46 protein-coding genes, 5 tRNA genes and 6 pseudogenes (2 of these 57 running past the window's edge) are annotated in these 57,304 nt (G+C 60.0%); 33 read left to right on the plus strand and 24 right to left on the minus strand.

Translation table 11 applies throughout. From position 1 onward, the window contains the following. The 4 genes from L0Z65_RS03635 to L0Z65_RS03650 form a co-directional block, all read left to right on the plus strand. A protein-coding gene (locus L0Z65_RS03635; protein WP_040179941.1) for a sigma-54 dependent transcriptional regulator crosses the window boundary here: on the plus strand, positions 1-1,137 show its 3' portion. 99 nt of this gene lie to the left of the window's left edge; only the last 1,137 of its 1,236 coding nucleotides appear in the window; the start codon falls outside the window, past its left edge; it ends in the stop codon at positions 1,135-1,137. A 690-nt stretch (positions 1,138-1,827) separates the two neighbouring features. Next, on the plus strand, positions 1,828-2,829 hold the full coding sequence (locus tag L0Z65_RS03640; RefSeq protein ID WP_096789366.1) for a DctP family TRAP transporter solute-binding subunit: 1,002 nt from the start codon (positions 1,828-1,830) through the stop codon (positions 2,827-2,829). 108 nt (positions 2,830-2,937) lie between these two features. Continuing rightward, positions 2,938-3,615 (plus strand): TRAP transporter small permease, encoded by a 678-nt coding sequence (locus tag L0Z65_RS03645; RefSeq protein ID WP_405110859.1) that lies wholly within the window; start codon positions 2,938-2,940, stop codon positions 3,613-3,615. Further along, the gene (locus tag L0Z65_RS03650) at positions 3,615-5,018 is read left to right on the plus strand and encodes a TRAP transporter large permease (protein WP_040170571.1); all 1,404 of its coding nucleotides are present in this window, start codon (positions 3,615-3,617) and stop codon (positions 5,016-5,018) included. The genes L0Z65_RS03645 and L0Z65_RS03650 overlap by 1 nt, the downstream gene beginning before the upstream one ends. A gap of 204 nt (positions 5,019-5,222) precedes the next feature. Here the strand turns inward: L0Z65_RS03650 and tpiA are convergent, their stop codons facing one another. From tpiA to L0Z65_RS03670, 4 genes are all read right to left on the minus strand, one after another. Beyond that, positions 5,223-5,975 (minus strand): triose-phosphate isomerase, encoded by a 753-nt coding sequence (tpiA, locus tag L0Z65_RS03655; RefSeq protein ID WP_096871645.1) that lies wholly within the window; start codon positions 5,973-5,975, stop codon positions 5,223-5,225. 263 nt (positions 5,976-6,238) lie between these two features. Continuing rightward, positions 6,239-6,598: an iron-sulfur cluster assembly accessory protein gene (locus L0Z65_RS03660; protein WP_014875056.1), complete on the minus strand. Its 360-nt coding sequence runs from the start codon at positions 6,596-6,598 to the stop codon at positions 6,239-6,241. 68 nt (positions 6,599-6,666) lie between these two features. Beyond that, on the minus strand, positions 6,667-7,926 hold the full coding sequence (locus L0Z65_RS03665) for a glycerophosphodiester phosphodiesterase family protein (RefSeq protein WP_405110864.1): 1,260 nt from the start codon (positions 7,924-7,926) through the stop codon (positions 6,667-6,669). 344 nt (positions 7,927-8,270) lie between these two features. Beyond that, positions 8,271-8,633 (minus strand): SUF system Fe-S cluster assembly protein, encoded by a 363-nt coding sequence (locus L0Z65_RS03670; protein ID WP_040170574.1) that lies wholly within the window; start codon positions 8,631-8,633, stop codon positions 8,271-8,273. A gap of 236 nt (positions 8,634-8,869) precedes the next feature. Between L0Z65_RS03670 and L0Z65_RS03675 the strand changes: the two genes are divergently transcribed. Then, positions 8,870-10,081 (plus strand): GTP-binding protein, encoded by a 1,212-nt coding sequence (locus L0Z65_RS03675; RefSeq protein ID WP_096871642.1) that lies wholly within the window; start codon positions 8,870-8,872, stop codon positions 10,079-10,081. After that, positions 10,078-10,758: a DUF1826 domain-containing protein gene (locus L0Z65_RS03680; RefSeq protein WP_405110868.1), complete on the plus strand. Its 681-nt coding sequence runs from the start codon at positions 10,078-10,080 to the stop codon at positions 10,756-10,758. The genes L0Z65_RS03675 and L0Z65_RS03680 overlap by 4 nt, the downstream gene beginning before the upstream one ends. 90 nt (positions 10,759-10,848) lie before the next feature. Here the strand turns inward: L0Z65_RS03680 and L0Z65_RS03685 are convergent, their stop codons facing one another. Both L0Z65_RS03685 and L0Z65_RS03690 read right to left on the minus strand, forming a co-directional pair. Further along, positions 10,849-11,127 carry an NfeD family protein gene (locus L0Z65_RS03685; RefSeq protein ID WP_040170575.1) on the minus strand — a complete coding sequence of 93 codons (279 nt, stop codon included), beginning with the start codon at positions 11,125-11,127 and terminating at the stop codon, positions 10,849-10,851. Next, positions 11,124-12,017, minus strand: coding sequence for an SPFH domain-containing protein (locus L0Z65_RS03690; protein ID WP_040179935.1), 894 nt, complete (start codon positions 12,015-12,017; stop codon positions 11,124-11,126). Before L0Z65_RS03690 ends, L0Z65_RS03685 begins: the two co-directional genes overlap by 4 nt. Before the next feature lie 363 nt (positions 12,018-12,380). On the opposite strand from L0Z65_RS03690, the gene tgt reads away from it, so the two are divergent. The 5 genes from tgt to lon all read left to right on the plus strand — a co-directional run bounded on the left by tgt (position 12,381) and on the right by lon (position 17,866). Beyond that, positions 12,381-13,511: a tRNA guanosine(34) transglycosylase Tgt gene (gene tgt / locus L0Z65_RS03695; protein WP_405110872.1), complete on the plus strand. Its 1,131-nt coding sequence runs from the start codon at positions 12,381-12,383 to the stop codon at positions 13,509-13,511. A 74-nt stretch (positions 13,512-13,585) separates the two neighbouring features. Beyond that, entirely contained in the window at positions 13,586-14,281 is a 696-nt protein-coding gene (locus L0Z65_RS03700) for a hypothetical protein (protein WP_405110875.1), read from the plus strand. Between the two features lie 98 nt (positions 14,282-14,379). Continuing rightward, a complete protein-coding gene (locus L0Z65_RS03705) occupies positions 14,380-14,730 on the plus strand; it encodes a hypothetical protein (RefSeq protein ID WP_405110878.1) in 351 nt (116 codons plus the stop codon). A gap of 275 nt (positions 14,731-15,005) precedes the next feature. Continuing rightward, positions 15,006-15,158, plus strand: a complete 153-nt coding sequence (locus L0Z65_RS03710; RefSeq protein WP_155805565.1) for a hypothetical protein — start codon at positions 15,006-15,008, stop codon at positions 15,156-15,158. Between the two features lie 293 nt (positions 15,159-15,451). Beyond that, a complete protein-coding gene (gene lon / locus L0Z65_RS03715; protein ID WP_096871631.1) occupies positions 15,452-17,866 on the plus strand; it encodes an endopeptidase La in 2,415 nt (804 codons plus the stop codon). Positions 17,867-18,071: 205 nt separating this feature from the next. Here lon and L0Z65_RS03720 read toward each other — a convergent pair whose 3' ends face one another. Both L0Z65_RS03720 and L0Z65_RS03725 read right to left on the minus strand, forming a co-directional pair. After that, entirely contained in the window at positions 18,072-18,296 is a 225-nt protein-coding gene (locus L0Z65_RS03720; protein ID WP_405110882.1) for a hypothetical protein, read from the minus strand. A gap of 247 nt (positions 18,297-18,543) precedes the next feature. After that, a complete protein-coding gene (locus L0Z65_RS03725; RefSeq protein WP_096871628.1) occupies positions 18,544-18,966 on the minus strand; it encodes a MarR family winged helix-turn-helix transcriptional regulator in 423 nt (140 codons plus the stop codon). Positions 18,967-19,052: 86 nt separating this feature from the next. Between L0Z65_RS03725 and L0Z65_RS03730 the strand changes: the two genes are divergently transcribed. Continuing rightward, positions 19,053-19,496, plus strand: a complete 444-nt coding sequence (locus L0Z65_RS03730) for a GNAT family N-acetyltransferase (protein WP_405110885.1) — start codon at positions 19,053-19,055, stop codon at positions 19,494-19,496. Positions 19,497-19,555: 59 nt separating this feature from the next. Beyond that, complete coding sequence (locus tag L0Z65_RS03735) at positions 19,556-20,086, plus strand: class I SAM-dependent methyltransferase (RefSeq protein WP_405110888.1); 531 nt, start codon at positions 19,556-19,558, stop codon at positions 20,084-20,086. 194 nt (positions 20,087-20,280) lie between these two features. Here L0Z65_RS03735 and L0Z65_RS03740 read toward each other — a convergent pair whose 3' ends face one another. Then, positions 20,281-20,553 carry a YrhK family protein gene (locus L0Z65_RS03740; RefSeq protein WP_096873154.1) on the minus strand — a complete coding sequence of 91 codons (273 nt, stop codon included), beginning with the start codon at positions 20,551-20,553 and terminating at the stop codon, positions 20,281-20,283. A 246-nt stretch (positions 20,554-20,799) separates the two neighbouring features. After that, complete coding sequence (locus L0Z65_RS03745; protein WP_405110891.1) at positions 20,800-21,855, minus strand: Leu/Phe/Val dehydrogenase; 1,056 nt, start codon at positions 21,853-21,855, stop codon at positions 20,800-20,802. A gap of 129 nt (positions 21,856-21,984) precedes the next feature. Between L0Z65_RS03745 and L0Z65_RS03750 the strand changes: the two genes are divergently transcribed. The 7 genes from L0Z65_RS03750 (at position 21,985) to L0Z65_RS03780 (ending at position 24,392) form a co-directional block, all read left to right on the plus strand. Next, entirely contained in the window at positions 21,985-22,440 is a 456-nt protein-coding gene (locus L0Z65_RS03750; protein WP_096871624.1) for an Lrp/AsnC family transcriptional regulator, read from the plus strand. 121 nt (positions 22,441-22,561) lie between these two features. After that, positions 22,562-22,636: transfer RNA gene (locus L0Z65_RS03755), tRNA-Val, on the plus strand. A 121-nt stretch (positions 22,637-22,757) separates the two neighbouring features. Then, positions 22,758-23,339 (plus strand): histidine phosphatase family protein, encoded by a 582-nt coding sequence (locus L0Z65_RS03760; RefSeq protein WP_405110895.1) that lies wholly within the window; start codon positions 22,758-22,760, stop codon positions 23,337-23,339. A gap of 77 nt (positions 23,340-23,416) precedes the next feature. Continuing rightward, a tRNA-Val gene (locus tag L0Z65_RS03765) sits at positions 23,417-23,492 on the plus strand. Positions 23,493-24,023: 531 nt separating this feature from the next. Then, positions 24,024-24,100: transfer RNA gene (locus L0Z65_RS03770), tRNA-Asp, on the plus strand. 50 nt (positions 24,101-24,150) lie between these two features. After that, a tRNA-Asp gene (locus tag L0Z65_RS03775) sits at positions 24,151-24,227 on the plus strand. An 88-nt stretch (positions 24,228-24,315) separates the two neighbouring features. Further along, positions 24,316-24,392: transfer RNA gene (locus tag L0Z65_RS03780), tRNA-Asp, on the plus strand. Positions 24,393-24,525: 133 nt separating this feature from the next. On the opposite strand, the gene L0Z65_RS03785 is transcribed toward L0Z65_RS03780, so the two are convergent. Continuing rightward, positions 24,526-25,917, minus strand: a complete 1,392-nt coding sequence (locus tag L0Z65_RS03785) for a M20/M25/M40 family metallo-hydrolase (protein WP_102896757.1) — start codon at positions 25,915-25,917, stop codon at positions 24,526-24,528. A gap of 313 nt (positions 25,918-26,230) precedes the next feature. Here L0Z65_RS03785 and hemA point away from each other — a divergent pair. The 3 pseudogenes from hemA to ispG all read left to right on the plus strand — a co-directional run bounded on the left by hemA (position 26,231) and on the right by ispG (position 30,118). Continuing rightward, positions 26,231-27,456, plus strand: a pseudogene (gene hemA, locus L0Z65_RS03790) (5-aminolevulinate synthase). Between the two features lie 132 nt (positions 27,457-27,588). Next, positions 27,589-28,815: pseudogene (locus L0Z65_RS03795) on the plus strand (helix-turn-helix domain-containing protein). Positions 28,816-28,995: 180 nt separating this feature from the next. Further along, positions 28,996-30,118, plus strand: a pseudogene (gene ispG, locus L0Z65_RS03800) (flavodoxin-dependent (E)-4-hydroxy-3-methylbut-2-enyl-diphosphate synthase). Between the two features lie 196 nt (positions 30,119-30,314). Here the strand turns inward: ispG and L0Z65_RS03805 are convergent. Continuing rightward, positions 30,315-31,088, minus strand: coding sequence for a DsbA family protein (locus tag L0Z65_RS03805; protein ID WP_405110898.1), 774 nt, complete (start codon positions 31,086-31,088; stop codon positions 30,315-30,317). Further along, complete coding sequence (locus L0Z65_RS03810; protein WP_405110901.1) at positions 31,085-32,473, minus strand: M48 family metalloprotease; 1,389 nt, start codon at positions 32,471-32,473, stop codon at positions 31,085-31,087. Before L0Z65_RS03810 ends, L0Z65_RS03805 begins: the two co-directional genes overlap by 4 nt. Here L0Z65_RS03810 and L0Z65_RS03815 point away from each other — a divergent pair. From L0Z65_RS03815 to L0Z65_RS03840, 6 genes and pseudogenes are all read left to right on the plus strand, one after another. After that, positions 32,472-33,620 carry a pyridoxal phosphate-dependent aminotransferase gene (locus L0Z65_RS03815; protein ID WP_102896761.1) on the plus strand — a complete coding sequence of 383 codons (1,149 nt, stop codon included), beginning with the start codon at positions 32,472-32,474 and terminating at the stop codon, positions 33,618-33,620. The two genes, L0Z65_RS03810 and L0Z65_RS03815, sit on opposite strands and share 2 nt — an antisense overlap. Positions 33,621-33,812: 192 nt before the next feature. Next, positions 33,813-35,124, plus strand: a pseudogene (locus L0Z65_RS03820) (N-acetylmuramoyl-L-alanine amidase). A gap of 224 nt (positions 35,125-35,348) precedes the next feature. Then, positions 35,349-37,852 (plus strand): annotated as a pseudogene (locus L0Z65_RS03825) (penicillin-binding protein 1A). 178 nt (positions 37,853-38,030) lie between these two features. After that, positions 38,031-39,155: a peptide chain release factor 2 gene (prfB, locus tag L0Z65_RS03830; RefSeq protein ID WP_405110904.1), complete on the plus strand. Its 1,125-nt coding sequence runs from the start codon at positions 38,031-38,033 to the stop codon at positions 39,153-39,155. A 143-nt stretch (positions 39,156-39,298) separates the two neighbouring features. Continuing rightward, positions 39,299-40,723 carry an amidase gene (locus L0Z65_RS03835; RefSeq protein WP_405110907.1) on the plus strand — a complete coding sequence of 475 codons (1,425 nt, stop codon included), beginning with the start codon at positions 39,299-39,301 and terminating at the stop codon, positions 40,721-40,723. Between the two features lie 23 nt (positions 40,724-40,746). Next, a complete protein-coding gene (locus L0Z65_RS03840; RefSeq protein ID WP_405110910.1) occupies positions 40,747-41,517 on the plus strand; it encodes a DUF2189 domain-containing protein in 771 nt (256 codons plus the stop codon). Between the two features lie 18 nt (positions 41,518-41,535). On the opposite strand, the pseudogene L0Z65_RS03845 reads toward L0Z65_RS03840, so the two are convergent. Continuing rightward, positions 41,536-42,295 (minus strand): annotated as a pseudogene (locus tag L0Z65_RS03845) (helix-turn-helix domain-containing protein). A 267-nt stretch (positions 42,296-42,562) separates the two neighbouring features. Here L0Z65_RS03845 and L0Z65_RS03850 point away from each other — a divergent pair. Beyond that, entirely contained in the window at positions 42,563-43,042 is a 480-nt protein-coding gene (locus tag L0Z65_RS03850; protein ID WP_102906780.1) for a hypothetical protein, read from the plus strand. 138 nt (positions 43,043-43,180) lie between these two features. Here the strand turns inward: L0Z65_RS03850 and ilvN are convergent, their stop codons facing one another. The 5 genes from ilvN to L0Z65_RS03875 form a co-directional block, all read right to left on the minus strand. After that, positions 43,181-43,741: an acetolactate synthase small subunit gene (gene ilvN, locus L0Z65_RS03855; protein ID WP_405110914.1), complete on the minus strand. Its 561-nt coding sequence runs from the start codon at positions 43,739-43,741 to the stop codon at positions 43,181-43,183. Between the two features lie 4 nt (positions 43,742-43,745). Then, on the minus strand, positions 43,746-44,192 hold the full coding sequence (locus L0Z65_RS03860) for a hypothetical protein (RefSeq protein ID WP_102896770.1): 447 nt from the start codon (positions 44,190-44,192) through the stop codon (positions 43,746-43,748). 108 nt (positions 44,193-44,300) lie between these two features. Continuing rightward, on the minus strand, positions 44,301-46,052 hold the full coding sequence (locus L0Z65_RS03865) for an acetolactate synthase 3 large subunit (RefSeq protein WP_096871612.1): 1,752 nt from the start codon (positions 46,050-46,052) through the stop codon (positions 44,301-44,303). Positions 46,053-46,516: 464 nt separating this feature from the next. Further along, positions 46,517-47,161, minus strand: a complete 645-nt coding sequence (locus L0Z65_RS03870; protein WP_102896771.1) for a response regulator transcription factor — start codon at positions 47,159-47,161, stop codon at positions 46,517-46,519. A 76-nt stretch (positions 47,162-47,237) separates the two neighbouring features. Then, complete coding sequence (locus L0Z65_RS03875) at positions 47,238-48,671, minus strand: cache domain-containing protein (RefSeq protein WP_405110919.1); 1,434 nt, start codon at positions 48,669-48,671, stop codon at positions 47,238-47,240. A 252-nt stretch (positions 48,672-48,923) separates the two neighbouring features. Between L0Z65_RS03875 and L0Z65_RS03880 the strand changes: the two genes are divergently transcribed. From L0Z65_RS03880 to L0Z65_RS03890, 3 genes are all read left to right on the plus strand, one after another. After that, positions 48,924-50,006, plus strand: a complete 1,083-nt coding sequence (locus L0Z65_RS03880) for a TRAP transporter substrate-binding protein (protein ID WP_102896772.1) — start codon at positions 48,924-48,926, stop codon at positions 50,004-50,006. Positions 50,007-50,188: 182 nt separating this feature from the next. Further along, complete coding sequence (locus tag L0Z65_RS03885) at positions 50,189-51,115, plus strand: TRAP transporter small permease subunit (RefSeq protein WP_096871608.1); 927 nt, start codon at positions 50,189-50,191, stop codon at positions 51,113-51,115. A gap of 16 nt (positions 51,116-51,131) precedes the next feature. Beyond that, the gene (locus L0Z65_RS03890; protein ID WP_405110924.1) at positions 51,132-53,489 is read left to right on the plus strand and encodes a TRAP transporter large permease subunit; all 2,358 of its coding nucleotides are present in this window, start codon (positions 51,132-51,134) and stop codon (positions 53,487-53,489) included. A gap of 147 nt (positions 53,490-53,636) precedes the next feature. Here L0Z65_RS03890 and L0Z65_RS03895 read toward each other — a convergent pair whose 3' ends face one another. From L0Z65_RS03895 to L0Z65_RS03915, 5 genes are all read right to left on the minus strand, one after another. Further along, positions 53,637-54,020, minus strand: coding sequence for a VOC family protein (locus L0Z65_RS03895; protein ID WP_405110927.1), 384 nt, complete (start codon positions 54,018-54,020; stop codon positions 53,637-53,639). Between the two features lie 4 nt (positions 54,021-54,024). Next, a complete protein-coding gene (locus L0Z65_RS03900) occupies positions 54,025-54,846 on the minus strand; it encodes an arginyltransferase (RefSeq protein WP_096873151.1) in 822 nt (273 codons plus the stop codon). A gap of 226 nt (positions 54,847-55,072) precedes the next feature. After that, complete coding sequence (locus L0Z65_RS03905; RefSeq protein WP_024096835.1) at positions 55,073-55,504, minus strand: RDD family protein; 432 nt, start codon at positions 55,502-55,504, stop codon at positions 55,073-55,075. 132 nt (positions 55,505-55,636) lie between these two features. Then, on the minus strand, positions 55,637-56,107 hold the full coding sequence (locus L0Z65_RS03910) for a DUF2852 domain-containing protein (protein ID WP_096789341.1): 471 nt from the start codon (positions 56,105-56,107) through the stop codon (positions 55,637-55,639). A gap of 727 nt (positions 56,108-56,834) precedes the next feature. Further along, positions 56,835-57,304 carry the 3' portion of an HNH endonuclease gene (locus tag L0Z65_RS03915; protein ID WP_405110931.1) on the minus strand. The gene runs 721 nt beyond the window's last position, so only the last 470 of its 1,191 coding nucleotides appear in the window; its start codon lies beyond the right edge, outside the window — the gene reads right to left on this strand; the stop codon is at positions 56,835-56,837.

Here is a 57,304-nt window from a genome sequence, read left to right on the forward strand (position 1 = left end):
TCCTTTGTGGCGGCCAAGGATTTGATCACGCCTGATTTTGACGGGGTGATCCTGTCCGATATGCGGATGCCGGGACGCGATGGGTTTCATCTTTTGCGCTATGTGCGGGAGGTGGACGCTGATCTGCCGGTGATCCTGCTGACTGGCGAGGGGGACATCCCGATGGCGGTGCAGGCAATGGCCGAAGGGGCGTTTGATTTCCTTGAGAAACCCTGCGCCAGCGTGGATCTGATGGCGGTGGTGCGCCGGGCGCTGAAAACGCGGGCGCTGGTGCGGGAAAACCGCGCGCTGAAGTCGCGACTGGAAAGCGGTGACCCGGCGGCGCGGATGATATTTGGCACCTCGCCGCAGATGGAGGAGCTGCGTGCGCGAGCGCGTGCGGTGGCCGCAACCGGGGCAGAGGTGCTGGTGACCGGCGCGCCGGGGGGCGGGATTTCCAAGGTGGCGGAGGTCATTCACCTGATGTCACCGCGCGGGCAGGGCCCGTTTGTGAAACGCCCGGCGGCGGGGCTCAGCCCGGATGGGTTTGCGGATCTGTGCCGCGCGGCGGCGGGTGGATCGCTGTATCTGGATGAAATCGCCGCCCTGCCAAGCGAGACGCAATATGCCATGTTGGAAGCGCTGGAACAGGAGCAGGCGCTGGAGGCGCGGGTTCTGGTCGGCTCAGTCGCGGATCTGGCAGAGGCGGCGGCAGAGGGGCGGTTTCTGGCCGATCTTTTCTACCGGCTTGACGTGATGCGGGTGCGCATTCCGGCGCTGTCCGAACGGCCCGAGGATATTCCCGTGCTGTTCAGCCACTATGTCGCTCAGGCCGCAGAGCAGGCAGGCATTGCGGCGCCGGACATTCCGCAGGACCATCTTGCGGCGCTGATGGCGCAGGATTGGCCCGGCAATGCGCGCTCGCTGATGTCGGCGGCGATGCGGTTTGTGCTGGGGATGCCGGAGGAGGCCGCGCAATCGGCGGAGCTGGGGCTGGCGGAGCAGTTGGCGCAGGTGGAACGGTCCCTGCTCATTGCCGCACTGGGGCGGCAGAACGGCAATGCCTCTGCCGCGGCCAAAGCCCTGAAGCTGCCGCGCAAGACGTTTTATGACAAGCTGGCGCGCTATGGCATCCGGCCCGAAGATTATCGCCGCTGAGGGCGGTCTGATGCCTGTTGTGGTCCGCGTCTTAGGGGAGGGCGCGGGGCAGTAAGGTGGCGGCGCCGCCGGGCGCCCCGCAAGGGGGCAGGGCGGAGGGGGATGGGCACCGGATGTCAGCTTAGCCCCATGTTCGTCGACCTTTTCGTCAACTTCGGTCATTTGAACGCCCGACCTGCGGAGGATATCCGGGGGCGGGCCGATCTCCTGCCGGGGCATGTGCCAGATGCCCCGGATGGGTGGGCTGCGTGTCAGGCGGCCCGAGTGTCGCGACATGCCCAATCTGGCAGATCCGGGTTAACTGAACGCGAGATCACCGTGCGCCGCCTGTGCAACGGCCCAGGTTGGTGTCGGTGTCGGTATCGGCGTCGGAGCCGGTGGCGGGCGGCGGGCTGTGAGTATTTGAGGAAAGGTGACGGGGGTTGATTCCGCCTGAGGAACTATCAGGCGCTAACAGGGTGTGCGGATTTCCGCACAGGCCAACGATCACCCTGTGCGGAAAATCGCACATAAAATCTAACACACCAGCACATAAGATGAATCTCACTGTGTAGTAATTTGTTTTTGAACGATAAATGACGATCATTTTTGATGGGTAACAAAGGCTTGAGCAAGGCCACTTTGCCCATGATGCTGCGTCTGGGGTCTTCGCCTGGGCGGAGGCTATGGAGAAATTCCGGGAGGAAAGACATGAAATTCGTAACTGCTGCTGCCACCGCTGTGGCGCTGACCATGAGTGCCGGGACCGCAATGGCGGCCTGTGATGACGGTGAGATTGTCGTCAAGTTCAGCCATGTGACCAACACCGACAAGCACCCCAAGGGGATTGCGGCCTCGTTGCTGGAAAAGCGCATCAATGAAGAGATGAACGGCACCATGTGTCTGGAGGTCTATCCGAACTCCACGCTGTATAATGACAACAAGGTGCTGGAAGCGATGCTGCAGGGCGACGTGCAGCTGGCCGCGCCCTCGCTGTCGAAATTTGAGAAGTTCACCAAGCAATTCCGCCTGTTCGATCTGCCATTCATGTTCAAGAACATTGATGCGGTCGATGCCTTCCAAGGGTCCGAGAACGGTCAGGCGATGCTGGATTCCATGCAGCGCCGTGGTCTGCAGGGGCTGGCCTACTGGCACAATGGCATGAAGCAGATGTCAGCCAACAAGCCGCTGATCAACCCGTCCGATGCCAATGGTCTGAAATTCCGCGTGCAGTCCTCGGACGTGCTGGTGGCGCAGATGGAAGCGATCGGCGGCAGCCCGCAGAAAATGGCCTTCTCCGAAGTTTACGGCGCGCTGCAGCAGGGCGTTGTGGACGGGCAGGAAAACACCTGGTCCAACATCTACGGCAAGAAGTTCTTTGAGGTGCAGGACGGCGTCACTGAGACCAACCACGGCGCGCTGGACTATCTGGTGGTGACCTCGGTGGATTGGCTCGACAGCCTTGATCCGGCGGTGCGTGAACAGTTCCTGACCATCCTGGGTGAGGTCACTGCGACGCGGAACTCGGAATCCACCAAGGTGAATGGCGAAGCCCGTCAGGCGATCATCGATGCCGGTGGCGTGGTGCGTGAACTGTCACCTGAGCAGCGTGCGGCCTGGGTTGAGGCGATGAAGCCGGTCTGGGAGCAGTTCGCAGGCGACGTGGGTCAGGACATGATCGACGCAGCCCAGGCGATCAACGCGGGCATGTAAGGGCTGCGGCCTGAAGATCAGGGGCAGGCGCGACGACGCGCCGCCCCAATTTGCACGGTGCGCCATCCGCGCCGGTATCCCATTATCCAAACATCGAGGGAGAGCGATATGGCGGGGGCAAAACCTGGCCCGACCGGGCTTATCAATACACTCGAAGAGACGCTGATTGCGCTGCTGCTGGGGCTGATGACCCTGATCACATTTGCCAATGTGGTGGCGCGATTTGTGTTTAATTCCAACATTCTCTGGGCGCTGGAGCTGACGGTGTTCCTGTTTGCCTGGCTGGTGCTGCTGGGCGCATCTTATGCGGTGAAGGTCCATGCCCATCTGGGGGTGGATGCGATCCTCAATATGGTGTCGCCGGGCGCGCGCCGGGTGATCGGGCTGATCTCGGTCGGCTGCTGTCTGGTGTTCTCGCTGCTGCTGCTGAAGGGCGCCTATGACTATTGGGCGGTCTTTGCCGATCTGCCGCCCACTTCCGGGCGCTGGTTTCCCACCGGTTTCGATATGAAGGCGCGGAGCCAGAGTTTCTACGAGGTGCAGGATGTGCCGATGGTGGCGCTCTTTGGGTTCCTAGAGGATTTGATCAACTACGGCGATTCCTACGAGAAACTGCCCAAGGTGGTGCCCTATGTGGTGCTGCCGCTGTCGATGCTGCTGATGGTGCTGCGGTTTGTGCAGGCGGCGATGCAGATCCTGCGCGGCGATGTGGACCGGCTGGTGGCCAGCCATGAGGTCGAAGATGAAATTGCCGAAGTGCAGGCACAGCGTGGGGAGCACGACTGATGGATGTCGTCCTATTGTTTTCCATGGTCATTGGGCTGTTGCTGATCGGGGTTCCGATTGCGGTGGCACTTGGCCTCAGCTCGACATTGTTCCTGCTGATCTATTCCGACAGCTCGCTGGCCTCGGTTGCGGGCACGCTGTTTGAAGCCTTTGAAGGGCATTTCACCCTGCTGGCGATCCCCTTCTTCATTCTGGCCTCAAGCTTTATGACGACGGGCGGTGTGGCACGGCGGATCATCCGCTTTTCCATCGCTTGTGTCGGCCATCTGCCGGGTGGTCTGGCGATTGCTGGCGTCTTCGCTTGTATGTTGTTTGCAGCCCTGTCCGGGTCCTCCCCGGCCACCGTGGTTGCCATTGGCTCCATCGTGATCGCGGGGATGCGGCAGGTGGGCTACTCCAAGGAGTTTGCCGCTGGCGTGATCTGTAACGCAGGCACGCTGGGCATCCTGATCCCGCCGTCCATCGTGATGGTGGTCTATGCCGCGGCGGTTGAGGTTTCCGTCGGGCGGATGTTCCTTGCAGGCGTTATTCCCGGCCTGATGGCGGGTCTGATGCTGATGGTCACCATCTATGTGATGGCCAAGGTCAAGAACTTGCCCAAGGGTGAATGGCTGGGCTGGGGCGAAGTTGCCGCCTCCGCTGGCAATGCCTCGGTTGGTCTGCTGCTGATCGGCATCATTCTAGGGGGCATCTATGGCGGGATTTTCACCCCGACAGAGGCTGCGGCGGTGGCGTCGGTCTATGCCTTCTTTGTGGCGACCTTTGTCTACCGTGATATGGGGCCGTTGAAATCTGCGCCCAAACCCAAGGATATGGGGCAATTCCTGTCCATGCTGCCCAAGATGCTGGGACAGACGGTGGTTTATTTCATCCCATCCTTCTTTCACGCCGATACGCGCCACGCGCTGTTTGAAGCGGGCAAGCTGACCGTGACGCTCTTGTTCGTGATCGCCAATGCGCTGATCCTGAAACATGTGCTGACCGATGAGCAGGTGCCACAGCAGATCGCCACGGCGATGCTGTCGGCGGGCTTTGGCCCTGTGATGTTCCTGATCGTGGTCAATGTGATCCTGCTGATCGGGGGGCAATTCATGGAGCCGTCGGGCTTGTTGGTGATCGTGGCGCCGCTGGTGTTCCCGATTGCCATCGAGCTGGGCATCGACCCGATCCATCTGGGCATCATCATGGTGGTGAACATGGAAATCGGCATGATCACCCCGCCGGTTGGTCTGAACCTCTTTGTGACCTCCGGGGTTGCGGGAATGCCGATGATGGCGGTGGTGCGGGCTGCGTTGCCGTTCCTCGCGGTGCTCTTCGTGTTCCTGATCATGATCACCTATATCCCGTGGATCTCAACCGTGCTGCCGAATGCGGTGATGGGGCCGGAGATCATAACCAAATAGCGGGCGGCAACGCCCCTCAGAATATGAAAAGGCCCGGGCGTAAGTCCCGGGCCTTTTTCTGTCTGGCGTTACGTCAGGGGCTTTGCCCCTCTGCGCTGGCGCGCATTCACCCCAGAGTATTTTGTGAAAGGTGAAGGCGGGGGCAAAGGGGGTCTGTCATCTTTCCCCAAATACTCCCGCCGGAGGCTACGCCGTGAGGCGCATTTATGCGCTGGCGTCGAGGGCCGTGACGATGGGGGCAAAATCTGCCGCCTTCAGGCTGGCGCCGCCAACCAGCGCACCGTCCACATGGGCCACAGCGAAAATTTCCTTGGCGTTGCTGGCCTTCACCGAGCCGCCATAGAGCAGCCGGATGGCGTTTGCGGTCTCGCCGCCGAAGCGTTTGACCAGGCTGGCGCGCAGGTCGTTGTGGACTTCGGCGATCTGTTCGACTGTGGGCACCTTGCCGGTGCCGATGGCCCAGACCGGTTCATAGGCGACCACCACGGTTGTGCCGCTGGTGTCATCGGGGAGGGAGCCTGCCAGTTGCGCCCGGACCACATCAAGTGTTTTGCCCGCCTCGCGATCCTCAAGGGTTTCACCCACACAGATGATCGCCGTCAGCCCCGCAGCGATGGCGGTCTTGGCCTTCGCGCGGACCGTTTCATCCGTCTCGCCATGGTCGGCCCGGCGTTCGGAATGGCCGAGGATTACGGCGGTCGCGCCCGCATCATGCAGCATTTCCGCGCTCAGATCGCCAGTATGGGCGCCATAGGTGGCGCTGTGGCAATCCTGGGCGCCAATGTCCACCTTGCTGTCGACGCAGACATTGGCCGCGCGGTAGAGCAGGGTTGCAGGCGGGCAGATCAGCACCTCGGCCTTGGCGGATTTACAGCTATAGGCAAGATTGCCCAGCTCGGTCAGCGCACTTGCGGTGCCGTTCATTTTCCAATTGCCTGCGGCCAGTTTCCGACGCATCTGCGTATCTCCCTCAATCGTCTGGTGCTGCCTGCGGTCACCTTTTGGCGCGCGGCAGCTTGCTGCTGGGACTGTCCTAACATTGTTCGGAATAGGGAACAATTCGCCTGTTCACCGAATGACAGCGGTCATCACATGTTGAACAATACCGAAGTGCGCCGATAACCGGGCGCAAAAAAAGAGGCAGATGGCTGCCTCTTTTCTGCTGTGGTCTGCGCCATTGGTTGCAATCTCGGCGAGATGACAGGGCGCTGTGTTGCGGATCAGCCTGCGGGCATATCCTTGAAGCTGATCGATTCCCCGCAGCCGCAGGCTTCGGAGACATTGGGGTTGTTGAACTTGAACCCGGCCTCCAGCAGCGAGACCTCATAGTCGATCTCGGTGCCGAAGAGGAACATCTGCGCCATCGGGGCGATCAGCACCCGGGCACCATCCTGTTCAACCACTTCGTCGTTGGGATCGGGCTGATCGACATATTCCATGGTATATTCCATGCCGGCGCAGCCGCCCTTCTTCACGCCGATGCGCAGGCCGGAATGGCCGCCCTTGTCCATCAGCTTGGCAATCTGGGCCGCTGCCTTGTCGGTGATGGTCACCGCTTGTTTGCCGGGAATGCCGAACATGTCTGTCTCCACTATCGCGCGTTACCCCTTAATCTAGGGGGGCGCGGCGCAGGCTCAAGGGGCTGCGGTCACAGCCCCATGCAATTGGCGTAATAGGTCACGGTTGCGGGCCAGTCGGAGAACACCCCGACAACCCCCACATCCTGCGCCAGCACGTCAAGCACCTGATAAGTGGCGGCATCCGATTGCACCGCAGCTGCGACCGATTGGAAATACCAGCCACCGCCGTTTTTCAGCGGGCCGGAGCGTTCCAGGGTCCAGGTGATGATATTGAGATCGGCGGCACGCGCGGCCTTGGCATAGGGAGAGGGGACCATGCGGCCATCTTCCAGTGTCAGCAGCATCCAGATCGGCGGCGCGATATGGTTGAGCCCCATCTCTTTCAACTCCTGCATGGAGGGGCGGAAGGTTGCGGGATCCATCGGATCGACCTGGCCTTCATCCTCGTCATGGCGGGCAAAGCGATCATCAAGGTAGACGGCCTGACGGCCAAATTCGGGCGTCTGGGTGAGCCAGTATTTGATATCGCTGAGGTCGAAGCTTTGTACCCAGACATCGCTGGCGGGGATCCCGGCGGTGACATAGGCGTCGATCAGTTTCTGCGCATAAGCCTCCTGCGTCATCCCGTTGAAGGGCATGGCGACGGTTGGGGCCTTCAGCTCGGGGGTGAATTTTGCGCCGAGGTTGCGGAACAACGCGATGCTGTCGGCATGGCTGAGCAGCGTTGTGCCGTCCTGATGCAGGCTGCTGCGCCAGGGGGCAAGGCCGCCCTGAAAGGCGGCGGCACTGGTGGCGGTGGGGTCACGGCTGTCCATTTTGGGGTGCAACGTCATCAGCTCTGCCAGCGTCAGATCGCTGGTGCGGCATTCGGCGTTTGCGGGGGTATCGGCGGTGGCCGAGGTAAAGGGCTGGGTGCAGCGGTCGGCTAGGTCGCTGGTGAGGATATCGGTGGTGGTGTGCAGATCGTTCTGCGAGTGGCGGCAGACCAGCTCCAGATCGCTGGTGAAGGTCACATCGCATTCCATGATCCCGGCGCCCATGGTGGCGGCGGCGCGATTGCCCTCAACCGTATGTTCGGGAAACATCAGCGGCGCGCCCCGGTGGGCGATGGAAAAATCGCTGCGTTTCGGGGTTTGCCCGGCACAGGATTGCAGTTTTGTCTTCAGCGCGCCGTCGGGCAGGGCATCCACCAGATAGGCCGGGCGCGGACCGTAGCTGAGTGCGATGGTGTCCGCAGGCGAGGTGTCCGCGGCGGCGGCGCTGGTACATAGGGGCGCGGCAAGAGCGAGAGAGATCAGACGCGCGCAGAAGGGGGATATGCGGGACAATAGGGAAACTCCAAATCATTTGGGGGCGCCCTTGGGGTGTGTTGCGACAGTGTTTCGTGGGGCGCACCAAGAGCGGCTGCGGATGCCCCGCAGCGGTTTATATCCCGGATGTTACGGGGGCTTGTCTCTCCGGGGCAAGAGGGGGCGCGCGGTTTGATACGGTCTAGCGCGACGTCAGCCTGCGTGCGGCCCCGCTTAGGCTGCGCGCGCCCGGTGGCTGTGCCTGTGCCTGCACTGTGCAGCGGGTCACGAAAAACGCGGCAGGCGAGGGGCCGTGCCGCGTTCTGTCTGTTGGAACAGGATCGGGTCAGGCGAGGGGCAGGCCCCGCCATCCACAGATGCGGCTACATGAAGCCGAGTTCGAGCCGCGCCTCATCCGACATCATGTCCATACCCCAGGGCGGCTCCCAGGTGAGTTCGACATCGACGCTTTTGACGCCGGGGACGGGAGAGACGGCATCGACGATCCAGCCCGGCATCTCACCCGCGACCGGGCAGCCGGGGGCAGTGAGCGTCATGATGATCTTCACATCATTTTCCGCCGTGATGTCGATGGTGTAGATCAGGCCCAGCTCATAGATATTCACAGGGATTTCAGGGTCATAAACAGACCGGCACGCGTCCACCACCGGCTCGTACAGCTCATGGCTGACAGAGGAGGGGGCGATCAGCGGTGTGCCTTCCAATGGTTCGGATGCGTTGGTCATTAAGGGCCTCGGTTCGTTTCCTGACTGTTTATATAGGGAAGCCGGGCGCGAGGGTCCAGTGGCGGATCGCACGCGGTTTGTGATCAAGCGTCGCAGGCGTGGCGGGGAGATCTTGCAGTAGGAAAGTGAAATGTTATATCGTAACATTTCTTGCGACTCACGAGGGATCGACCTGCTGACGGTGTCAGCGGCGTTCTTCTCCGTCGCGCTGTGCATCAGACTGGGTATCTATTTCGATGAAAGATAATCGCCTTCCTGTAACGGTCCTGTCCGGGTTTCTCGGAGCTGGAAAAACGACGTTGCTCAATCGTATTCTGAACAATCGCGACGGGCGCCGGGTCGCCGTGATCGTGAATGATATGTCGGAGATCAATATTGATGCGGATCTGGTGCGCGCGCATACAGAGCTGAGCCGCACCGATGAAACACTGGTGGAGATGTCCAATGGCTGTATCTGCTGCACGCTGCGTGATGATCTGCTGGCGGAAGTGCGGCGTCTGGCGGCGGAGGGGCGGTTTGACTATCTGTTGATCGAGTCCACCGGCATCTCCGAGCCGCTGCCGGTCGCCGCAACCTTTGAGTTTCGCGATGAGGCGGGCGAGAGCCTCTCGGATGTGGCGCGGCTTGATACGATGGTGACGGTGGTGGATGCGGTCAACCTGCGCCGAAACTTTTCCTCCCATGATTTCCTTGCGGACCGGGGAGAGACGCTGGGCGAGGAAGATGAGCGTACGCTGGTGCATCTGCTGACCGATCAGATCGAATTTGCCGATGTGGTGATCCTGAACAAGGTGGCGGACGCAGGCCCGGATGAGGCCGATGCGGCGCGCAAGATCGTTCGCAGTCTGAATGCCGATGCCGAAATCATCGATGCCAATCATAGTGAAGTCGCGGCAGAGAAAATTCTGGATACCGGCTTGTTCGACTTTGAACAGGCGCATGAACATCCGATGTGGGCGAAGGAGCTTTACGGGTTTGCCGATCACGTACCGGAGAGCGAGGAATACGGCGTCGCGTCCTATGTTTACCGGGCACGGCAACCCTTTGTCCCGGAGCGGATTTTGGCGCTTCTCAACGGGGATTTGCCGGGGGTGATCCGGGCCAAGGGGCATTTCTGGATCTCCACCCGGCCGGATTGGGTGGCGGAGTTTTCGCTGGCGGGGGCTTTGTCCAGTGTCAAACCGCTCGGCACTTGGTGGGCCTCGGTCCCGGTGGAGCGGCACCCAACCCATGAACAGGGGCGTGCCTACATAAAAGCCCATTGGCAAGAGCCTTGGGGGGATCGCCGTCAGGAGTTGGTGTTTATCGGATCCGGTATCGATTGGGCCGGGCTGAAGGCACAGCTGGATGGATGCCTTGTGCCCGCAGAGGTGGCCACCGGCCCCGATCAACTACCCGACTATACCGATCCTTTTCCCATCTGGCGGCGGCCGGAGGCTGCAGCGTGAGGGCGCTTCGCAAGAGCGCCCAAGATGTAGCGCTGCACTGCGATCTGACACGGGATGACACGGGGCTGCGGCGGTTTCTGGACCCTGATTGCGCCGCGCTGATCTGGCAGCGGGAGGCGCCCGCCAATGTGCAGCATTGGCTTGACCGGGTTGACCCGGACCGGCTGCCCCGGGGGCGTGTCATTGTCCAGCCAGATATGGTGGCGCGGGTCTTTGCGGAGGTCTGCGCCATGTCCGGCCTGCCACAGGGGCCGGAACAGGACTGGCTTCAGGCGGATGTCACACGGCTGGCGGGCGCGTTTTCATCGTTGATGGATACAAGGTATCTGCGGTTCCGGCTGGACGTGGTGACCACAAACGCCTGCCGCAAATTCCATGTCGATGCCATCGCGGCCCGATTGGTCTGCACCTACCGGGGCACCGGAACCCAGCTGGGCGTATCTCACCAGGGCGAGGCCCCGGCCCATGTTCAGACGGTTGCGACCGGATCCCCCCTGCTGCTGCGCGGCACCCGCTGGCCTGCGCAACCGGCATCCGGCCTGTTGCACCGGTCCCCGCCGATTGAAGGCACCGGTGAAACCCGTCTGGTGCTGGTGCTGGTGTTGGATCCGGTGACCGACCCGGAGGAGGAGGTGGACAACCATCTGGCTGCGCCCGCCGGGGTGCCGCTGCACTAGCGAGGTGCCTGTCTGTCGGGTGTTCAAAAACGCAAAGGATCCGACCACCAAGGTCGAATCCCCGCCCGAAGTCTATCGGGCGGGGTCTACTCAGTCGTTGATATCGCGGTCGAAGTGTTTCACCTGGCCCTTCGGCCCCTTGAAGAAGTGGCGAAGTACCAGCCAGGCGATCAGGGAGAGGGTGGCGTAAATCAACAGGAGCACGGGCAGGGTAATGCTGCCTGCTGGCGCAAAGGCGAGGAGCACCCCGACCACCACAGCGCCGAGGGCAAAGCCGAGGAACATGAACCCCGGCGCCAGGATCTCGACAATGGCGAGGCCGATCGCAATCGCGATCCAGACCCACCAGACCGAGAGCAGGGCGGTCATTTGCCGACACCTTTCAGCATGTTGAAGGCATTGCCAAAGGCCTCAAGCGCGTTGGCAGGGACCAATATGGTCTGCTTGCCATCGCCGGACCCAAGGGTGTTGAGCGCCTCCACCTGTTTCAGAGCAACCTGATACTGCGCGGCCTCCAGCCCGTTTTCGGCGATCGCCTTGGCGACGACCTCGGTGGCGTAGGCTTCGGCGTCAGCCTGAATGCGGCGCGCCTTGGCGGTTTGTTCGGCGGCGTAGAGTTCGGCGTCAGCGGCCAGCTCAACAGAGCGTTTCTGACCCTCGGCCTCGGTCACCTGGGCGCGGCGGGCGCGTTCGGCATTGAGCTGCTGCAACATGGCGTCGCGGGTGGCCTGATCGAGGTTCACATCCAGGATCTCGGCGCGGGTCACCTCAATGCCCCAATCATCCACGGCGCTTTCGACGCTGTTCTGGATCTGACCGATCAGCTGGGATCGGTTGGACTGCACCTCATCCAGATCCATCTTGCCGATCTCGGCGCGCACGATGCCAGCCACGGTGGTGGCAATGGCGCCGTCCACGTCCCGGATCCGGTAGACGGTCTTCTCCGGCTCAAGGATGCGATAAAAGACGGAAGTGTCGATCTGCACCAGCACGTTGTCCTTGGTGATGGCGTCCTGGCTGGCATTGGGCAGCTGACGTTCCAGAATGGAGACCTTATGGGCCACGGAATCCAGAAGCGGCACGATGAAATTGATCCCCGGCCCAAGCACCGCATGCAGGCGGCCAAAGCGTTCGACCACATATTTCTCGGACTGCGGCACGATACGGATGCCCTTGAAGATCAGGATGATCAGGAAAATCGCGCCAAGAATGTAGATGATGTTCTGCGTCAGAAGGCTGAGCAGGAGTTCTTCGGTCATTTTGCCTCACAATATCATTTGTATACTATGGTATTCATTTGAGGGCTGCCATCGCGGGTTTCAAGGCCGAGGCCGCCGCCCAGTCCTGTCTTCTATGGCGTTTGCGGGGCTGGCAGGCAAGGGAAGAGAGACGGGGAACCTGTCAGGACCGGACGCATTATGAGGCGCTGGGGCTGAGTTGGGGCGCTTTGGTCTTTGGTTGGCCTGCGACCATACAGGGTTGAAAACCGGGTCGGGATCGGGCACATGCGGCAGGTTCTGTTGATCCGGTTGCGGATGGCAGGGAGGCCGGGGTCAGGTGATCCCGTCGGACATGGACCTGCTGCGGCGGGCCCCGCATAAAACAGCCCCGAGGAAGATATCATGGCGCCGAAAATCTCATTCGACCTGAAAGCCACCGATGGCAAGGCCCGCACCGGGGTGATCAATACACCGCGCGGGGAGATCCGCACGCCTGCCTTCATGCCGGTTGGCACGGCCGCAACCGTAAAGGCGATGATGCCGGAGAGCGTGCGCGCGACCGGGGCGGATATCCTCTTGGGCAACACCTATCATCTGATGCTGCGCCCCACGGCAGAGAGGATTGACCGTTTGGGCGGGTTGCATAAGTTCATGAACTGGGAGCGACCGATCCTGACGGACAGTGGCGGGTTTCAGGTGATGTCGCTGGCAGGTCTGCGTAAGCTGACCGAGAAGGGCGTGACCTTCAAAAGCCATGTGGATGGCTCCAAGCACGAGCTGACGCCAGAGCGGTCGATGGAGATCCAGAAGCTCTTGGGGTCCGACATTGTGATGTGTTTTGACGAATGCCCGGCGCTGCCTGCGGACCGCGACCGCATTGCTGAATCGATGCGCCTGTCGATGCGTTGGGCCGAGCGCAGCCGCGAGGCGTTCGGCGATCGTCCGGGCCATGCGCTGTTTGGCATCATGCAGGGCGGGCTGGAACAGGATCTGCGCGAAGAAAGCGCCGAGGCGCTGACCAAGATCGGGTTCGAGGGCTATGCGGTGGGTGGCCTTGCGGTCGGTGAAGGGCAGGAGGCGATGTTTGATTGCCTTGATTATGCCCCCGGTTTCCTGCCCGAGGATAAGCCGCGCTACCTGATGGGCGTGGGCAAGCCCGATGATATCGTCGGCGCGGTGGCCCGTGGCATCGACATGATGGACTGCGTGTTGCCGTCGCGCTCTGGTCGGACGGGGCAGGCGTTCACCCGCTACGGTGTGGTGAATATCAAGAACGCCCGCCATCAAGATGACCCGCGCCCCCTGGATGAGAACTGCTCCTGCCCAGCGTGCAGCAACTATTCCCGCGCCTATCTGCACCATGTGTTCCGCTCCAACGAGATGATCTCCGGCATGCTGCTGACCTGGCACAACCTGCATTACTTCCAGGAGATCATGGGCGGTATGCGCGACGCGATCGCAGCGGGGACGTTTGAGGCCTGGCAGAAGGATTTTCACGACACCCGCGCGCAAGGCGATATTGAGCGGTTGTAATCACAAACCATAATCCACTGCGCACTGGCAGTGGATTTGAAGTTATGTTTTTTCACTGGTATGGAATTGACCCGATGAATTTTTTGACACGCGTCACAGTTTGTTTGAGCACTGTATTGAGCCTCTCTGCATGCATGGAGGGTGGCAGCTCATCATCCCAACCGCCTAAACAGCTGAGCTTTCAAGATGTTGCCGCGATGGAGCTCTATCAGCGCGGTGGCGATAGACCCTTTTTCGATGGTGGCCTTGCTGCCAAGAGAGTCTCGGCTGCGGTGCTTTTTGTTCCGGGTGGTGCAGCGCGGCATGATGCCGTCAAGGGTAACGCCGTCTACTTTCATGTTACCGTAGGCACATCAGAAAGCACCTTCCGCCCGCCTGAGCATTTGCCGAGCAGTGTTTTTGGCGGGTTATCAAAGCCTGAGCTGGTTGCCCTTCACAGTGACCTGACTTCGGGCCGGACGTCAGGGCGTGTCTTGGGATTGGCAAAAACGGCCGCACGCCAGACAATTTGTGCCGCTGGCACGGTGAGCCTTGATGACAGACCGATCCGCGAGGACGTTCCGTTGACACCCCAGCAACAGGCCCGTGTGAATGCGGCGCTAGGCGGTCGTTTGGATCGAATTCTGGAGATGAAAAAAGCGGACTTAGACCGGCTTGGAATTGGCTTTCTCCTGAATCGTGAAACCAGACCGGTACCGAATTTCTACTACAAAACTTATCGCTACAGCGGCACCAAATCAGCCTTACTGAGGATGAAATGCTTGTTCTAGGGAGGAGTGTCGGGCTCATAGCGCTATGTGTTGCCGCGTGCAGCGGGCACGAGGTTACCAAACTCAATCCCTCCGCAGACCGGATCTCTGAGGAGGGATTGATCTATCCCACAGCCGGTATAACCTATCTGCACTGGGACAAGGGGCATGGCTACCAAGTCACCTACTACAGCGAAAAGCATGTCTGGCTTTGGTATCCCGGAAACAGGGCTGCGCTTCGTGGGGATTGGGTTCAAGAGCTTGTCGCGGGCGAGTATTACCTCTGCTTCACCTATCCTCACAGCTCCTACAATCCCGTGACGGGTGTTGTCGGTGGTCAAAAAGAATGCCAGTTGCAGACCGTTCTGGGTGGGGCGCTTGAGGGTGCGTTGGCTGGTGATGTGTACAACTTGTCATCGGGCATGGTCCCGTACGTGCTTCGCAAGGACAAACGGCCCGCAGAGTTTTGAGATGCGGGCAGACCGCGTTTGACACTGGCGAGGAGCCGCTTTGAGGCCTGGCAAAAGGATTTTCACGACACCCGCGCGCAAGGCGATATTGAGCGGTTGTGATTTGAGGCGGTGGGGCGCGCGTCGGAGTTTGCCTGTGTTCCCTTTGCGTTGTGTTCGTGTTGTCGAAAACTTGAGCGAATGTTCATCGGCGGGACCCGCCCTGAACACCTTTGCGCCACAAATCAGCAGTGAACTGCGAGGCAGGCATATAACGACCCAAGTGGAGAGATCCGATGAATGACACCGCTTCGACTGGACTGGCGCATTGTTCGCTGATGATTTTACTGGCCACAGGGGTGGCGATTTTTGCGCTGATGGATGACCGCTCGGATCCGGTGGCGCGCGGCGGTAGTCTGGGCCATCTGAGTGTCACGGCCATCGACTAGCACTGCAGCGGAACGCGGTGTGGATGTCCCTTGACCGATGGTATTTTGGGCAGATCTGTTAACAGACTTTGTGAATGGGCGGCCTCTCGGGGTCGCCTTTCATCATTTGGTATCCTTGTGCCCATTTGCGCCCTTGTGGTCCGGACGCGCTGCGGGCAATGTGATCCCAAACATTGAGGCACGGCGGTTGAAATCCTTCTCCTGCTGCACCAGATAAAAAAGCCAATGAGGAGACGCACCAAAGCTGCCGGTTGATCGGGGCGGGGGCGTCTTGCCAAATCGAAGGACCGAGTATGCAAGAGCCACTCAATTCATCCTACCCCGTCCTGCCGCTGCGCGACATCGTTGTGTTCCCGCATATGATCGTGCCGCTGTTTGTCGGGCGGGACAAATCGGTGCGTGCCCTGGAAGAGGTGATGACTGACGACAAGCAGATCCTGCTGTCCAGTCAGATTGACCCGGCGGAGGATGATCCACAATCCGACGGTATCTACAACGTTGGCGTGCTGGCCAATGTGCTACAGCTGCTGAAGCTGCCCGACGGCACTGTGAAGGTGCTGGTCGAAGGCCACGCGCGGGTGAAGATCACCGAATATCTGGAAAACGACAATTTCTTTGAGGCGCGCGCAGAGTATCTGACCGAGATGCCCGGCGATGTGACCACCGTTGAGGCGCTGCTGCGCACTGTCGGCGATGAATTTGAGCGCTACGCAAAGGTCCGCAAGAACATCCCGGAAGAGGCGCTGAGCGCCGTTGGCGAGACCACAGAACCGGCCAAGCTGGCCGATCTGGTCGCCGGTCATCTGGGTATCGAGGTCGACAACAAGCAGGACCTGCTGGAGACCTTGTCGGTCTCTGAGCGTCTGGAGAAGGTCTACGGCCTGATGCAGGGCGAGCTGTCGGTGCTGCAGGTCGAGAAGAAGATCAAGACCCGCGTCAAGACGCAGATGGAGAAGACCCAGCGCGAATATTACCTGAATGAGCAGATGAAGGCCATTCAGAAAGAGCTGGGCGACAGCGAGGACGGCTCCAACGAGGTGGCTGAGCTGGAGGCGAAGATCGCTGAAACCAAGCTCTCCAAAGAGGCGCGCGAAAAGTCTGAGGCCGAGCTGAAGAAGCTCAAGAACATGTCGCCGATGTCGGCCGAGGCCACAGTTGTGCGCAACTACCTCGACTGGATACTGGCGCTGCCCTGGGGCACCAAATCGCGTGTGAAGAAAGACCTGAGCCGGGCCCAGGACATTCTGGACGCAGATCACTACGGTCTGGAAAAGGTCAAGGAGCGCATTGTCGAATATCTCGCGGTGCAGCAGCGTTCGGCCAAGCTGAAAGGCCCGATCCTGTGTCTCGTTGGCCCTCCGGGTGTTGGTAAGACCTCGCTTGGTAAATCCGTCGCCAAGGCGACCGGTCGTGAGTTTATCCGCATCTCCCTTGGGGGTGTGCGTGATGAGAGCGAGATCCGCGGCCACCGCCGGACCTACATCGGCTCCATGCCCGGTAAGATCATTCAGGCACTGAAGAAGGCGAAAACCACCAACCCGCTGATCCTGCTCGATGAAATCGACAAGATGGGGCAGGATTTCCGTGGCGACCCGGCGAGCGCCATGCTGGAGGTGCTGGACCCAGAACAGAATGCGACCTTCATGGACCACTATCTGGAAGTGGAATATGACCTGTCGAACGTGATGTTCCTGACCACATCGAACAGCTACAACATGCCGGGGCCGCTTTTGGACCGGATGGAGATCATTCCGCTGTCGGGTTATACCGAGGACGAGAAGCGCGAGATCGCAAAGCAGCACCTGATTTCAAAGCAGGTGAAAAACCATGGCCTGAAGGCCAAGGAGTTCGAGCTGACCGATGAGGCGCTGACCGAGATCATCCGCACCTATACCCGCGAGGCGGGGGTGCGGAACCTGGAGCGGGAAATCGCCAAAGTGGCGCGGAAATCGCTGACCAAGATCGTGAAGAAAGAGGCGGAGACCGTATCTGTCACAGGTGATAATCTGGATGATTTCCTTGGTGTTGCGAAGTATCGCTACGGGCTGGCCGAGAAAGAGGATCAAGTCGGTGTCGTGACCGGTCTGGCCTATACATCGGTCGGCGGTGAACTGCTGAGCATCGAGGCCCTGCGCCTGCCGGGCAAAGGTCGGATGAAGACCACCGGTAAGCTGGGCGATGTGATGAAGGAGTCGATCGAGGCGGCGTCCAGCTATGTGCGGTCGATCTCACCTCAACTGGGGGTGAAACCGCCGAAGTTTGACAAGATCGACATCCACGTGCACGTGCCGGACGGCGCCACGCCAAAGGATGGGCCAAGCGCGGGTCTGGCGATGGTGACAGCGATTGTGTCGGTGTTGACCGGTATTCCGGTGCGCAAGGACATTGCCATGACTGGCGAGGTGACGCTGCGTGGCAACGCGACAGCCATTGGCGGCCTGAAGGAAAAACTGCTGGCGGCCCTGCGCGGTGGTATCAAGACGGTGTTGATCCCGCAGGAGAATGAAAAAGACCTGCCGGATATCCCGGACAACGTGAAAGAGGGGCTGACCATCATCCCCGTCAGCCACGTCTCCGAGGTGCTGAAACATGCGCTGACCGCCACGCCGGAGCCGGTAGAGTGGGATGAGGCGGCAGAGGAAGCCGCCGCCGCAGCCAAGGCCGCCTTGGGCGCGCCCGACGACACCGCGGGAGCCACGGCCCATTGATCAGGGCTGCGGGCGCTGCCCGTATGGTCTGACATTGGTCTGTACTCGACAATCACAAACGGGCGGCCCTGCTGGGGTCGCCCGACATCATTTATACCGCTGAGAAAATGTGACCATAGGCGCGTCTCGGCCTGATGCGCCTATGGTCGTGACGGCGCCGATGAGGTGCGACCGGGCAGGCCGGTCGACCAACCGCTTTATCTCATCAGTCTGTGGTCGCCGATCCATCCGCAAAAGCTGAGGCCATGAAATCCTCCTTCATCATATGAGCTTTCATTGCGGGCAGGCCTGCGGCCTTTAGCGTGATGATTGCGGTATAGATCAAAGTGGCTGTGGCCAGAGCGTCCAGGGTCCATGCGACAGGGATCCCTGTTGTTCCCAGACGGTCGGTGAGTCCATTCAGCGCGGGAAGTGTCCAGAATCCTGTCATCCAGTGAAGACCTAGTGCGATCCAGAAACCAGCGCAGAACGGGCAGTGCCACTGCTCGTACAGCCTGCGAAACGGGCCTGGCAGCAGGGAGATTAGGGTTTTGAACCAGGTCCCCCATTCAGGCAGTTTCTCCCAAATCAAGATGTGTATGGCGGTGCCCAAGAGTGTAAGTTCAAACGTCATTTCAGGTTCCAGTATAGATAGTTAGTAGGACGTACTAATTTGAATAAATGGCGAGGCGTCGGCTTCAACGCCCTCGTTCAAATGCCCCGGCGATATCAGCGGGGAGTTCCGATGCCAACTCACGTGCGACAGACTCGTAGACGCTTTCACCGCTGGCCAACAATGCCTTGCCAGCTTCGGTCAGGATGATGTGCTGCGCGCGCGCATCATAGCGACAGGGGAAGCGGGCAACCAAACCTCTGTCCTCCAGCTTCAGGACCATCGCACTGGCGGATGACTTCCTGACTCCCAGATCATTCACAACATCCTGAAGGTGTTGACCATGATTGTCCTTGTCGGTGGTTTTGTCTTCCTGATCTCTGATCGCACGCAGGTATTCGAACTCGTTATGGCTCAACCTCAGATCTGCGCTGAGTTCGGCCCATGCGCGCTGGCAGCGCCGATGTGCCAACTGGAGGAAATGTTCGAGGGTCACCTTGACATCCATCTATTAGTACGTCTTCCTAACTAACGTATGGCACTGCCGTGTCAAGCCTATACGTGGAGACCGTCACCAAGGTTGGAGGGCGCGCAATGGTCCGGGAAATGTCATTTGAAACCGACAGGCTTCGCCTGGAATCTTGGGATACTGCCCTTGGCTCTGAGCAAGAAAAGCAGGCACTTGCGGCGGAGCTGGAAGTCATTTTGACACCACCTGTCCTCAGGAGCCTGCCGGAGCCGATGCAGCTCGCGGATACTGAAACGGCTATTTCCGACTGGGTTGCCGCCAGACATGCAGAAAGCCATGTGCTCACGATTCGTGATGACAATACGACCCTGATTGGCCTCCTCATCCTGGCCGCCTCCGGCAATGCGGAATATCCCCCGACGGTTCACATCGGATATCTCTTTTCCGAGATCATGTGGGGCAAAGGCTTCGCATCGGAGCTGATAGGCGGGTTGGTTGCCTGGTATCAGGACCAGGGGGAGGGACCCAGCTTTTTGCCGGTGTTGCACCTGAGAATATTGCGTCCGTAAAGGCGCTGGAGAAGAATGGTTTTGAACGGGTCTCTGACCATACCGATCCCGGCACCACGATGTTTCGCAGGGACACGCAGTTCGATTTTGATCGCCTCTATCGCTCCACTGCGCAGGCGCTTGGCGCGCCATCGCCGGAGATTGTTGGGTTTTTCAACGCGCTGACTGAGGGCAACCTGCGCGTCCTGGATATTGGCTGCGGCCAGGGGCGTGACGCGCTTTTTATTGCCCGATTGGGGCACTCTGTCGTTGGTGTTGATATCGCACCAAATGGGATCAAAGATCTGGTGGCTGCGGGCAACCACGAAAACCTCAGGGTCGAAGGGATCGTTGCAGATATCTTGGATTTCCGGCCGGTTGGGCAGTTTGAAGTGCTCCTCATCGACCGTACCCTGCACCTCCTGCCTGCTGAAAACAGAGTTGCGGTTCTCAAGCGTCTGATAGGCCATGTTGTCCTGCAAGGTTGGGTGATAATCAGTGATGAGCCTGAAAACATGGCAGCATTTAAAGAGGTCTTTGACGCACGTGACGCGCCCTGGTCCCTCCATCGGGAGACTGACGGCCATCTCATTCTACGGCGTGACGCCTGATGGCGGGCGAATTGGCATTCACAGCGGCCAGTCGAGGACCGGCGGTGAGAGCGGCGCTGCCCGGTGCGTTTGATCCTCAAATCGGGGATCATCGTCGCACCGTGTTGCACGCAGAGACGTCATCGGAGCCTATGGTCCCCAAGGCGCGTGGTTTTGGATATTAATACGTCAGGATGGGACGACGCGGAGCAATGTCACTGGCGGGTAACGTCCTCATAGTCGCCCAGCCGCAGGTAGGCATATTCGCGGTAGAGTTTGATGGTCGGGCGCAGTCCAAAGAGGATTGATCCGATCAGGAACAGCCAGGTGCCGACATAGGTCGTGGACTCCTGAAAAAACAACACACTGCCCACCACGAACAGCACCGCAGCCGAGACATCGACAATAGTGTAAGCAATTTCGCAATAGGCGTAGATCTTTTTGTGTCGATCACTGCGGTTGCGATTGTCGGGATGGAACAGGGACATGCGGTTCTCCTTTGGGTGTTCTTTTGTGCTGCTGTCATCAAACGCCTGAATGGCGGTTTGGTTCAACGCCTGTCTGCAGGCTGGATCCGCTGGGCACAAAAAAGGGCAACCCATCTGGGCTGCCCTCTATGTTTGGTCGCATCTCCCCCCGACTATATAGGGGCTTCCGTCTGGCGCCCGCTCTTTGGTGGCGGGGTTGGTTGACGGCCCCATAGAAGGGGGCGCGTCGAGTGGTGTTTTCGTGGCTTAGGCGGCCTTTGGCGTCATTTTCGCCTGCACGGTGGCGATGGCGACCGCGTCGGGGCTGACATCATCTGCGGCCGCCTGCGTCAGGATCGCAGCCATGGTCACCTCAAGCGCCTCCAGCCGGTCCGCGACAAAGCTGTTGCGGTTGCTGATTTTCTGGATCTCTGTCGCCACATTGATGATGCCACCACCATTGGCCACAAAATCGGGGGCATAGAGAATGCCGCGCTGATGCAGGGCGGTTGCGTCCTGGGACGAGGCCAGCTGGTTGTTGGCGCCACCGGCCACCAGAGCCACCTTCAGCTGAGGGATGGTGTTGCTGTTGAGGATGCCACCAATCGCGCAGGGGGCAAAAATATCCGCCTCAACGGCGTAGATCTCATCCGGGGCAACGGCTGTGGCACCGAAGGCCTCGACCGCGCGGCTGACCTGCGTCTTGTTCACATCGGTGACGATCAGCTTGGCGCCGGCCTTGTTGAGGAAGTCGCAGAGGTACCAGCCCACGTGACCCAGCCCCTGAACGGAGACAACCCGATCGGTGAGGTCGATCTGGCCCGTCTTATGCTCCCATGCGGTGCGGATGGCGTTGAAGATGCCGCGCGCGGTGATGGGGGAGGGATCGCCGGAGGCGTATTCCCCATCGGCCAGCCCGGCGACGGAGGTGGTTTCCTCGGCCAGGATCGCCATATCTTCGGGGCTCATGCCCATGTCTTCGGCGGTGATGTAGCGGCCGTTCAGGCTGTCGATGGCACGGGCGAAGGCGCGCAGCAGCTCGGGTGTTTTCTGGGTGGCAGGATCGCCCATGATCACAGCCTTGCCACCGCCAAGCGCGAGACCTGCAGCCGCGTTCTTATAGGTCATGCCTTCGCTCAGGCGTTTGACATCGGTCAGCGCCTCTTCGGCACTGGCGTAAGGGCGCATCCGCAACCCGCCTGCCGCGGGCCCAAGCAGGGTCGAATGCACGGCGATAAAACCCGTGAGGCCGACCAAGGCGTCCTCGACGCGGTAGATTTCTTCATGTGTCGAGGTGGCGACGGGGGTGAGTGTGGCTGTCATTTTTGGATTGCTCCTCCATTTCGCCAGAGAATACCGTCAGGGAACCGCTGGTTTCCTCCAAAATGCAGCGGCTCGATTGTGAATTTTAGGGGATATCGCTAATATGCGCTAATAAATGAGGGGAAAGACGTGGATAAGATTGATCGCAAGATACTGGCCGCTCTTCAGGAGAATGGGCGGATCAAGATCGCCGAACTGGCAGAGAAGGTCGGGCTTTCCGCGACGCCTTGTGCCCGGCGGGTTGCCAACCTGGAAGAGAGCGGGGTGATTTCGGGCTATTCGGCGCGGGTGGATCAGACCGAGGTGGGGCTACCGGTCACCATCTTTGTCGCCGTAGAGCTGGAGCGCCAATCCACCGAGGGGCTGCAGGCTTTTGAGGCGGCAGTGCGGCGCTTTGATCAGGTGATGGAATGCTATCTGATGACCGGGAGCCGGGATATTCTGCTGCGTGTGGTGGCGCAGGATCTGACCGATTTTGACCGCTTTCTTGAGCATCGGTTGATGCGGGTGCCGGGGATCCGCAACACCCGCTCCAGCTTTACCCTGCGCACGATGATCTGTCGCAATGTGCTGCCGCTGGATTAGCGGTTTGGGCAGGGGCGTTGGTCTAGCGATATCATGGACAGGGCAAAAATGATGGCGCCGATGGTTTTTTCGATCCGCCCCTCTTGCAGTGGCGCGCAACGGGCGGTATGACCGCCGACAAGGGTGATTAGCTCAGTGGTAGAGCGCTTCGTTCACATCGAAGATGTCAGGAGTTCAAATCTCTTATCACCCACCATTCTCTCTCAATCTAATGGTTTGACGCTTCTTTCGGCGGCGCTTTGTCCTATGGCGCGCGCTCTTCCCTGTCTCGGAAAACCTGTCTAGATGTTGCGGCAACGTCGAAGGGCGAAGCAGCAATGAGGGCAGGCATGGCATATCCGAAAATCTGGTTTCTGCGGCATGGGCAGACGGAATGGAATGCCGTAGGGCGCATCCAAGGCCAGCTGGAATCAAAACTCAGCCCCCTGGGGATTGAACACGCCCAACAGCAAGCCAGTCTGATGGCGCCGATTCTGGCGCAGGGACCGGCCTGTTTTGTCTCGCCGCTGGGGCGGGCACAGCAGACCGCGCAGATTGCGCTCGGCGGTCAGCCCTATACCACCGATACGCGGCTTGCCGAGGCGCAGGCCGGCGTGTTTCAGGGCATGACCCGTGAGCAGGTCGCCGCTGAGTATGCGGAAATCTACACCGCCAATCCGCTGAGCCTGGATCTGTTCTGCGCTGCGCCAAAGGGCGAAGGGTTTGCGGCGTTTCAGGCCCGCATCGAGGCCTTTCTGAACGGGTTGAGTGAACCGACTGTGGTGGTGGCGCATGGACTGTGGGGGCAGGTGCTGCGTGGGCTGATCTGTGGCCTGTCGCGCGCGGAAATGGCGGCGCTGCCGAACGAGCAGGGCTGTATCTATCAGCTGTGGCAGGGGGAAGAGCGCGTGCTGCGCTGAGGCGATGACTTTTTTCGCAGATTTCTGCGATTTACCTCTTGCGTCCAGCGCGGGGTTTCTCTAAATCCGCGCTCACCGGGTCGTTAGCTCAGTTGGTAGAGCGCTTCGTTTACACCGAAGATGTCGGGAGTTCGAGCCTCTCACGACCCACCATTATCCCCTTGAAAATCCTCATATATCGCTCTGCCATCGCCACTTTGCATAACGGTCGGCGGTTCCGTGGACCAATTTAGGTTTTCGGGCGTATATGAAGTTCAACATGCCCGTGGCATCTTGCATCTGATCTGGCAGAATGCGGGCATATCCGCGAGCACGGCCGGGGCGCGGCTGGCGTGATGGTGATCTCCAGCTGATCAGGAATGACCGGTGGCGCGGCTCTGGTGTGGGGTGCCACCGGTGCTGTCTGCGGCACCTTGCGGCTGGATGGCGCTGTTGTTGTCGCCGGTTGGCACCGTGATGCACGTGATCGGAGGTCGGCTGTGATTTTCTGGGTGGATTGTCCTTGTCATCCGGAGCGATGCCAGATTGGAATTTCAGAAAAACAATGGGTTAGACGGTTCGTTGGCGGTGGTTTTGTTTTTTTTCACGGAAACCCGAGAAAATGCCAAAACACCGCTTGACGATCCCTCGGTGCTGCGAATATTACAGCCCAACATTCAGCGGCGACGTTGGATGGAACAGCAAGCGGTTGTAGCTCAGTTGGTTAGAGTACCGGCCTGTCACGCCGGGGGTCGCGGGTTCGAGCCCCGTCAACCGCGCCACTGCTGTCCGCCCCGGATCCGGGTTAAAGGGTCCAGATGAAAGTAAATGCGCGGTTGTAGCTCAGTTGGTTAGAGTACCGGCCTGTCACGCCGGGGGTCGCGGGTTCGAGCCCCGTCAACCGCGCCACTTTCATACGCTGCCCTGACGATCAGGGTCCGCCCCGGAGGGGAATATATGTCAGGCGCTTGCGTCTGATCTGCCGAAAGGCCCATGCGCGGTTGTAGCTCAGTTGGTTAGAGTACCGGCCTGTCACGCCGGGGGTCGCGGGTTCGAGCCCCGTCAACCGCGCCACTTTCTTCCAGAATTTTGGATGAACGCACCCTTCTTCGGAAGGGCTTTTTGCGTTTGTGGCTGCGTACTTGGCGGTAGCAGATGCCTGCCGGGCGGGGCGTGGTGCGCGCCGGGGCGCACACCACTGGTTTTGTTATTTCTTGGTCAGAGCATCCAGCACGCGGGCCCAGGAACGGATGCCTTTGTGGAAGCTTTCCAGATCGTATTTCTCATTGGGGGAGTGGATGGCGTCGTCTTCATTGGCAAAGCCGATTAACATCGCATCCATGCCCAGAATGGATTTGAAGAAGCCAGCAATCGGGATGGATCCGCCCATGCCGCAGAAGACGGCCTCCCGGTTCCATTCATCCGACAGCGCGCCTCGGGCGGCCTCAAACTCGGGGCGGGAGATGTTCATCACCGAGGCGCGGGAGCCCTCCAGATCATTGTCCCATTTGACCTGAGTGTCGGGCTTCAGCCGGTCCTCGACATGTTTGCGGATCTTCAGTCGCAGCGCATCCGGATCCATGTCCCCGACCAGACGGCAGGTGATCTTGCAATGCGCCTCTGACGGGATCACGGTTTTTGAACCCGCACCATTGTAGCCGCCCCAGAGGCCGTTCACTTCCAGCGTTGGACGGGCCCATTGCTGTTCCAGCACAGAGCGGTCTTTCTCACCGTGGGCCTGTGTGTAGCCTGCGTTCGCGAGATAGTCCTGCTCTTCAAACCCGCAACCTTCCCACTGGCGCAGTTGCTCCTCTGGCACCTCATGCACGCCTTCATAGAAGCCGTCGACCGCGACCTTGCCGGTGTCTTCGTCATAGAAAGACGCCACAATGCGGCTGAGTTCGCGCAAGGGGTTGAGGCCGGGGCCGCCATAGTGACCAGAGTGCAGATCAATCCGGGGGCCGATCAGGGTGAATTCATCCTTCAGCATGCCGCGCAGCTGCGAGGAGATTGAGGGCACGCCACGTGACACCATGGAGGTATCGCAGATCAGCGCCAGATCCGCCTTCAGCTCTGCGGCGTGCTGTTCCATGAAGGGCACCAGCGACGGCGAGCCGCTTTCTTCCTCGCCTTCAAAGAAGAAGGTGATGCGGCAGGGCAGGGAGCCGTTCACCGCCTGCCAGGCGCGGCAGGCCTCGACAAAGGTCATCAGCTGGCCCTTGTCATCTGACGCGCCACGACCGCGGATGACGGTGCCGCGCGCGGTCTCTTCCAGCTGCGGCTCAAACGGCGGCGTGTTCCACAGGTCCAGCGGGTCCACCGGCTGCACGTCGTAGTGCCCATAAAATAGCACATGCGGCAGCGAGTCGTCCTGCGGCCCGACGTGACCAACCACCATCGGATGGCCGGGGGTGACGCGCTTTTCCGCGTCGATCCCGATGGAGCGCAGGTCCGCAACCAGCCAGTCGGCAGCCTTGTCGCAGTCTTCCTTGTAGGCGGGATCGGTCGAAATCGATTGGATGCGCAGCAAGTCCATCAACCGTTGGGTGGCGGCATCAAGATCGGTGTCAATGCGGTCCAGGACGTCGTTCAGTGACATATTCAGGAGGCTCCTGCTGTTATTGATTGCTGTTTGCCGGACCCTAACAGCGCCTGTCGGCAGGGACCAGAGCAACGCAAAATGGTCCGGGCAGGCGGGGATGCGTCGGATTGTAGCGTCAAACAGGCGTTACAATTCTTGCTGCCCGGGGCGCAAAGGTCTATTTGACCTGCATCAAGGCTGGTTCGGTCCCTTCGGCGTATTTGATTGATCAAACGGAGGGTTCGGGTTATTTATTCGGTAACGTGAATATATCAGCCTGACCACAGCTTGCACCAGATCCGTTGGTGCCAACTATGCCATGGAGATGCCGGTGGACTATACCGCGAAACTCGACCAAGCGATTGATCAGCTCCACACGGAAGGTCGCTACCGGACATTCATCGACATTGAACGGCAGAACGGGCAGTTCCCCCATGCCGTCTGGACACGTCCGGATGGCAGCGCGCAGGACATCACCGTGTGGTGTGGCAATGACTATCTGGGGATGGGGCAGCATCCGGTTGTGCTGGAGGCCATGCATGGCGCGATTGATGCCACTGGCGCGGGATCCGGCGGGACGCGGAATATCTCCGGCACCACGGTCTATCACAAACAGCTGGAGGCCGAGCTGGCCGATCTGCACCAGAAAGAAGCGGCGCTGCTGTTCACCTCTGCCTATATCGCGAATGACGCGACGCTCAGCACGCTGCCGAAACTGTTTCCCGGCCTCATCATTTTCTCCGACGCGCTGAACCATGCCTCCATGATTGAGGGGGTGCGACGCAACGGTGGCGCCAAGCGTATTTTCCGTCACAATGATGTGGCGCACCTGCGGGAGTTGCTGGCAGCGGCGGACCCGGCGGCGCCCAAACTGATCGCGTTTGAATCGGTCTACTCCATGGACGGGGATTTTGGTCCGATCGCTGAGATCTGTGATCTGGCGGAGGAATTCGGCGCGCTCACCTATATCGATGAGGTCCATGCGGTTGGCATGTATGGCGCGCGCGGCGGTGGTGTCACGGAGCGGGACGGTCTGATTGACCGCATCGACATTGTGAACGGCACCCTGGCCAAGGCCTATGGCGTGATGGGCGGCTATATCGCCGCATCGGCAAAAATGTGTGATGCCATCCGCTCTTACGCGCCCGGTTTCATCTTCACCACCTCGCTGGCGCCAGCATGGTTGCAGCGGGGGCGGCGGCCTCGGTTGCCTATCTCAAGACCGCGCCCGAATTGCGCGAACAGCACCAGCTGCAGGCCCGCATCCTGAAAATGCGGCTGAAGGGGCTCGGCCTGCCAATCATCGACCATGGCAGCCATATTGTGCCGGTGATCGTTGGCAATCCGGTTCATACCCAGAAACTGAGCGATATGCTGTTGTCGGATCACGGAATTTACGTCCAGCCGATCAACTTCCCGACAGTGCCGCGGGGCACCGAACGGCTGCGCTTTACCCCGTCGCCGGTGCATGGCCCGAAAGAGATCGACGCGCTGGTCAAGGCGATGGACGCGCTCTGGTCTCATTGTGCGCTGAATCGTGCCGAAATGGCGGGCTGATTCATAGCTCTGTGTCAAATTGGTAAGATTATGGTAGTATGCTCGTAATCAAAGGGCGCAGGCGAGATCGCATTAGGCGGATCCGTGACGTCCTGAATGTCGAATGCGGCAGGCTAAAATGGGACAGCAGGCATGATCGGGCGCCTTACTCAGCGCAAATCGAAGACGCACGACAGAATCGACAGGGCCGCGAAGCTTTGACGATTACGAGCTTCGATTGGGTGACATTATGCGCGGTGAACGGGCCACGATGGGCAAGTCTCTGCTGGATGTCCAACGTGAGCTGAGGATCAAAGCCTCCTATATCGCTGCTATCGAGAATTCTGACCCGACTGTCTTTGACACGCCGGGTTTTATTGCGGGTTATGTGCGGTCCTATGCGCGCTACCTCAATATGGATCCCGACACCACATTCGACAGCTTCTGTCAGGAAAGCGGGTTTCAGGTCGCGCATGGCATGTCGGCGGAGGCCTCGGTGCGCAAATCCGCAGGTGCGCCGATTGCAACCGGCATGGGGGGGCTGCGCAGTGACGCGTTCACCTCGCCCAATACCCCGTTTGTGCCAACGGCCAGCAGTGTATTCAGCCAGATTGAGCTGCGCGCGGTCGGCTCCCTTGCGGTGCTGGTCGCATTGATTGGGGGCATTGGTTATGGCGGCTGGGCCGTCCTGCAGGAGGTGCAGCAGGTGCAGATGGCACCGGTTGAGCAAACCCCCATTGTGTTGGCTGATCTGGATCCGCTTGCGGGGGCCGCCCGCGACGCTGAGGTCTCGAACGAGGATCCCGCATTGGAGGCGCTGGACCGGCTCTATCGTCCGCAGGCGCTGGATGTGCCGGTTCTGGTGCCTCGTGATGGTCCGATTGCCACCCTTGATCCGCGTGGCTTTGGTAACTTTGCCATTCCGGAACTGCCATCGGTTGTGCTGGCGGAGGCCAGCCTCAGCACCGAGGCACCTTTGCCCGCGATGCCGCAGGTTGTTGAAGAAACCGCGCTTAAGCCCTACAGATGGTTGCGGTGCGCCCCTCCTGGGTTCAGGTCACCGCCGTGGATGGCAGTGTGATTTTCGAAACCATCATGGAGCCGGGCCAGCATTTTGAAATCCCCGCCACCGAAGAGGCTCCGTTGCTGCGCACAGGCGAAAGTGGCGCGATCTATTTTGCCGTGAACGGCGCCCATTACGGACCAGTCGGCGATCGCGGGCAGGTGACCAAGAATGTGGTGCTCTCCTCAGATGCGCTCACCGAGCGTTTCGCGCTCGCCGATCTCAGTGAAGATCGCAACAGCGCGCTGGCCACGCTGGTTGCGGAGTTGCAGGCCAGCAGCCTGTCCGTCGACCCGGTCGAGGCCATCAGCGAGTAACCTGGCCGGGGTTCACCCGGCGATGAGGCGTTCAGGCCAATTCAGCAGCGGTGTCGTTCGGAGTACCTGGCCGCTTGCGACATCTGGCCCGATCCTTGCAGGAATGCCCAGCCACCATTGAAGCTGCGCCAGACTGCGCGTATCTATGCCCGGAACCCTGAACAGCGCGGACCGGACCTCATGTCGATCAACCATATTCGCCCCTGGCGCCATATCGAACGCCGCAAAAGCCGCCAGATCCATGTGGGCAATGTGCCTGTTGGCGGCGATGCCCCGATTGCGGTCCAGACCATGACCAACACGCCGACCACCGATGTTGCAGCAACGGTGGCGCAGGTTCAGGCCGCAGCCGAGGCTAGGCGCCGATATCGTCCGGGTGTCGGTCCCGGATGAGGCCTCTTCCAACGCGCTGAAAGAAATCGTCCGCGAAAGCCCGGTGCCAATCGTCGCGGATATCCATTTCCATTATAGGCGCGGGATTGAGGCGGCGGAGGCGGGCGCGGCCTGCCTGCGCATCAACCCCGGCAATATCGGTGATGAGAAACGCGTGGCAGAGGTCATCCGCGCCGCTAAGGACCACAATTGCTCCATTCGCATTGGTGTGAATGCGGGGTCGCTGGAAAAGCACCTTCTGGACAAATACGGTGAGCCCTGCCCGGAGGCGATGGTGGAATCGGGCCTCGATCATATCCGCATCCTGCAGGACCATGATTTCCACGAATTCAAAATCTCGGTGAAAGCCTCCGACGTCTTTATGTCGGCGGCAGCCTATCAACAGCTGGCTGAGGCCACCGATGCGCCGATCCACCTTGGCATCACAGAGGCGGGCGGCTTTGTCTCTGGCACCATCAAATCGGCGATTGGTCTGGGACAGCTTCTGTGGATGGGCATTGGCGACACCCTGCGGGTCAGCCTCTCCGCCGATCCGGTGGAGGAGGTGAAGGTGGGGTTTGAGATCCTGAAATCCCTCGGCCTGCGTCACCGCGGCGTCAATATCATCTCCTGCCCGTCCTGTGCACGGCAGGGATTTGATGTGATCAAGACGGTTGAAACCCTTGAAAAACGTCTGGAGCATGTAAAGACCCCGATGAGCCTCTCAATCATCGGCTGCGTGGTCAATGGCCCGGGGGAGGCACTGATGACCGACGTAGGCTTTACCGGCGGCGGCGCGGGTTCCGGCATGGTCTATCTGGCGGGCAAGGCCAGCCATAAGATGTCCAATGACCAGATGGTGGATCACATCGTGGAAGAGGTGGAGAAAAAGGCTGCTCTGCTTGATGCCGAGGCCGCCGCTGCGGAATAGATCCGGCCCAATCCATTTCTAGTTAATAAAGGGCGCTGAGGTCAGATCAGCGCCCTTTTTCTGTTGTCTGTTTCGCCTGTCATCTTTCCCGAAATACTCCGGGGGTCTGGGGGCTGGCCCCCAGTCTGCCCTGTGTCTGGGGGTTGGCCCCCAGTTGGTTCTGTGTCTGGGGCTGACCTAAAAATCCTACCTTTGGTCAGCTGCGCTTTTCGCGAATATCGGCGACCATGATCTCCATCTGGTCGGCAGGCAGATAGCCGCGCAGCAGCTCCTCCCCCAGTACGAAGGTCGGCGTGCCGGAAATTGCCAGCTGCTGGGCCAGCGCGCGGGTGTCTTGCAATTGGCGCGCGATCTCGGGATCCGACATCCGCGCGAGGATCGCATCGGCATCGAGATCCAGCCCGTCGGCCAGACGGCGCAGGGTGCCCTCATTGGGTTCGCCACTGAGGGTGATCAGTGCGTCATGGACATCCTTATAGGCGTCATCCCCGGCCACCAGCCGCGTGGCGATGGCAAAGCGGGAGGTCAGCACCGAGGCTTCGCCGAGGATCGGAAATTCCTTGATGATCAAGCGGATGTTGCCGTCACCTGATACCAGTTGTTCAACTTCGGGAGCGGCGCGTCTGCAATAGCCACAGCGGTAGTCCATGAATTCCACCAAGGTGATATCACCATCGGGATTGCCACCGACCCAGGAATAGCCGTCGTCATGCAGGGCCGTCAGGTTTTCAGAGACCAGCGCATCATCACGGGCCGCCTCATCGGCGGCTTGCTGCTGTTCCAATTTGTTGACCGCTTCCAGGATCACCTCCGGGTTCTCCAGCAGATAGGCACGGACCTCGGCGCCAAATGCGGCACGTTCGTCGTCGCTCATCTGACTGAGATCAAGTGCCTGAACAGCAGGGGCAACCATCAGCCCAAGGGCCAGTGCCGCGGCAGAAACGGCGGGGAGGCGGGTGAAACGGGTCATCTCGATTTCCTTTTTTCGTTTTGTTCAGCGGCGATCAGCACGTCTTGGGCGCGTCGCCAGGCAGTGGATCCGGTGGGCAGTTGGGCGGTGGCGCGTTTGGCGTGCAGCCCGGCGTCCTTCAGCCGTCCCTGTAGCGCATAGCGTTCGGCGGTGGCCAGTGCGGCCATGCCGGACTGGCCAAGTTTCGCGTAGGCCTGCGCCATATCACGCAGCATGGCGGCATTGCGGAAATCCCGCGCGCGGGCAGCTTCCAGTGATTTGATGGCCGCCTTTGGCTGGCCAGCAGCCAACTGCGCCCGCCCAAGGCTGGCGAGGATCAGCGGGTCACGCCCGGCCTGCTGGACGGCCCGGCCATAGGCGGCGAGGGCGGGTTGCCAGCGGCGGTTTTCCATCAGGATCTGGCCCTTAAGTTCCTGGTAGTAAGGATCGGTGGGGCGCAGGGCGAGGGCACCGTCGATGGCGCGCAACGCCTTTTGCAGGTTGTTGCGCCGATGCCGGGCGACGGCTTCCCGCATCAGGCGGACGTCTTTGTAAGGCTCATCCGCGATCCGGCGCAGGGTCCATTTGGGCGACCGGGTAAAGGCCGACAGCTTACCGCGCACCCGGGCAAACCAATAGATTGCATTGGCATCGGGTTTGGCGCTGTCGCCGTGGCTGGCAAGATAAGCTTCGGCAGCGCGGATCCTGTCACGGCTCAGCGGATGCGAGCGCATATAAGGATCCTGATTGACCGGGCTCAGCAGCTCCTGCCCGGCAAAGATCTTATGGACATCAACCAGCCCGCGCGGGCTGACCCCCGCCCGTTGCAGAATACCGGCAGCAGTGCGGTCGGCGGAGGCTTCTTCGGCGCGGGTATGGGCGAGAAACCCGCGCAGGGCGGAGGACTGCGTGCCAAGCGCAATACCGGCAGCGGCCTCACCGGCGCCCGCAGCGGCCGCAAGCACGGCAAGGGCGGCGCCAAGGCCTGCGGCAGAGCGGGCAGAGCGCATGTTCTGCATCCTCCGTGACAGGTGGCCATTGGTGATATGGGCCGCCTCATGGGCGATCACGGCCTGTAGCATTTCGGGGCGATCTACTTTTAGGATCAGCCCGTAATGTATGAAAATCGTTTGCGAATCCACGACGAAGGCGTTGAAGGATCCATCGTTGACCACCAGCACCCGCACCCGTTTGGCATTCAGACCTGCGGCGCGCAGCACCGGGGCGGCCAGCTCATTCAGCCCACGTTCAATATCGGGATCGCGCAGCAGCGAGATCGAGGCCGCCTGCGCGGATGAGGCCAGGGATCCCGCGACGAAACAGAGCGCAGCAAGAGCCAGAGCCGGGATTGACGCGAGGCGGGAGAAGCGGTCAAAGGTCATGGCCGCACCATGGGAGATCAACATGCGAAACTCAAGCCGGTCCAACGTCGATCCCTTCATTGTGATGGATGTGATGGAGGCCGCCCGCCGCGCCGAAGAGGCAGGTCGCCATATCATCCATATGGAGGTGGGCCAGCCCTCTACCGGTGCGCCTGTCGCCGCGCGTGAGGCGCTGGCAAAGGCGCTGGATCATGACAGCCTGGGCTACACCGTGGCGCTTGGACTTCCCGCGCTGCGCAAGCGGATCGCGCAGTTGTATGGCGATTGGTATAATGTTGATCTGAACCCGGAGCGGGTGGTGATTACCCCCGGTTCCTCCGGGGCGTTCCTGCTCAGCTTTACGGCGTTGTTTGACAGTGGTGACAGGGTGGGCATCGGCGCGCCGGGCTATCCGTCCTACCGGCAGATCCTGCATGCGTTGGGGCTGACGCCGGTGGATATCGAGACCTCGTTGGATCACCGCCTGCAGCCGGTGCCGCAGGATTTGACCGGCCTGGATCTGGCCGGGTTGATGGTGGCCTCACCGGCCAATCCCACCGGTACCATGCTGGATAAACCTGCAATGGCGGCTTTGGTTGAGGCGGCACAGGGGCAGGGCGCGGCCTTCATCTCGGATGAGATCTACCATGGCATCGAGTATGAGGCCAAGGCAGTCACCGCACTTGAGGTGACGGATGATTGTTATGTGATCAATTCGTTTTCCAAGTATTTCGCCATGACCGGATGGCGCGTGGGCTGGATGGTGGTGCCGGAGGATCATGTGCGGGTGGTGGAACGCATCGCCCAGAACATGTTCATCTGCGCGCCCCATGCCAGTCAGGTGGCGGCCTTGGCAGCGATGGATTGCCGCGAGGAACTGGAGAGCAATCTCGCCGTTTATGCGCGCAATCGCGCGCTGATGCTGGAAGGTCTGCCAAAGGCAGGTTTTGATCGGATCGCGCCACCGGATGGGGCGTTCTATGTCTATGCGGATGTCTCTGATCTGACCCAGGATAGCCGCGCCTTTGCCAAGGAGATTCTGGACGAGGCCGGGGTGGCGGTGACACCGGGGCTGGATTTTGATCCCAAGCGCGGCGCGACCACTTTGCGGTTTTCCTACGCGCGCTCCACCGCCGATATCGAGGAGGGGCTGGCGCGGCTCACCGCCTTTATGGCGGCACGTCGGGGCTGACCCTCCGCCGCTGAACATCTGGCAGGCGGGGCGACAGGATGAGGCTGGCCATCCGGTCTCGCAATGGCCTAGTCTGCGGGCAAAATATCTGCGCAGCCGAGGCGGCGTATCCTCTTCCCGTGCTCAGGACCGGGCGTAAGGGGGGGGGCGTGCAGAACAGGATCCGGGCAGTACAATAGGCAGACCAGCATAATGGGCAGAACATTAGCCATGAGCAGAAAAACAATGGCCCTTGCAGCGCTGCTGCCGCTCTTCATGGCGGCACCGCTGGCGGCGCAGGAGACGTCTGGGGCGACCAATACGTCGGCGCCAGAGGTGATCTCACCGGCGGCACAGGGGTTCAGCGGCCTTGCGCGGATTGAACCGCAGGAAACCCGGGCGGAGGACCGCCGCTCCGGGACGGATATTACCTTGGGGCTTAGCCAGGGCGTGCCGTATCGGCTGTTCACGCTGGATGCGCCGCCGCGTGTGGTGCTGGATTTTCAGGAGGTCGACTGGAGCGGTCTGGGCGAGCAGGCGCTGATCACCGAAGATGGCATCACAGCTGTGCAATTCGGAACCTATGTGCCGGGGTGGTCGCGGCTGGTGCTGGCCCTGGCGCGACCTATGCAGATTGAGACAGCGGCGATGGATATTGATCCGGTGACGGCGGCGGCCCAACTGTCGGTGGCCCTGCGCAAGACCACGGCCGAGGAGTTTGCCGCCACAACCGGCGCGCCGCGCGATGCCCGTTGGGATCTGCCTGCGCCCACCCCGATGATCGCGCGCGAAGCGAAGGATCTCGCTGGCCCCCCTGTTGATCGTGATCGATCCGGGGCATGGCGGTATTGATCCGGGGGCGGAGGCCTTCCTTCAGGGTGGGCTGGTGCAGGAAAAGGATCTGATGCTGCAATTCGCCATGGAGCTGGGGGAGATGCTGGTCCGCTCAGGGCAGTTCAATGTCCAGCTGACGCGGGATGATGACTATTTTGTCTCGCTTGAGCGGCGGATTGCGCTGGCACATCAGGCCAAGGCGGATCTGTTTCTGTCCCTGCATGCGGACAGCCTGTCAGAGGGGCGCGCCCATGGCACCACGGTTTATACACTCTCTGACGATGCCTCCGATGCGGCTTCGGCGACGCTGGTCGAGCGGCAGGAACGGGGCGATCTGCTGGCGGGCACCGATCTGAGTAAGGCTGATGATCGGGTGACCGATGTGCTGCTGGATCTGGCGCGGGTAGAGACTCATCCCCGCAGTCAGGCGCTGGCGCGGGCGTTGGTGACGGGGCTGAAGAGCCAAGGCGGGGCAATGAATCGCCGACCGCTGCGCGAAGCCGGGTTTTCTGTGCTAAAATCAGCCGATATCCCATCGGCTCTGGTGGAAGTTGGTTTTCTGTCCAGCCCCCGTGATCTTGCCAATCTGATGGACCCGGACTGGCGTGAGCGCACGGCGCGGGGCATTCTGAACGGGCTGTTGTCTTGGCGTATTGCGGATGAGGAGACCCGACCGCTGGTGCGTCAATAACCTCCGCTGGTTGGGCATTTTCACTGGCTGCACCCTCCGTCGATATCGGTCGGCCGCGTGAGAGCGGAACCAATGCGGCGGATGTGAGGTTTGGTATCCGGGGACAGCCTGTCGCGCTTTCCCCCTGTTTTCTCCGGGTCGGCGGCGTCAATATGCCGTTTCCCGTTTTGACCCCACGCGCCGCTGCACCTATATAGGCGGCACTGCGCGAGAAAGGCTCTACAGTGGTCAGATTTATTCTATCGTTCTTCGGTTCCATCTTCAGCACCATCACGCTGGGCATCGCAATGATTGCCCTGACCATTGGTGCGGTGTTCTGGATCTATGGCCGGGATCTGCCCAGCCACGAATCTCTGGCGCAGTATCAGCCGCCGACCATCAGCCGGATCTACTCCGGTGAGGGGCAACTGATCGACGAATTTGCCCAGGAACGCCGCCTGTTTACCCCGTCGGAAGAAATTCCCGATCTGGTGAAACAGGCCTTCATTTCGGCTGAGGACAAGAATTTCTACAGCCACAAGGGCTATGACATGCGCGGCATCGCCGCTGCGGCGGTTGAGGCGGTGCGGTCGCGCGGTGAAAACGTGCGCGGCGCCTCCACCATCACCCAGCAGGTGATGAAGAACTTCCTTCTGTCCGGCGACCGCAAGGCAGAGCGTAAGGTAAAGGAATTGATCCTGGCCTCGCGCCTTGAGGATACGCTGAGCAAGGAGGATATTTTGGAGCTGTACCTCAATGAGATTTTCCTGGGCCAGAATTCCTATGGTGTGACAGCGGCGGCGCAGACCTATTTTAACAAGACACTGAGCCAGCTGGCCCCGCATGAGGCTGCGACGCTGGCCTCCATGCCGAAGGCGCCGTCGAAATATCACCCGGTGTCGCAACGCGAGCGCCTGCTGGCGCGGCGCAACTACGTGCTGCGGGAGATGCGCGAAAACGGCTATATCTCCGGTGCGGTTTACAAGGTTGAGGTCGATCAGCCGCTGCGCTCGGTCCAGAATGGCGATTTTGACAGTTTCCGCACCGCGCTGCCGCCGCGGGACTATTTCACCGATGAGATCCAGCTTAGCAGCTGTCTGAGGACTTTGGCGAAGGTGAATTCTTTACCGGTGGTTTTACTGTGCGTGCCACCATCGACGAGGAAATGCAGACCGAAGCCGCATCGGCATTGCGCGGAGGGCTTGAGAAATACGACCGTTCGCGCGGGAACTGGCGCGGCACCGGCGTGACCCTTGATGCGGAGGCGCTGACCTCGGAGGAGAGCTGGCGTGCGGCGTTGAGCAACGCCTCGGTGCCCCGCGACATTGATCTGGGCGGCAAGTGGCATCCGGCGGTGGCGCTGGAGGTCGGCGACCAGAGCCTGCGTGTGGGGATTGAAGATGTGGCCGAGATCGGATCGGTCCCGCGCTCGGACATCAAATGGATGAAGGGCAGCTTCAAGGACAATATTTCCGCTGGCGACGTGGTACTGGTCCGCGCCGTGGAGAAAGACGGCGCACTGCAACATTGGTCGCTGCGTCAGGTGCCCGAGGTTCAGGGCGGCTTTGTCGCGATGGATGTGAACACGGGCCGCGTTCTGGCCATGCAGGGTGGGTTCTCCTACCAGCATTCGGTGTTCAACCGCGCCACACAGGCGCAGCGCCAGCCGGGGTCCAGCTTCAAACCCTTTGTCTATGCGGCAGCGCTGGACAGCGGCTATAGCCCCGCCACAATCGTTGTGGATGCCCCGATTGAGATCAACACCCCGCAGGGGCTGTGGCGTCCGAAAAACTCTACCAATAAATTTTACGGCCCAACGCCGCTGCGCACCGGGATCGAGATGAGCCGGAACCTGATGACCATTCGTCTGGCACAGGAAGTCGGAATGGAAGTGGTCGCAGGCTATGCCGAACGCTTTGGTGTATATGACAATATGGGGGCGTTTCTGGCCAACTCACTCGGGGCGGAGGAAACCACGCTGTATAAGATGGTGGCGGCCTATGCGATGTTTGCCAATGGCGGTGAACGGGTGCAGCCTACGCTGGTGGACCGGATTCAGGACCGCCGGGGGGAAACCATCTATCGCCATGATGACCGCGACTGCGTTGATTGTGCCTCGCCCGCGCTGGCGGCGGGACAGGCGCCTCGGATCGTGGACAACCGCGAACAGGTCATGGATCCGATCACAGCGTATCAGCTCACGTCGATGATGCGTGGCGTGGTGGATCGCGGCACCGCCTCCAGCGTGATCAATCTGCCAGTGCCCACTGCAGGCAAAACCGGGACCACCAACGACTCGCGCGATGTGTGGTTTGTGGGCTTTACCTCCAACATCGTGGCTGGTTGCTACATGGGCTTTGACCAGCCGCGCCCGATGGGACGCGGCGCCTACGGCGGCACCATGTGTGGTCCGGTGTTCCAGCAGTTCATGCAGAAGGCGACAGCCAAATATGGTGGTGGTAAGTTCGCCGTGCCCGAGGGCGGTCATTTCATCAAGATCGACCGCTATACCGGCGCGCGCCTTGCCGATGCCGCCTCGGGTGGCAATGTGGTGGCAGAATATTTCCGCGATGGCGCCGAGCCGATCTTTGGTCTGGCGTTTGATGGTGGCTTTGCGATGGGATCAAACCTGCCCCTGTTTGAGGAAGCCGCGCAGTCGGCGCGTCGCGTGACCACGTCGGATGGCGGCACCGCTGTTCTGGGACCAAAGGCCACCTTTGGCACGATCAGTTCCGGCGGGCTTTACTGACGCTGCCAGAGTTGGGCGATCCTATCTGAGGGGCGGGGCGTGGATATCATGACCCCGCCCGTTTTGTGCTGTGCGGTGGCGGGCTGCGCCAATCGCGCCGCTGCCTGCTGCCCCGGCTTGCCCGCAGGGCGCGGGTGGTTTATCACGCAGGCCTGATACGTGATTTCAAGGGATTGCCATGCGCGCCGAAACTCAGAACATCGTGGCCGATATCGAAAAGTCGCTGGAGCTTTTGGCGCAGCGTCTGGATTGGGAAACCGCCGAGTTCCGCCTGGAAGAGTTCAACGCCCGCGTTGAGGATCCCAACCTGTGGGATGATGCCGATGCGGCGCAGGCTCTGATGCGCGACCGGCAGATGCTGGTGGACGCGATCGACACCTATAAATCCATCAAACAGGATCTCAGCGACAATATGGAGCTGATCGAACTGGGAGAGATGGAAGAGGATGCGGTGGTCATTTCCGACGCCGAGGCAGCCCTCAAAGCGCTGAAAGAAAAAGCCGCCGAGAAAGAGCTGGAAGCGCTTCTGGATGGTGAGGCTGACAGCAATGACACCTTCTTGGAAATCAACGCAGGGGCAGGCGGCACAGAGAGCTGTGACTGGGCCTCAATGCTGGCACGGATGTATGTCCGCTGGGCCGAAAAGAAAGGCTACAAAGTCGAACTGCAGTCCGAAAGCGCGGGCGAAGAGGCGGGTATCAAATCCGCAGCTTACAAAATTTCCGGCCACAACGCCTATGGCTGGCTGAAGTCCGAAAGCGGTGTGCATCGTCTGGTGCGGATTTCGCCTTATGACTCGGCGGCGAAGCGCCATACCTCGTTCAGCTCTGTCTGGGTCTACCCGGTGGTGGATGACAATATCGAAATCGAGGTGAACCCCTCGGATATCCGGATCGATACCTATCGTTCGTCGGGCGCGGGCGGCCAGCACGTCAACACCACGGACTCTGCCGTGCGGATCACCCATGAACCCACCGGAATTGTGGTGACCTCTTCCGAGAAGTCGCAGCACCAGAACCGCGACATCGCGATGAAGGCGCTGAAATCGCGACTGTATCAACTGGAACTGGATCGCCGGAATGCGGATATCAACGCCGCCCATGAGGCGAAGGGCGATGCCGGTTGGGGCAACCAGATCCGGTCTTATGTGCTGCAGCCCTATCAGATGGTGAAAGACCTGCGCACCAGTCACGAGACCTCGGATACCAAGGGTGTGCTGGACGGCGATCTGGATGGCTTCATGGCGGCAACACTGGCGCTGAATGTGGCGGGCAAGAGCCGCTCGGAAGCACAGGGCGACTGATCGTATCACCGCGCTGACGCGGATTTGCGCGCGTCAGACTGACCTTTTGGATTCACAGAAACCCGTTTGCCCCGGCAAGCGGGTTTTCTTTGTGTTTTGGCCCGGCTAGGCTGCAGCCCACGGCCATCCAGGAGCGCCTTTCGATGATTGAGACCACACCCAGCGCCCGCGAGACCCTGCAGGATCTCTCTGCCGGTCGGCGCACCGCTGTTGCGCTGATGACGGAGACGCTGGCACGCATTGATGCGATAAATCCTGGCGTCAACGCCATCGTTGCACTGCGGGACCGCGAGGTGCTGCTGGCGGAGGCGGCGGCGGCGGACAGATCGACGACTCGGGGGCCGCTGCATGGGCTGCCCATGGCGATCAAGGATCTGGCCAATGTGGCAGGCGTGCCCGCGACGCAAGGCTCGCCTTTGCTGGCCGATTTCGTGCCGCAACAGGATGACTTGATGGTGGCGCGGCTGCGGGCAGCAGGCGCTTTGATCATCGGCAAGACCAATACTCCGGAATTCGGCCTCGGCTCGCATACGTACAACCCGGTCTACGGCGCCACGGCGAACCCCTATGACCGCAGCCGCAGCTGCGGCGGGTCATCGGGTGGCGCGGCGGCGGCGCTGGCGACCGGAATGGTGGCGCTGGCCGATGGCTCCGACATGATGGGCTCCCTGCGCAATCCGGCGGGGTGGTGCAATGTCTACGGCTTCCGGCCCAGTTGGGGGCGGGTGCCGGGGGAGCCGCGCGGCGATCTGTTTCTGCATCCGCTGTCGACCAACGGTCCGATGGCGCGCACCCCTGAGGATCTGGCGCTGCTGCTGGATGTGATGTCAGGGCCGGATCCGCGCCAGCCGCTCGCGGCCACAGCCGGGGCAGGGCACCGTGTCTCGCCCTTGCCAGAGGTGCGGCCGATGCGGATTGGCTGGCTGGCGGATTGGGGCGGGGCCTATCCGATGGAACCGGGCATTCTGGAGACCTGCGAGACGGCGCTGGAGGTGCTGCGCGGTCTGGGTCATCAGGTTGAGAGACTGTCGCCGCCCTTCGCCGCGGAGCGGATCTGGCAAAGCTGGAGCACGCTGCGTTCTTTCTCCGTGGCCGCGGGGCTCCGGGTTTTTGCCGGGCAGATGCAGCAGCTGAAAGAGAACGCCCAATGGGAGCTTGAGCGTGGTCTGGCCTTGAGTGGACAGGAGATCCAAGCGGCGTCGGACCTGCGTTCGGACTGGCAGCGGGTCGCGGCACGGCTGTTCTCGCAATATGATGCGTTGGTGCTGCCGACAGCGCAATGCTGGCCGTTCGACATTACACGCGATTATCCGCAGGTGATCGGGCAGACCGCAATGGACAGCTACCATCGCTGGATGGAAGTAGTGACCCCCGTTAGCCTGATCGGGGTGCCCTGTCTGGCAGCCCCTGCGGGGTTTGGACCCGGCGGTCTGCCAATCGGGCTGCAGGTTTTCGCTGCCCACGGGCGGGACAGTGAATTGCTGGCATTGGGACAGCAGTATCACCGCGCAACCCATTGGCCCGAGCGTCGCCCACCGCAGGTGCCATCGGCAACTGCCGTCCACTGAACAGCGGCATCAGGAGATCTTTCATGGAAGAAAAAGCCTTTGGCGTGCCCGATTTGCAGCCGATGACATTGTCGACGCTGGGACAGGCGTTGCGGTACGGCTGGGGTGACTTTCGCGCCAAACCGGGCTACGGGCTGTTTTTTGCCAGCGTCTATGTGCTGGCGGGATGGATCATGGCCTGGATCACCATGGCAACCGGCACCACCTTCTGGTTGGTGCTGGCGGCGATCGGGTTTCCGCTGATTGGACCCTTCGCGGCGGTCGGCCTCTATGAGGTGTCGCATCGCCTGGAGCAGGGGGAGGCGCTGGGATTTGGTGCCATATTGGGGGTGGTCTGGCAGCAAAGTCGCCGTCAGCTGCCGTCGATCTGCGCCATTATCATTATCGTATTTCTGTTCTGGTTCTTCCTTGGTCACATGATTTTTGCGCTGTTTCTGGGGCATTCAACGATGACCAATATCTCCAGCTCGCCTGAGGTCTTCCTGACCGCAAACGGGATGACCATGCTGGCTGTTGGCAGCGCGGTTGGTGCGATTTTTGCGCTGCTCCTTTACATGATCACGGTGCTGTCGCTACCGCTTTTGCTGGACCGGGAGGTGGATTTTGTCACCGCCATGATCACCAGTTTTTCCTATGTGCAGAGCAATTTTGTACTGATGATCCTCTGGGCGGCTGGCATTGCTGCGGCGACATTTGTGGCGATGATCCCGGGATTTCTGGGTTTGCTGCTGGTGCTGCCACTGCTGGGCCACGCCAGTTGGCATGTCTACCGGCTGATCGCGGCACGGGCCTGAAATGGGCCTCCGCGCCCGCTATCTGAACCGCGTACCCACTCCCAGCAATCGCTGTTGAAAGGGGCTGAGTTCGTGTTGCTCCACAAATCCGGCCCGCCGCGCTGCGCGCAGGATGGCCCCGTGGTTCTGCCCCAGATATTCATAAACCATACGCGTGGCGCGGTCAGCGGTTTCGCTTTCGCGACTGGTACGGGCGACATAGCTAAGCCCAGACATTGGCCTCCATCGCGGGCACATTGGCCAGATAGTTGAAGGATGAGGTGCGCCCGCCGCGTCGCGCCAGCGTGAAGGCGACCCCATCGTCGTAAGCCGAGGCATAACCACGAAATTCGCGGGACTTCGCATCGGATGGCAACCCCTGGTAGCGCATGGCGGATTTTGCCTCATAACCGCGGATGTAGGTGACCCCTTCGCTGCGAAATACCCGCACCAACCCCAGAATATAGCGATCCGTCCGCACGAAGCTGCGACGCAGAAACTGATAAAGGCCGGACGGGAAAAACGCCTCGGTCATATTGGTGACGCCGGGGCCGAGAAAATCGTTCAGAAAGGGCCCCTGAAGGATCTGCCCCTTGCAGGACAGCTGCGCGACCGGGTCCAGCAGGATGCGGGCATCCACATCAAAGAAGTTGCAAATCCTGTCCAGAACATCGGGGCGCGGAAAACTCTCCCCGGTCAGGTATCGGTTGAACTGGGTGCGGTTGATCCCCAGTCGCCGCGACAGCTCCGAAATCGATGGGTAGTCCCTGGCCAGTTGCCGCAGGTTGGCGCCAAACATATTGCGCAGCTCGGCAGGGGAGCGGTCGGGCTGGCTGGGCTGGCTCACGAAAGTCTCCTCTATGTTTGCAATTGGACTCAATACCAGATCTTGCGGTTACCCAAGGGAAGGCATATCACAGTTGTAGATAATAGCCGTGGAACTGACGCTATATAGCATCAATTCTGCATAAAACGACACAAATTGGTACAGATCTTTTCAGATGTTTTTGGTGTTCCTCCAACGTGATTTATCTCAAAATGGTTCGGGGCCAATGTGAGGTATGATATGATTGGTGTCGTCCTTTGGACTGACTATGACCTGCGGCAGGCTGTGATCTGGTGTGAAGATCACGGAGATCTGGTCTATTATCGCTGGACCTCTCTGGATGAGCCAGTCGCGCTCAGCAAAGGGGATTGCGTGGCATTCCATGTCGAAACGAAGGGCGCCCTGAGGTTGGCCTGCGATCTGCGCATCATTGAGGAAAGTCAGAGCCCGGAGCTGGCCGCCAAATTGGTCCGGGCAGAGCATGAGGCAAATCTGCACCCGCCAATGTCCCGCTCCAACGCGACTGTCATGTCCTGGGAGGACGCGCGCCGTGATCCGCTATATCCCACCTCTGACGGGGCGGAGCAGCAGGAGAATGGATCGTCCGACAATGGCCTTCACGCGGCGCCCGATCGTTGCCCGAGCGGGGCAACAGTGATCTCTTTCCCGGACAAAAAAGCCAGAGAGGCCCGCGCGCAGGCAAAACGGCGCAGCGGCTGACGCTCGGGACGCAGGGGCGCTGCAAGCCAGGATGAGGCTTTTGGCTGCGCCTGGGTCAAGCGCCGTCAATACCTAGATTTGTTCAGCAAAAAGGGGCCGCGCGGACGCAACCCCTATCTGGTATTTCAACGGATCTGATCAGCTGCCGCGCAGCAGCGCCGCAACGCCGGTGCGGGCGATTTTGGTCAGCCCCAAGGGCCGCATCATTTCCGCAAAGGCGTCGATTTTGTCTGGCGCGCCGGTCAGTTCGAAAATGAAACTGTTCAGCGTGGTATCCACAACCTTGGCGCGGAAAATCTCCGCCAGGCGCATGGCTTCGACGCGTTTGTCGCCTTCTCCAACCACTTTCACAATGGCCAGTTCCCGTTCCACGAAGGGATCTTCCACGGTGAGGTCCGTGACCTCATGCACGGGGACGATCCGCCCCAGCTGCGCCTTGATTTGCTCAATCACCTGCGGGGTCCCGGTGGTGACAATGGTGATGCGCGACAGATGGCCTGTGTGATCAACCTCGGCCACGGTGAGGCTGTCGATATTGTAGCCACGACCGGAGAACAGGCCGATCACGCGGGCCAGAACGCCGGGTTCATTTTCCACCAGAATGGTGATGGTGTGGCGCTCCTGAACATCCGAGAAATTCGGACGTAGGTTATAGGCGGAGTGGCTGGTGGAGCCTTTTTTGATATGTAGGGCAGACATTCGTCTATCTCCTTTTGTAGAGATATTTTAAATTCTCGTCGCTAGGGGTCATCGCAACCACCTGATCTAAAGACAAAGTACGTTCTTTAGGGAGAGGAACTGGTATGCGCCCTGTTCCTAGGCTGAATGGGTCTCCAGCCACGACTGCTTTGGCGGTATCGGAGACAATAACGTGAAAGTTACATTCCCACTTGCCTCCACGTTGTTTCGTTGTTGGGTTGTATGAGCTTTGTGGGTACATGAAGCAAATCTGCGCTACCTTCTTCGGCTCTTTTTGCACTTTCCAGAGGCCTTGGACCGCTCTTGTGTTGCCGGGATACCAAAGGTAGGCGCGACCATCGGGCGCAAAGTACTCGATCTGGGTGCCATGACTACTGTCATTGAAGAGAACAGTGTTCCCCTTGAATGAATCCCTGATGTCTACGGCGGAATACTTGTCGCTGTTAAACATGTGCACTGTCTCTCTGACACCGTAAGGTTGCGGCGCACATGCCGATAAGGCAGTCAGTGCGACCGCGACCAAAGGTAAGCTGATGAGTGAGTGCTTTCCGGACATTGATCAGACCAGCACCGCGCCGCCGGATTGGATGACGCCTTGGGTTTCGGCTTCGCCCAGCAGCATCTCGTTATGTGCCTTGCCCGAAGGGATCATCGGGAAGCAGTTTTCGTGCTTCTCCACCAGGCAGTCAAAGATCACCGGGCCGTCGTAGTCCAGCATCTCCATGATCGCGTCGTCCAGATCTTTGGGATCCTTGCAGATGATGCCTTTGGCGCCAAAGGCTTCGGCGAGTTTCACGAAATCGGGCAGCGCTTCGGACCAGGAATGGCTGTAGCGCTCGCCATGCAGCAGTTCCTGCCACTGGCGCACCATGCCGAGGCGCTCATTGTTGAGGATGAACTGTTTCACCGGCAGGCGGTACTGCACGGCGGTGCCCATTTCCTGCATGTTCATCAGCCAGGAGGCTTCGCCCGCGACGTTGATCACCAGCGCATCCGGGTGCGCGACCTGCACCCCAAGCGAGGCGGGGGTGCCGTAGCCCATGGTGCCAAGGCCACCGGAGGTCATCCAGCGGTTGGGATCTTCAAAGCCGAGGTATTGCGCCGCCCACATCTGGTGCTGGCCCACTTCGGTGGTGATGTAACGGTTGCGATCCTTCGTGAGGGCCTCAAGCCGCTCAAGCGCATATTGCGGTTTGATGGTGCTTTCAGACGCGGTGTAGGCGAGGCAGCGGATATCGCGCCACTCACTGATCTGCTCCTGCCATTGCGCAATCGCGGCGCTGTCGACCTTGCGGCCGCGGCTTTTCCAAACTTTCAGCACATCTTCAAGCACGTGGCCGATGTCGCCAACAATCGGGATGTCCACGCGGATCACCTTGTTGATCGACGAGGGATCGATATCGATATGCGCCTTGGTTGAATGGGGGCTGAAGGCATCGAGACGACCGGTGATGCGGTCATCAAAGCGCGCGCCGATATTGATCATCAGATCGCAGTCGTGCATCGCCATATTGGCCTCATACAACCCGTGCATGCCCAGCATTCCCAGCCAGTTCTTGCCGGAGGCCGGATAGGCGCCAAGCCCCATCAGCGTGGAGGTCACCGGAATGCCCGTCGCCTCGGCGAGTTCGCGCAGCAGCTGGCTGGCGCCGGGGCCGGAGTTGATCACACCACCGCCAGTGTAGAACACCGGGCGTTTGGCAGTTTCCATCGCTGCGACCAGCTCGGTGATGGCCTCCAAATCGCCTTTTACGGGCGGCTGGTAATGCGACGCAGCAGGTTTGGGGCCCTGATAGGTGCCGGTGGCAAACTGCACATCCTTCGGAATGTCGATCAACACCGGGCCGGGGCGCCCGGCAGTGGCCACATGAAAGGCCTCATGCAGGGTGCCTGCCAGCTTCTCGGTGTCCTTCACCAGCCAGTTATGTTTGGTGCAGGGGCGGGTGATGCCCACGGTGTCGGCCTCCTGAAAGGCATCCGAGCCAATCATAAAGGTCGGCACCTGACCGGTCAGAACCACCAGCGGAATGGAATCGAGCAAGGCATCCGTGAGGCCAGTGACCGCATTGGTGGCACCGGGACCGGAGGTCACCAGAACAACGCCGGGTTTGCCGGTGGAGCGGGCATAGCCCTCGGCGGCGTGCACGGCACCCTGTTCGTGGCGCACCAGAATGTGCCGGATATCATTCTGCAAAAAGATCTCGTCATAAATCGGCAGAACAGCACCGCCGGGATAGCCAAAGACCGTGTCCACCCCCTGATCCTTCAGGGCCTGAACAACCATTTTTGCGCCGGTCATCTCACGTTTCATCTGCTTTAGCTCCAATTGGCGGCATCGTTCTGTTTCGCATAAAAAAAGCCCCCGATTTCTGGTCGGAGGCGCATGGGTTCGATTATGGTGTACCGTTACCGGCCCATGCGCGTGGTTCCTACGACTACGACTAGCATTTTCATCGTCTTGGCTCCTCTAGCGTTAAGGCGGACCTTAGGACCGGGGGCAGGAGGCGTCAACAGGGAAATGAACCGAAAACACCCCGGTTTGAGACATTTTATTGCGTCAGGTCGGTGCGTAGCGACATTATTGCGGTTTTGAGTGGGGTGGATCGTGCCATTTCGGTCCTGATTTCCCTGTTTAGGGCAGGTCAACCCCCGTGTACCGGAGGGTGGCCCGTCTTTTTCTCCACCGATATGTCCGGCTCTGGACCTAATTCACCGGTATTGCTGCTGCATCGCAGCGTTGCGACAGCTCAGTATCCGACAATCCCGGCGGGCGGGTCAGAAACTGTGACCGGTGCCCTGTAACACGCCATGTTCCAATGCATAGCGGGTGAGGCCCGCAGTCGAGGATATGCCCAGTTTGCGTTTGATATTCTTGCGGTGGGTTTCCACGGTGCGCACGGAGATATCCAACGCCAGCGCCACATCCTTGTTAGATTTGCCCTGTGCCAGCTCCAGAAGGATGGTCTGCTCGCGCCCTGTGAGCGCCTCGCGGTTGGGATCATCCTTGGGCTTCAGGGAGCCTTCGGCACCGGTGCAGAGATAGGTCTCGCCGCGCATCACGGTGTCGATGGCCTGACGGATCTCCTCGGTCGGGACATCTTTCAGCACATAGCCCATGGCGCCATGAGCCAGCGCGCTGGAGATATATTCCGGGCTGTCGTGCATCGATAGGATCAGGATGCGGGTGGCAGGGCTTTGTTCGAGGATGATTTCCGTCGCACTCAACCCGCCAAGTTTGGGCATATTGAGATCCATCAGGATCACATCCGGTGTCAGCGCACGCGCCTCGGTCACGGCCTCTTCGCCATTGCTGGGACTGCCCACAACTTCGATGTCGTCATAGCTTTCAAGGATGGACTGGATGCCCTCGGCGACCATTGGGTGATCGTCGACGATCAGAACGCGAATGGTGTTTGGCATGATCGCCCCTCATGTGGCTTGCGCGGTTCCTGTGGCCCTATGCTGTGATGACAGATCGGGCAGGGCGCAGTTTGGCTCAGGACACCCGTTTGGAGGTCGCATTGGCCGCGTCTCCGGGCGGCAGAAGATGGCTCAGCGGCAAGAGCACCTCAATCACCGTGCCGCTTTGCGTGCCCCGTGATGACAAAATCCTGAGGGTGCCGTCAAGCTGTTCGATCCGTTCCTGCATGTTGCGCAGCCCGATGCCCGGGCCACCGCGGTCCTGCACTGGTGGCAGGCCGCGGCCGTTATCCGTGATCCGCATGGTGGCGCCACGGGCATGACCGCGCAGATCCATGCTGACTTCGGTGGCCTCGGCGTGGCGTTCGATATTGGTCAGCGCCTCCTGCGCAATACGGTAGAGCGCGATCTTGGCATCCGCGTCCAGACGGTTGCGAAACACCACGGTGCTGAACCGGGTCTCAATGCCGGTGCGGGCGGCAAAGTCATCGGTCAGCGCCTTCAGCGCCGGTCCCAGACCCAGATCATCCAGCACCCCAGGGCGCAGGTCGCGGCTGATGCGGCGGACCTCGGTGATGGCGGTGCCCAGATGTGAGATGCCCTTGTTCAAGGGATCATCGACGTGGTCGAAATCGCCGCGTGACAGCCGCCTGCGGGCATTGTCCAGGGCGTAGCGCACCCCGACCAGAAGCTGGCTGATCCCGTCGTGCAGTTCGCGCGCGACGCGGCCGCGCTCTTCTTCCTGCGCGTCAAAAACCCGCTGAGTCAGCTCTTTCAGCTTGGCGTCGGCCAGCCGGCGTTCGCGGATATTCAGCACCATGCCAGAGGCAAAGACCAGACCCAGCGCAAAGAGGGTGATCCCCCCGATATAGTAGAAGGTGCGGCGAATGCGGGTCTCCACCTCAGCGCGGGAGGCCGCGACAGAGGCCAGAACATCGTCAATAAACACCCCGGTTCCGATCGCCCATCGCCAGTCCTGTAGTCCCAGCACATAGGCCACCATCTGCGCCTCCTCGCCGGTCGAGGGTTTTTCCCACATAAATGTGTGCCAGCCAGCCCCCTGACGGGCCAGGCGGATGAATTCATCCACCACGGGCGTGCCGCGACTGTCCGTAAGGCCGCGCCAATTCTTGTTGATAAACTCCGTCTGGCGCGGGCTGACCAGATTGGTGCCGTCGTAATCATAGACAAAGAAGAACCCGTCCCGATCATAGATCATCGCGCTGAGGATCTGGGTCACCTGTTCCTTTGCGGCCTCGTCGTCCGGGGCGGCCAGCCCGTAGATATGCGAAAACCCATTCCGTGCCTGGGTCACATAGTTGCGCAGCTCGGCCATCTTGGCCTGCAACAGCTGCTGCTCCAGTGCCTTGATCTCCCGTTCGGCCAGTGCGCGCGATTGCACGGCGACAAGAACGGCAATGGCCGCCCCGGCGACAATGAGCGGTAAGGTGGCCAGCAGAGAGAGTTTCTGGGCGTAGTTCGGTCGCAGGAAATTGGGGATCAGACGCATGGTCGAATCGTTACGCAATCCGATTTGAGAATCAAAGCCCCCATTGGTGCGGTCACCGCACGAAAGTCCGACGCACCCCATGTGACCATCACGGCCTGCCCGGATTTTGGCCAAAAAATTTGGCCAAATTGCGGTTTTCTACGCAGTAGTAGGTATTCACATGACGCAGGGTGCGGCTAGGCTTGCCTCACTCGACAAGACCCGTTTCGGGCGCAGACCCGGAGCAATCCAATTAAATGGGAGGAGAAACCTATGGATCGTCGTTCCTTTTTGAAGACATCCGCGCTGGGGGGCAGCGCCGCTGCAGCAACCACTCTGGCCGCACCAGCCTATGCACAAGGCAAACGCACCCTGACCATGGTCACCACATGGGGCCGTGGCCTTGCTGGTGTGCATGACTCGGCGCAGTATGTTGCCGATGCCATCACTGCCATGTCCGGTGGCGACCTGACCGTTGATGTCAAAGCCGCAGGCGAGCTGGTCGGCGCGTTCGAAGTGTTCGACGCCGTGACCGCAGGCCAGGCCGACATGTACCATGGTGCAGACTATTATTTCACCGGCCAGCACCCGGGTTATGCTTATTTCACCGCCGTGCCTTTTGGCATGACGCCGCAGGAACTGACCAACTGGTACTACCATGGCGACGGCCATGCGCTGCATGATGAACTGGGCCAGATCTTCGGTCTGAAGTCCTTCATCGGCGGCAACACCGGCCCGCAGGCCGGTGGCTGGTACAACAAGGAAATCAAGGGCCCTGAAGATTTCAATGGCCTGAAGTTCCGGATGCCGGGTCTGGGCGGCAAGGCTCTGGGTAAACTGGGCGCCTCCGTGCAGAACATCCCTGGTTCTGAGGTGTACCAAGCGCTGTCCTCCGGCGCGATTGACGGCACCGAGTGGATTGGCCCCTGGGCGGACGAAAAGGCCGGTTTCCAGGAAATCACCAAGACCTACTACACTGCGGGCTTCCATGAGCCGGGTGCCGCGCTGTCGGTTGCCACCAACCGCGATGTGTTCGATGGCCTGTCGCCTGCGCACCAGAAGATCATTGAGATGGCAGCGGCTGCTGGCCACCAGTGGAGCCTGGCTCAGTTCATGAACAACAACGGTGCAGCGCTGCAGCGCCTGCAATCCGGTGGCGTGAAGACCCTGGAATTCCCTGACAGCGTCTGGGATGCCTTCGGTGCCGCGACCAAGGAAACCCTGGACGAGTTCATGGGCGACGAACTGTTTGCGAAGATCCGCGGCAGCGTCGAAGAGTCCATGAAGGCCTCCTCCGGCTGGATTACCAAATCCGAAGGTGCCTATCGCGTTCAGCGCGACCGCGTTCTGGGCTAACCCTCTTCGAGCGGTTTCAATCGGATCCTCCGCAGCGGCGGGGGATCCTTTCGCAATTGCAGCTCGGCAGGGATGGCCGCAGCCATCTATGCCCATCGGGTCCAACGATCCGTGCGCGCCTGATTTTATCCCGAAGATGACAATCAAACGGCCCGCGCTGCACGCATTTATTCGAGGGAAAAATGCAGGACGAAAGTGGCGTTTCCTTTTTTGGAGCCTTACTGGGCGGCCTGATCTGGCTGGTTCAGAACATTGCGGGCGCCTTTTATAACTTCGGCTATGCCGTCGCCAACCCGCAGCTCTGGCTCGATTGGTCCGACAAGGCCTCCGTCATGCGGTTTGTCTACTATGGCGGGTCGGTTGAGTTCTTCTTTGTGGTGTTTACCGCGTTTCTGGTGCTGACGGCTGTCGGCATCTATCGCCATTCCATTATGTGGGGTGTCGTGCGCGGGCTGGAGGGCTTTGCCAACACGCTGGGGCGTCTGTTTGCCTGGGCAGGCCTGCTGATGGTGCTGCAGCAGATCGTGATCGTGTTCATGCAGCGGGTGTTTGCACGCCCGGACATGAGCTTTGGTCTGGGCATCGCGCTGGAAAAAGACATCAGCTGGTTTGCAGAAGAACTGAAGCTTTACAATGCTTTGGTCGTCTGTCTTTGCGTGACCTACACGTTTGTGCAGGGCGGCCATGTGCGGGTCGATCTGATCTATTCCGGTATCAGCTTCCGCGCCAAGCGGGTGGTGGACATGCTGGGATCGCTGATCTTCATGATGCCTGCCGCAGTGCTGACGTGGATGTATGGCTGGTTCTTCCTGTGGCGCCACCTGATCGTGCCCAAACCCTCCGCCTCTGACACTCTGGACCGGCTGGTGATGAAATCACGGGCCCTGCGCTGGAACGTGGAAACCATCGGCTTCAGCCCCAATGGGTTCAACGGGTATTTCCTGTTCAAGATCCTGCTGGTGGTCTTCGCCGGTATCGTCTTCCTGCATGCCATCGCGTTTTTCTACCGCTCCTTCCTTGAGTTTGTGGAAGGGCCCGGCAGTGAGAACAAACACCTCGACAAGGACAGCCTTGGTGAAGGTGAAGAAGCCTATGAAGGCGCGCATTAAATAAGGGACAGCCCCCATGCTATTCGGACTTGATGGCGTTGAAATCGGCCTGATCATTGTCTTCTTCTGCCTTTTTGGCGGTATTCTTTCCGGCTTTCCGGTGGCCTTTGCCATCGGCGGAGCCGGGGTCATCTCCTTTGGGATCATTGCGGCACTGGACAGCGCCGGGATCCTTGTTCATCAGGCCATCGACACCTCGTCGCAGGTCTATCGGGATCTGGTGAATTCCGGCGTGAAGCCGGATTCTGTGTCGGTCTTCCGATACCCCGATCTGCCACGCGTCGCCGAGGCCGTCTTCCCGCAAGGCTGGGAAGTTGCGATGGACCGCAATGTCTCCTTCATTGTGAACCGGATGAACGAACGGGTTCTGGCGGGGGCGTCGATTGAGACCCTGCTGGCGGTTCTCATGTTTGTTCTGATGGGAATCACCCTGGAACGTTCCAAGATCGCCAACGACCTTCTGACCACCATGGCGCGCGTCTTTGGCCCGCTGCCCGGCGGTCTGGCGGTGTCGATTGTGGTTGTGGGCGCCTTCCTCGCTGCCTCAACAGGGATCGTGGGCGCAACTGTTGTGACCATGGGCCTGCTGGCGCTGCCAACCATGTTGCGCAACAACTATTCGCCGGAACTGGCGACTGGTGTGATTGCGGCCTCTGGCACACTTGGCCAGATCATTCCGCCGTCCATCGTGATCGTTCTATTGGGCACGCTGGCGGGGGATCTCTACTCCACCGCGCAAGAAGCCCGAGCGCAGGAATTTGGCTGCTCTGATGCGCTGACCTATCTGGGGGAGCCCGCGGTTGTGTCGGTTGGCACGCTGTTTCAGGCAGCCCTGTTGCCGGGCATCATGCTGGCGTTGCTCTATGCACTTTATGCCTTTGGCTATGCACTGCTGAATCCGGAAAAAGCCCCTGCGGTGGTTCTGGAAGGCGGCACCGGCGAGCCAATCACCCGTGGGGAAGGCCTGACCTGGTTCCTTGGTGTGCCGGTTGCGTTGATTGCGGGTGCTATGCTGCTTGGCCAGATCAATCTGATCGGCAGCCAGAACATCAATGTCTCTACCTTCTCTGATGCAGGTCAGACCGCAGCACTGCGCACGAACGTTGGTGATGACTGTAAGGCCGCGATGATTGATCTGCATGGTCAGGAAGCCTGGGATGCAGCAGTGGTCGAACAGGACGCCATTGATGCGGCTGGCGGCGTGACCCAGGCAACCAAGCTGACAGAGGAAGAGCTGGAAGCTGCCAAGATCGCCAAGATTGACGCCGCAGCGCCAATTGGCACCGGTCTGACCGTGCTGATGGTTCTGATGGGGCTGGTTCTGGCGGTGGGGCGTGGTGTTTCGCCCTCGGCCGATCCCAAGCCGCTGATCCTTGGCGCAATTGGCGTTCTGCTGATCGCGTTGGTAGATGTTGTGGCGATTGCTCCGACCACCAGCCCGGGTGTCACCGTTGTGCTGATTGCGCTGCCGACGCTTCTTGCTCTTTACGGCTGCAGGGTCGCTGCGGGGCGCAGTGCCAAAAACGATTTGATCCGGGTGGTCTTTCCGCCGCTGATCCTGATTGTCGCGGTGCTGGGGTCCATTCTGGGCGGTATCACCAACCCGACGCCGGCTGCGGCACTGGGGGCCGGTGGTGCCATTATGCTGGCGGCCTACCGCAAGCTTCAGGATCAGGGTAAATCCGGTAAGATCATCATCTGGGCAACCTTTGCAGTGGCCATCTGTATTCTGGTTGGCGTGAATTTCGATCTGCGCATCAACGGTCAGAGCGGTGTGTCGGCCGAAACGGTCATCGCCTTTGGCGTGGCCTATGGCGCCTATCTCTTTGCGCTGTTTGGTCTGCTTTATGGGTGCTGGGTGTTGTTCAAGGGCGGCGTCCTCACACCTGTGGTGCGCGAAACCGCCAAGGTGACATCGATGGTGTTCACCATTCTGATCGGCTCGCAACTGTTGAACCTGGTGGTGATCTCCTTTGGTGGGGAGCATTATATCCAGCAGTTCCTTAAGAGCTTTGACAGTGAGCTGAAGGTTTTCCTCATTGTGATGGTGGTGCTGTTCATCCTGGGCTTCGTGCTCGACTTCCTTGAGATCATCTACATCGTGATCCCCATTGTGGGGCCGGTGATCTATGGCGGGTCGTTTGATCCGAAATGGGTGACCATCATGGTGGCGGTGAATCTCCAGACGTCGTTCCTGACGCCGCCCTTCGGATTTGCGCTCTTCTATCTGCGCGGGGTCGCACCGAAGGAGGTCACCACCGGCCATATCTACCGCGGGATCCTGCCCTTTGTGCTGATCCAGGTGGTGGGTCTGGGCATCCTGTGGATGTTCCCATCGATTGTGACCATTGTTCCGGCGCTGATGCCGAACTGATCCTGCCTCAATCGCCACATCAAAGGGCCCTCCAGACGGAGGGCCCTTTTTTCATGCCAAAGGGCGCGGTGCATGGGCGCTGCCCCTCTGCGCCATGGGCGCATTCTCCCCGGGATATTTCAGGCCAGACGAGGGGCGCGCGTTTGCTCAGGTAAGCTGAAGCAGATCCCAGCGATTGCCGAAAGGATCGCGCCAGACTGCGACGGTGCCATAGGGTTCGCGGCGAGGTGCCTCCTCGAACCTGACCCCTGCGGCCAGCATGGCCGCGTGATCGCGGACGAAATCATCTGTGCTCAGGAACAATCCGACGCGTCCACCAAATTGGTTGCCAATAGCAGCCTGCTGCGCGGTGTTGTCTGCGCGTGCCAGAATGAGGCTGCCCACGCTGGCGCCGGGCGGCAGGATCCGCACCCAACGTTTGCGCCCCTGGTCAATGTCCTCGGCCAGTTGCCAGCCAAGCGTCCCGCAATAAAAGGCAATCGCCGAGTCGTAGTCGGGCACGACAAGGGTGACGGCGTGGAGGGTTTGCACTGGACTACCTGCTGTGGTTGCGCGAATCCGGCAGGTGGATATTGGCGACCTGTTCCGCAATCGGATCGGTCGACAGGGGATGTGCCGTGTCATCGAAAGCGTCGGGATCAGTCATCGGCTGCCAGGCCCCCCGGTGATAGACCTCAAGCCCGGTGAATTTTGCCTTGTAGCCCATCTTGGCGCTGCCCGGGACCCAATAGCCGAGGTAGACATATGGCAACCCGGCCTCACGTGCGATTTCGATATGATCTAGGATCATGAAGGTGCCGAGCGAATTCTGTGGCAGATCGGGTTGGTAGAAAGAATAGACCATGCTCAGCCCGTCTTCGAGAACATCGGTGAGCGATACAGCGGTGAGGGCATTGGTCTCACGGTCGTTGTATTCCACCACCCGGCTGCGGATCGGTGTTTCTTCGATCATGGCCGCATATTCAAAGACATCCATATCAGCCATCCCGCCATCGGCATGGCGGCTGTCCAGATAGGTGCGAAACAGCGCATATTGATCTTCTGTTGCCCAGGGCGAGGTGGCGCGCCGCTCCAGCCCGGAATTGCGCTTCAGAGTTCGCTTCTGCCCCCGGCTGGCCTTGAAGTCAGCGACATTAATCCGGGCCGACAGGCAGGCAGAGCAGTCCGAGCAGGAGGGCCGATAAAGCACATTCTGCGAGCGGCGAAAGCCCTGTTGTGACAGGCTGTTGTTCAACTGCTCAACCCCGTCGCCCTGAAGCGCAGTGAACAGCTTACGCTCCATCCGATCTGCCAGATAGGGGCAGGGCTGCGGCGCAGTCACGTAGAACTGTGGGGCAATCGGCAGAGTATGGCGCATCAGGCGGGTGGGTGTCCGTTTGGTCTTGGCGCAAAAGGCCCCGATGTCGCGCGGGCGCTGCAATGCGGGTGCGCTGACAGAACGGGGCACTCTGGCCACTAGGTTGATGTCGATGATAGCAACGCCGCCGCCATGCGCCAAGGGGCCAGTTCCGATTAAGGTTTACAGATTTTGGGATCTGTTCGACGCCCTATCCAGGGCTGCGTCTTGGGGCTTTGGTTGCGGATTACCTGCGCCGGTTCAGCATCACCGTGCCGAGCACCGCATCCGTCAGCCCCTGACCGCGCGCTGACATCAGCATCATCAGGATGGAGATCACCTGCAGCACAGGGAAGGCCATCGAGATCGAGTAACCGGCGGTATGCAACAACGCGCCCTGACCATCAAGCTTGCGCCCTGAGAGGTCCCGCAACTCAATTCCCGCGATGACCATCCCCCAGGTGGCGGAGCCTGCGGCGATGGTGACCGCGCGGTAGATGAAGCCGATGACCAGATAGAGCAGAGGCCAGATGAACAGCCCGGTAAAGGCGGTGAAAACCACCGCGACACTGGCCAGAAGCGTGATCAAGACGCTGTCGATCAGCCAGGCGAACAGGCGCTTTGAGGCAACAAACTGGTAGAAATCGGCCTGATAGTCGGGGTCGGGCAGGGCGGTCATCACAGCCTCCTTCTGGCTTTACTTCGGGGGGATGGGGGGTGGGGGATGGATCTGCGGCCTGCGAGAAACGGCAGCGGTTTTGGCAACGGTAGGTGCCCCTCCCCGGATGGGGCGAGGCTGGGGGGAGGGAGGTCAGTGACGCTTGCTGCGACGGGAGCTGCTATCGTCGTCATCTTCATCGTCGAGTTCGATAGCCTCATCATCGTTCTGCAGCGCGCGCTCATGCATGAACTCATCAAATTCGGATTTGTCCTTCGCGGCGCGCAGGCGCTGCAGGAAGGCCTCAAAATCATGCTGTTCCTGCTCCAGGCGCTGCAATGTATCGGCCTTGTAGGCGTCAAAGGCGCTGTTGCCAGACGGGGTCATCGCCGACATGCCATGGCGAGCCCAGGATTTACGACGAGTGCTGCAGGATTTTGAGAACATACGCTTGCTCCAGATCATGTAAAACAAGAGGGCCAGGCCAACCGGCCAGAAAAACACGAAGCCAAGGACCATCGCTGCGATCCAGGCGCCCTTGCCCTTGCTGTCGAGCCAGGATTCACTGCGGGAAAACCAGCCCTGTTCGGACGGCTGCGGGGCGGTTGAGGTATAACTCGTCATCGGGGTCTCCAGGTTAACGTTGCAAGGTGTGGCGTCTATGTAAATGCGCTTCACATTATGGAATATCGGAGTCCCCGTGCTCGGTTTCAAGGCTCGATGTAAATCTTTTTCACATAATGGGTTTTGATTTTGTTTAAGCGTATGATTTTAATTTGAAATTTAGTTTTTTCTGAGTGTAGCGGGACACTTCCGTTTGCAAACTCGGACACTTCAAGTTGCAGCAATCGTCTTGTTGTTGCAGCCTAACTTTGCCCCGACTTCCTGTGTCGCGCCCTAGCATGCTACGTGTTTTACAGGATGAAGCCGTTCCAGTGCGCTATTTTCTTTTAAATGCGCTTATTATCCCCGCTGTAGCGGGACACTTCCGTTTGCAAACTCAGACACTTCAAGTTGCAGCAAACATTTTTGAACTAGTATCCAGTCCAAGATGGTGGATGCTACGTTGCGAAGCCAAAGCACGACGTTGCGGATCTACATGGTGCACAGGCTATCCTCCCAGTCATGTACGCATTTGCGATCACAACGCGGGTGTTGCCAGCCGACCGGAGCGTACATGCGCAGATAGTTAACTTTGCTAAGTTTGGCCCGTTCCCCGACAGCGGAGATTCGCTTAGTCTGCCGCGAAAAACGGCAGTCCTAAGCTCGTCGTTAGTACTGAAAGAGATCAAGAGGACGGCAAGCAGAAGTTCGCTGGGTATGCGACAACAAATCAGAAAAACTAGTTCAGTTAGCTGGCGTTATAGTGCTCCTCTAGTGCCAAATAGCTCGGGCGATCTGTTGCCTTGTGAGGTAGGGATAATCTGCGATTGTGGTAGTCCCAGTATGGTGTCGCAGCAAGCGTCGATGAAATCTCAACTTTGCTCGACGTCGGATTTATCTTGATTAGGTGGAGATCGAACAACGTATGTAAATCATTCCGTAGCAGCAGTCCGTTGGTGATGTGGTTCGTATATTCTCCAAGATATGGAGTGATGTGCGCGGCCTCCAGGACGGGTTCAACCCTAGTTTGGCTTATTGCGCATGCACCATCGTATGCCTTTAACAGAGCTTGCCTAAATTTTTTCTGCCCTCGTCGTTGTGCAATCTCCCTCAGCACTTTGTCCCGCGCGTCTGTCAAGTCGCTCGGATCGAATGTAACCTCATCACTTAACTCATCTACTTTCCTATGCGTCGCAACAAGTTGTGTGTCCCAAGAGT

The sequence above is a fragment of the Phaeobacter sp. BS52 genome, assembly GCF_045040595.1.
Taxonomy (GTDB): domain Bacteria; phylum Pseudomonadota; class Alphaproteobacteria; order Rhodobacterales; family Rhodobacteraceae; genus Phaeobacter; species Phaeobacter piscinae.

Excerpts from the sequence above, each read along its gene's own strand:
- L0Z65_RS03640 (WP_096789366.1), top strand. The coding sequence starts at position 1,828 with ATGAAATTCGTAACTGCTGCTGCCACCGCTGTGGCGCTGACCATGAGT.
- L0Z65_RS03645 (WP_405110859.1), top strand. The coding sequence starts at position 2,938 with ATGGCGGGGGCAAAACCTGGCCCGACCGGGCTTATCAATACACTCGAA.
- L0Z65_RS03650 (WP_040170571.1), top strand. The coding sequence starts at position 3,615 with ATGGATGTCGTCCTATTGTTTTCCATGGTCATTGGGCTGTTGCTGATC.
- tpiA (WP_096871645.1), bottom strand. The coding sequence starts at position 5,975 with ATGCGTCGGAAACTGGCCGCAGGCAATTGGAAAATGAACGGCACCGCA.
- L0Z65_RS03660 (WP_014875056.1), bottom strand. The coding sequence starts at position 6,598 with ATGTTCGGCATTCCCGGCAAACAAGCGGTGACCATCACCGACAAGGCA.
- L0Z65_RS03670 (WP_040170574.1), bottom strand. The coding sequence starts at position 8,633 with ATGACCAACGCATCCGAACCATTGGAAGGCACACCGCTGATCGCCCCC.
- L0Z65_RS03675 (WP_096871642.1), top strand. The coding sequence starts at position 8,870 with ATGAAAGATAATCGCCTTCCTGTAACGGTCCTGTCCGGGTTTCTCGGA.
- L0Z65_RS03685 (WP_040170575.1), bottom strand. The coding sequence starts at position 11,127 with ATGACCGCCCTGCTCTCGGTCTGGTGGGTCTGGATCGCGATTGCGATC.
- L0Z65_RS03690 (WP_040179935.1), bottom strand. The coding sequence starts at position 12,017 with ATGACCGAAGAACTCCTGCTCAGCCTTCTGACGCAGAACATCATCTAC.
- tgt (WP_405110872.1), top strand. The coding sequence starts at position 12,381 with ATGGCGCCGAAAATCTCATTCGACCTGAAAGCCACCGATGGCAAGGCC.
- L0Z65_RS03700 (WP_405110875.1), top strand. The coding sequence starts at position 13,586 with ATGAATTTTTTGACACGCGTCACAGTTTGTTTGAGCACTGTATTGAGC.
- L0Z65_RS03710 (WP_155805565.1), top strand. The coding sequence starts at position 15,006 with ATGAATGACACCGCTTCGACTGGACTGGCGCATTGTTCGCTGATGATT.
- lon (WP_096871631.1), top strand. The coding sequence starts at position 15,452 with ATGCAAGAGCCACTCAATTCATCCTACCCCGTCCTGCCGCTGCGCGAC.
- L0Z65_RS03720 (WP_405110882.1), bottom strand. The coding sequence starts at position 18,296 with ATGACAGGATTCTGGACACTTCCCGCGCTGAATGGACTCACCGACCGT.
- L0Z65_RS03725 (WP_096871628.1), bottom strand. The coding sequence starts at position 18,966 with ATGGATGTCAAGGTGACCCTCGAACATTTCCTCCAGTTGGCACATCGG.
- L0Z65_RS03730 (WP_405110885.1), top strand. The coding sequence starts at position 19,053 with ATGGTCCGGGAAATGTCATTTGAAACCGACAGGCTTCGCCTGGAATCT.
- L0Z65_RS03735 (WP_405110888.1), top strand. The coding sequence starts at position 19,556 with ATGTTTCGCAGGGACACGCAGTTCGATTTTGATCGCCTCTATCGCTCC.
- L0Z65_RS03740 (WP_096873154.1), bottom strand. The coding sequence starts at position 20,553 with ATGTCCCTGTTCCATCCCGACAATCGCAACCGCAGTGATCGACACAAA.
- L0Z65_RS03745 (WP_405110891.1), bottom strand. The coding sequence starts at position 21,855 with ATGACAGCCACACTCACCCCCGTCGCCACCTCGACACATGAAGAAATC.
- L0Z65_RS03760 (WP_405110895.1), top strand. The coding sequence starts at position 22,758 with ATGAGGGCAGGCATGGCATATCCGAAAATCTGGTTTCTGCGGCATGGG.
- L0Z65_RS03785 (WP_102896757.1), bottom strand. The coding sequence starts at position 25,917 with ATGTCACTGAACGACGTCCTGGACCGCATTGACACCGATCTTGATGCC.
- L0Z65_RS03805 (WP_405110898.1), bottom strand. The coding sequence starts at position 31,088 with ATGACCCGTTTCACCCGCCTCCCCGCCGTTTCTGCCGCGGCACTGGCC.
- L0Z65_RS03815 (WP_102896761.1), top strand. The coding sequence starts at position 32,472 with ATGCGAAACTCAAGCCGGTCCAACGTCGATCCCTTCATTGTGATGGAT.
- L0Z65_RS03810 (WP_405110901.1), bottom strand. The coding sequence starts at position 32,473 with ATGTTGATCTCCCATGGTGCGGCCATGACCTTTGACCGCTTCTCCCGC.
- prfB (WP_405110904.1), top strand. The coding sequence starts at position 38,031 with ATGCGCGCCGAAACTCAGAACATCGTGGCCGATATCGAAAAGTCGCTG.
- L0Z65_RS03835 (WP_405110907.1), top strand. The coding sequence starts at position 39,299 with ATGATTGAGACCACACCCAGCGCCCGCGAGACCCTGCAGGATCTCTCT.
- L0Z65_RS03840 (WP_405110910.1), top strand. The coding sequence starts at position 40,747 with ATGGAAGAAAAAGCCTTTGGCGTGCCCGATTTGCAGCCGATGACATTG.
- L0Z65_RS03850 (WP_102906780.1), top strand. The coding sequence starts at position 42,563 with ATGATTGGTGTCGTCCTTTGGACTGACTATGACCTGCGGCAGGCTGTG.
- ilvN (WP_405110914.1), bottom strand. The coding sequence starts at position 43,741 with ATGTCTGCCCTACATATCAAAAAAGGCTCCACCAGCCACTCCGCCTAT.
- L0Z65_RS03860 (WP_102896770.1), bottom strand. The coding sequence starts at position 44,192 with ATGTTTAACAGCGACAAGTATTCCGCCGTAGACATCAGGGATTCATTC.
- L0Z65_RS03865 (WP_096871612.1), bottom strand. The coding sequence starts at position 46,052 with ATGAAACGTGAGATGACCGGCGCAAAAATGGTTGTTCAGGCCCTGAAG.
- L0Z65_RS03870 (WP_102896771.1), bottom strand. The coding sequence starts at position 47,161 with ATGCCAAACACCATTCGCGTTCTGATCGTCGACGATCACCCAATGGTC.
- L0Z65_RS03875 (WP_405110919.1), bottom strand. The coding sequence starts at position 48,671 with ATGCGTCTGATCCCCAATTTCCTGCGACCGAACTACGCCCAGAAACTC.
- L0Z65_RS03880 (WP_102896772.1), top strand. The coding sequence starts at position 48,924 with ATGGATCGTCGTTCCTTTTTGAAGACATCCGCGCTGGGGGGCAGCGCC.
- L0Z65_RS03885 (WP_096871608.1), top strand. The coding sequence starts at position 50,189 with ATGCAGGACGAAAGTGGCGTTTCCTTTTTTGGAGCCTTACTGGGCGGC.
- L0Z65_RS03890 (WP_405110924.1), top strand. The coding sequence starts at position 51,132 with ATGCTATTCGGACTTGATGGCGTTGAAATCGGCCTGATCATTGTCTTC.
- L0Z65_RS03900 (WP_096873151.1), bottom strand. The coding sequence starts at position 54,846 with ATGCGCCATACTCTGCCGATTGCCCCACAGTTCTACGTGACTGCGCCG.
- L0Z65_RS03905 (WP_024096835.1), bottom strand. The coding sequence starts at position 55,504 with ATGACCGCCCTGCCCGACCCCGACTATCAGGCCGATTTCTACCAGTTT.
- L0Z65_RS03910 (WP_096789341.1), bottom strand. The coding sequence starts at position 56,107 with ATGACGAGTTATACCTCAACCGCCCCGCAGCCGTCCGAACAGGGCTGG.